Annotated in this window: 46 protein-coding genes (2 of these 46 running past the window's edge); 22 read left to right on the top strand and 24 right to left on the bottom strand. The window is 53.0% G+C overall.

Translation table 11 applies throughout. The features are described 5' to 3' along the window. Positions 1–212, top strand: the end of a protein-coding gene (locus LGT44_RS18870) for an alginate export family protein (RefSeq protein ID WP_230331977.1). The gene continues 964 nt to the left of window position 1, outside the view; only the last 212 of its 1,176 coding nucleotides appear in the window; its start codon lies beyond the left edge, outside the window; its stop codon occupies positions 210–212. Between the two features lie 69 nt (positions 213–281). Next, positions 282–1,550, top strand: coding sequence for an NAD(P)/FAD-dependent oxidoreductase (locus LGT44_RS18865; RefSeq protein ID WP_230331976.1), 1,269 nt, complete (start codon positions 282–284; stop codon positions 1,548–1,550). Positions 1,551–1,568: 18 nt separating this feature from the next. Here LGT44_RS18865 and LGT44_RS18860 read toward each other — a convergent pair whose 3' ends face one another. After that, positions 1,569–1,901 (bottom strand): DMT family transporter, encoded by a 333-nt coding sequence (locus tag LGT44_RS18860; RefSeq protein WP_225691938.1) that lies wholly within the window; start codon positions 1,899–1,901, stop codon positions 1,569–1,571. A 1-nt stretch (position 1,902) separates the two neighbouring features. Next, the gene (locus tag LGT44_RS18855) at positions 1,903–3,381 is read right to left on the bottom strand and encodes an aminotransferase-like domain-containing protein (protein ID WP_230331975.1); all 1,479 of its coding nucleotides are present in this window, start codon (positions 3,379–3,381) and stop codon (positions 1,903–1,905) included. A gap of 260 nt (positions 3,382–3,641) precedes the next feature. On the opposite strand from LGT44_RS18855, the gene LGT44_RS18850 reads away from it, so the two are divergent. Next, positions 3,642–4,610 (top strand): DMT family transporter, encoded by a 969-nt coding sequence (locus LGT44_RS18850; protein ID WP_230331974.1) that lies wholly within the window; start codon positions 3,642–3,644, stop codon positions 4,608–4,610. A 36-nt stretch (positions 4,611–4,646) separates the two neighbouring features. Here the strand turns inward: LGT44_RS18850 and LGT44_RS18845 are convergent, their stop codons facing one another. From LGT44_RS18845 to LGT44_RS18825, 5 genes are all read right to left on the bottom strand, one after another. Next, complete coding sequence (locus tag LGT44_RS18845) at positions 4,647–6,476, bottom strand: bifunctional protein-serine/threonine kinase/phosphatase (RefSeq protein WP_230331973.1); 1,830 nt, start codon at positions 6,474–6,476, stop codon at positions 4,647–4,649. A 243-nt stretch (positions 6,477–6,719) separates the two neighbouring features. Next, entirely contained in the window at positions 6,720–8,204 is a 1,485-nt protein-coding gene (locus LGT44_RS18840) for a NarK family nitrate/nitrite MFS transporter (RefSeq protein WP_230331972.1), read from the bottom strand. Between the two features lie 68 nt (positions 8,205–8,272). Beyond that, entirely contained in the window at positions 8,273–8,638 is a 366-nt protein-coding gene (nirD, locus tag LGT44_RS18835) for a nitrite reductase small subunit NirD (RefSeq protein ID WP_230331971.1), read from the bottom strand. A gap of 10 nt (positions 8,639–8,648) precedes the next feature. Continuing rightward, entirely contained in the window at positions 8,649–11,213 is a 2,565-nt protein-coding gene (nirB, locus tag LGT44_RS18830) for a nitrite reductase large subunit NirB (protein ID WP_230331970.1), read from the bottom strand. A 577-nt stretch (positions 11,214–11,790) separates the two neighbouring features. Beyond that, the gene (locus LGT44_RS18825; RefSeq protein WP_230331969.1) at positions 11,791–13,134 is read right to left on the bottom strand and encodes a diguanylate cyclase; all 1,344 of its coding nucleotides are present in this window, start codon (positions 13,132–13,134) and stop codon (positions 11,791–11,793) included. A gap of 479 nt (positions 13,135–13,613) precedes the next feature. On the opposite strand from LGT44_RS18825, the gene LGT44_RS18820 reads away from it, so the two are divergent. Both LGT44_RS18820 and cobA read left to right on the top strand, forming a co-directional pair. Further along, positions 13,614–16,370 carry a nitrate reductase gene (locus LGT44_RS18820; RefSeq protein ID WP_230331968.1) on the top strand — a complete coding sequence of 919 codons (2,757 nt, stop codon included), beginning with the start codon at positions 13,614–13,616 and terminating at the stop codon, positions 16,368–16,370. After that, entirely contained in the window at positions 16,370–17,218 is an 849-nt protein-coding gene (gene cobA, locus LGT44_RS18815) for a uroporphyrinogen-III C-methyltransferase (protein ID WP_230331967.1), read from the top strand. The genes LGT44_RS18820 and cobA overlap by 1 nt, the downstream gene beginning before the upstream one ends. A gap of 69 nt (positions 17,219–17,287) precedes the next feature. Here cobA and LGT44_RS18810 read toward each other — a convergent pair whose 3' ends face one another. After that, positions 17,288–19,489 (bottom strand): OsmC domain/YcaO domain-containing protein, encoded by a 2,202-nt coding sequence (locus LGT44_RS18810; RefSeq protein WP_230331966.1) that lies wholly within the window; start codon positions 19,487–19,489, stop codon positions 17,288–17,290. Between the two features lie 190 nt (positions 19,490–19,679). Continuing rightward, positions 19,680–20,981 (bottom strand): tetratricopeptide repeat protein, encoded by a 1,302-nt coding sequence (locus LGT44_RS18805; protein ID WP_230331965.1) that lies wholly within the window; start codon positions 20,979–20,981, stop codon positions 19,680–19,682. A 311-nt stretch (positions 20,982–21,292) separates the two neighbouring features. On the opposite strand from LGT44_RS18805, the gene LGT44_RS18800 reads away from it, so the two are divergent. From LGT44_RS18800 to LGT44_RS18785, 4 genes are read left to right on the top strand one after another with little or no spacing between them, the layout of a single operon-like run. Next, entirely contained in the window at positions 21,293–22,063 is a 771-nt protein-coding gene (locus LGT44_RS18800; protein ID WP_230331964.1) for a TetR/AcrR family transcriptional regulator, read from the top strand. Beyond that, positions 22,060–23,031 carry an HlyD family secretion protein gene (locus LGT44_RS18795; protein ID WP_230331963.1) on the top strand — a complete coding sequence of 324 codons (972 nt, stop codon included), beginning with the start codon at positions 22,060–22,062 and terminating at the stop codon, positions 23,029–23,031. The genes LGT44_RS18800 and LGT44_RS18795 overlap by 4 nt, the downstream gene beginning before the upstream one ends. Next, entirely contained in the window at positions 23,028–23,996 is a 969-nt protein-coding gene (locus LGT44_RS18790; protein WP_230331962.1) for an ABC transporter ATP-binding protein, read from the top strand. Before LGT44_RS18795 ends, LGT44_RS18790 begins: the two co-directional genes overlap by 4 nt. Continuing rightward, positions 23,989–25,164, top strand: coding sequence for an ABC transporter permease (locus LGT44_RS18785; protein WP_230331961.1), 1,176 nt, complete (start codon positions 23,989–23,991; stop codon positions 25,162–25,164). The genes LGT44_RS18790 and LGT44_RS18785 overlap by 8 nt, the downstream gene beginning before the upstream one ends. Positions 25,165–25,176: 12 nt before the next feature. Here LGT44_RS18785 and LGT44_RS18780 read toward each other — a convergent pair whose 3' ends face one another. The 4 genes from LGT44_RS18780 to LGT44_RS18765 form a co-directional block, all read right to left on the bottom strand. Beyond that, positions 25,177–25,872 carry an MgtC/SapB family protein gene (locus LGT44_RS18780; RefSeq protein WP_225691923.1) on the bottom strand — a complete coding sequence of 232 codons (696 nt, stop codon included), beginning with the start codon at positions 25,870–25,872 and terminating at the stop codon, positions 25,177–25,179. A 207-nt stretch (positions 25,873–26,079) separates the two neighbouring features. After that, positions 26,080–26,448 carry a hypothetical protein gene (locus tag LGT44_RS18775; RefSeq protein ID WP_230331960.1) on the bottom strand — a complete coding sequence of 123 codons (369 nt, stop codon included), beginning with the start codon at positions 26,446–26,448 and terminating at the stop codon, positions 26,080–26,082. Between the two features lie 83 nt (positions 26,449–26,531). Next, positions 26,532–27,125, bottom strand: coding sequence for a DNA-3-methyladenine glycosylase I (locus LGT44_RS18770; RefSeq protein WP_230331959.1), 594 nt, complete (start codon positions 27,123–27,125; stop codon positions 26,532–26,534). After that, the gene (locus LGT44_RS18765; RefSeq protein WP_222428549.1) at positions 27,118–27,780 is read right to left on the bottom strand and encodes a DUF938 domain-containing protein; all 663 of its coding nucleotides are present in this window, start codon (positions 27,778–27,780) and stop codon (positions 27,118–27,120) included. Before LGT44_RS18765 ends, LGT44_RS18770 begins: the two co-directional genes overlap by 8 nt. Before the next feature lie 225 nt (positions 27,781–28,005). On the opposite strand from LGT44_RS18765, the gene LGT44_RS18760 reads away from it, so the two are divergent. From LGT44_RS18760 to LGT44_RS18750, 3 genes are read left to right on the top strand one after another with little or no spacing between them, the layout of a single operon-like run. Further along, positions 28,006–29,739, top strand: coding sequence for a proline--tRNA ligase (locus LGT44_RS18760; RefSeq protein WP_225691920.1), 1,734 nt, complete (start codon positions 28,006–28,008; stop codon positions 29,737–29,739). 60 nt (positions 29,740–29,799) lie between these two features. Next, entirely contained in the window at positions 29,800–30,384 is a 585-nt protein-coding gene (locus LGT44_RS18755) for a lytic transglycosylase domain-containing protein (RefSeq protein WP_230331958.1), read from the top strand. 51 nt (positions 30,385–30,435) lie between these two features. After that, a complete protein-coding gene (locus LGT44_RS18750; protein WP_230331957.1) occupies positions 30,436–31,461 on the top strand; it encodes a hypothetical protein in 1,026 nt (341 codons plus the stop codon). A 74-nt stretch (positions 31,462–31,535) separates the two neighbouring features. On the opposite strand, the gene LGT44_RS18745 is transcribed toward LGT44_RS18750, so the two are convergent. From LGT44_RS18745 to LGT44_RS18735, 3 genes are read right to left on the bottom strand one after another with little or no spacing between them, the layout of a single operon-like run. Further along, positions 31,536–32,471 (bottom strand): redoxin domain-containing protein, encoded by a 936-nt coding sequence (locus LGT44_RS18745; protein WP_230331956.1) that lies wholly within the window; start codon positions 32,469–32,471, stop codon positions 31,536–31,538. Continuing rightward, positions 32,468–32,998 carry a TlpA family protein disulfide reductase gene (locus LGT44_RS18740; protein WP_230331955.1) on the bottom strand — a complete coding sequence of 177 codons (531 nt, stop codon included), beginning with the start codon at positions 32,996–32,998 and terminating at the stop codon, positions 32,468–32,470. The genes LGT44_RS18745 and LGT44_RS18740 overlap by 4 nt, the downstream gene beginning before the upstream one ends. A gap of 32 nt (positions 32,999–33,030) precedes the next feature. Then, entirely contained in the window at positions 33,031–33,726 is a 696-nt protein-coding gene (locus tag LGT44_RS18735) for a cytochrome c biogenesis protein CcdA (protein WP_145468976.1), read from the bottom strand. 215 nt (positions 33,727–33,941) lie between these two features. On the opposite strand from LGT44_RS18735, the gene LGT44_RS18730 reads away from it, so the two are divergent. Next, positions 33,942–36,290, top strand: a complete 2,349-nt coding sequence (locus tag LGT44_RS18730; protein ID WP_230331954.1) for a winged helix-turn-helix domain-containing protein — start codon at positions 33,942–33,944, stop codon at positions 36,288–36,290. 2 nt (positions 36,291–36,292) lie between these two features. Here the strand turns inward: LGT44_RS18730 and chrA are convergent, their stop codons facing one another. After that, positions 36,293–37,486 carry a chromate efflux transporter gene (chrA, locus tag LGT44_RS18725; protein ID WP_230331953.1) on the bottom strand — a complete coding sequence of 398 codons (1,194 nt, stop codon included), beginning with the start codon at positions 37,484–37,486 and terminating at the stop codon, positions 36,293–36,295. Between the two features lie 112 nt (positions 37,487–37,598). Here chrA and LGT44_RS18720 point away from each other — a divergent pair, with 112 nt between their 5' ends. The 6 genes from LGT44_RS18720 (at position 37,599) to LGT44_RS18695 (ending at position 43,153) form a co-directional block, all read left to right on the top strand. Beyond that, positions 37,599–37,862, top strand: a complete 264-nt coding sequence (locus LGT44_RS18720; RefSeq protein ID WP_230331952.1) for a hypothetical protein — start codon at positions 37,599–37,601, stop codon at positions 37,860–37,862. A gap of 84 nt (positions 37,863–37,946) precedes the next feature. Then, on the top strand, positions 37,947–39,020 hold the full coding sequence (locus LGT44_RS18715; RefSeq protein WP_145468978.1) for a TRAP transporter substrate-binding protein: 1,074 nt from the start codon (positions 37,947–37,949) through the stop codon (positions 39,018–39,020). Between the two features lie 72 nt (positions 39,021–39,092). Next, positions 39,093–39,623 (top strand): TRAP transporter small permease subunit, encoded by a 531-nt coding sequence (locus LGT44_RS18710; RefSeq protein ID WP_145468979.1) that lies wholly within the window; start codon positions 39,093–39,095, stop codon positions 39,621–39,623. Next, positions 39,620–40,912, top strand: a complete 1,293-nt coding sequence (locus LGT44_RS18705; RefSeq protein WP_230331951.1) for a TRAP transporter large permease — start codon at positions 39,620–39,622, stop codon at positions 40,910–40,912. Before LGT44_RS18710 ends, LGT44_RS18705 begins: the two co-directional genes overlap by 4 nt. Positions 40,913–41,096: 184 nt before the next feature. Beyond that, positions 41,097–42,512 (top strand): cache domain-containing protein, encoded by a 1,416-nt coding sequence (locus LGT44_RS18700; RefSeq protein ID WP_225691913.1) that lies wholly within the window; start codon positions 41,097–41,099, stop codon positions 42,510–42,512. Continuing rightward, positions 42,509–43,153 carry a response regulator gene (locus LGT44_RS18695; RefSeq protein WP_145468981.1) on the top strand — a complete coding sequence of 215 codons (645 nt, stop codon included), beginning with the start codon at positions 42,509–42,511 and terminating at the stop codon, positions 43,151–43,153. The genes LGT44_RS18700 and LGT44_RS18695 overlap by 4 nt, the downstream gene beginning before the upstream one ends. 19 nt (positions 43,154–43,172) lie before the next feature. Here the strand turns inward: LGT44_RS18695 and LGT44_RS18690 are convergent, their stop codons facing one another. Genes LGT44_RS18690 through LGT44_RS18670 form a run of 5 tightly spaced genes read right to left on the bottom strand, consistent with a single transcriptional unit; the run spans position 43,173 to position 50,646 of the window. Beyond that, positions 43,173–44,135 carry a DUF4124 domain-containing protein gene (locus LGT44_RS18690; protein ID WP_230331948.1) on the bottom strand — a complete coding sequence of 321 codons (963 nt, stop codon included), beginning with the start codon at positions 44,133–44,135 and terminating at the stop codon, positions 43,173–43,175. Then, positions 44,101–44,517: a group II truncated hemoglobin gene (locus LGT44_RS18685; protein ID WP_145468983.1), complete on the bottom strand. Its 417-nt coding sequence runs from the start codon at positions 44,515–44,517 to the stop codon at positions 44,101–44,103. Before LGT44_RS18685 ends, LGT44_RS18690 begins: the two co-directional genes overlap by 35 nt. Then, positions 44,517–48,173 (bottom strand): ATP-binding protein, encoded by a 3,657-nt coding sequence (locus LGT44_RS18680; RefSeq protein WP_230331947.1) that lies wholly within the window; start codon positions 48,171–48,173, stop codon positions 44,517–44,519. Before LGT44_RS18680 ends, LGT44_RS18685 begins: the two co-directional genes overlap by 1 nt. A 5-nt stretch (positions 48,174–48,178) precedes the next feature. Next, entirely contained in the window at positions 48,179–49,141 is a 963-nt protein-coding gene (locus LGT44_RS18675) for a DUF4194 domain-containing protein (RefSeq protein WP_230331946.1), read from the bottom strand. Positions 49,142–49,143: 2 nt separating this feature from the next. Beyond that, entirely contained in the window at positions 49,144–50,646 is a 1,503-nt protein-coding gene (locus LGT44_RS18670; RefSeq protein WP_230331945.1) for a Wadjet anti-phage system protein JetA family protein, read from the bottom strand. 199 nt (positions 50,647–50,845) lie between these two features. Here LGT44_RS18670 and LGT44_RS18665 point away from each other — a divergent pair, with 199 nt between their 5' ends. From LGT44_RS18665 to LGT44_RS18655, 3 genes are all read left to right on the top strand, one after another. Further along, positions 50,846–51,367, top strand: a complete 522-nt coding sequence (locus LGT44_RS18665) for a hypothetical protein (protein WP_145468987.1) — start codon at positions 50,846–50,848, stop codon at positions 51,365–51,367. A 25-nt stretch (positions 51,368–51,392) separates the two neighbouring features. Next, positions 51,393–53,834, top strand: a complete 2,442-nt coding sequence (locus LGT44_RS18660; protein WP_230331944.1) for a sensor histidine kinase — start codon at positions 51,393–51,395, stop codon at positions 53,832–53,834. Between the two features lie 165 nt (positions 53,835–53,999). Then, on the top strand, positions 54,000–54,518 hold the full coding sequence (locus LGT44_RS18655) for a discoidin domain-containing protein (RefSeq protein WP_230331943.1): 519 nt from the start codon (positions 54,000–54,002) through the stop codon (positions 54,516–54,518). Between the two features lie 144 nt (positions 54,519–54,662). On the opposite strand, the gene LGT44_RS18650 is transcribed toward LGT44_RS18655, so the two are convergent. Both LGT44_RS18650 and apbC read right to left on the bottom strand, forming a co-directional pair. Next, a complete protein-coding gene (locus LGT44_RS18650; protein ID WP_230331942.1) occupies positions 54,663–56,705 on the bottom strand; it encodes an NADPH-dependent 2,4-dienoyl-CoA reductase in 2,043 nt (680 codons plus the stop codon). A gap of 260 nt (positions 56,706–56,965) precedes the next feature. After that, positions 56,966–57,671 carry the 3' portion of an iron-sulfur cluster carrier protein ApbC gene (gene apbC, locus LGT44_RS18645; RefSeq protein WP_230331941.1) on the bottom strand. 389 nt of this gene lie beyond the right edge of the window, so the window shows 706 of its 1,095 coding nt (coding positions 390–1,095); the start codon falls outside the window, past its right edge; its stop codon occupies positions 56,966–56,968.

Here is a 57,671-nt window from a genome sequence, read left to right as displayed (position 1 = left end):
CGGGTGCCGTCGCCGGTGTCAAATTGCTGGCCATGTACCATGAGTACAGTGCCGATGAAGGCAATGACGATAAAGGCAGCGAAGTCAATTTCCTCGCCGCCAGAAGCTTTGCTGAGCATTACAGTGCCGGTCTGAAATACGCCGCCTACAGCGCCGGAGATAATGGTAGCGACAGCGACAAAGCCTGGCTGTGGCTGGAAGCAAAATTCTGATTAAGCCTTAAAAAAGCGATACGGCGGTGCCCTGTGGGTACCGCCATCTGTCAGCGAAGGAGATAGAACATGGCGACAAACATTCTGGTGATTATTGGCAATGGTCTGGCAGCCAACCGGGTACTGGAGCAACTGGGCGAGAACCATCCGTTCAGTGCTATTCACGTACTGAGCGACGAGCCTGTTGCTCATTACAATCGCATTATGCTCTCACCACTGCTGGCCGGCGAAACAACGCTGAATGCCATTACGCCACATGATAAAGAGTGGTATCAGAGCCGGCGTATTTCTGTTTATCTGAAGCAGAATGTTGAACGCATTGATACGCTAACCCAGCAGGTTATCTGTTCCGGTGGCGACCATTTTGCTTATGACGCACTGATACTAGCCACCGGTTCCCGTTCTTTTGTGCCTGATATTCCCGGTGCAGATGCAACCAATGTTGTTGGTTTCCGCAGTCTGCGCGACGTTGACACTATGTTTGAACGCTTGCCGGATATACAACACGCTACCGTGATTGGTGCCGGATTGTTGGGTGTAGAAGCCGCCACGGGACTTCGCAGCCACGGCATCCAGGTAACCCTGCTGCACCGTAACCCTGTTTTGATGAACCGCCAGATGGATGCCACAGCGTCGGCATTGCTGGAAAAAGAACTGCTTAACCGTGGTATTGATGTACGCACCGGCTGCACCCCGCTTAAATTGTGCAGCAGCAATGCGCCAAAACTGCACATCAATACTATTCAGTTTGAACAGACTGAGTACCGTATTCAGCAACAGCTGGATACCGATCTGGTGGTATTTGCTACCGGTATTATTGCCAATAAAGAACTGGCAGAAAGTGCGGGTATCCACTGTGGTCAGGGGATTCAGGTAGATGCATTGATGCGTACCAGTCATCCGCATATTTATGCATTAGGCGAATGCTGCGAATTTAACGGCAACACCTATGGCCTGGTCGCTCCCATCTGGGAACAGGCCAGCATCCTTGCACGCCAGCTGCACCAGCAATATCAAACCGATCAGCAGCAGAGATTAAGCACTGCCGATCCTCTGTTGTCGTATCAGGAGCGCGAGCATTTAACCAAATTAAAAGTATCCGGTGTCGATATTCACAGCATCGGTCAGTTTGAAGCAGACAGCAGTACAGAAGTTCTGCAACTGCTGGATGAGCACGCGGGTATTTATAAAAAAATACTGTTGCGCGATGAGCGTATCGTCGGGGCCCTGTGTGTCGGTGATGTCGCCGACAGCCACTGGTATTATGAATTAATGCAACAGGGTGACAGCGTTACCGCTCTGCGGCCAACATTATTGTTCGGCCAGGCGTATTGCTGATACTGTGCTGAAAAATTATCAGTGACCGCTACTGGCAGAAAAAACATTCATCACCACGACACCGGTAATAATCAGCACCATACCGATAATAGCCGCCGGATCGAGTTTCTGATCGAATAAAAACCAGCCAATCAGGGTAACCAGAACAATGCCCATGCCCGACCAGATAGCATAAGCAACGCCGACCGGAATGGTTTTTAATGTCAGGGCCAAACCATAAAACGCTATAGAATAGCCAACCACCACCACCAGCGAGGGTATTAAACGGGTAAAACCTTCGCTGACTTTTAACGCTGAGGTTGCGATCACTTCGGCAATAATCGCAATCGCCAGAATCCACCAGGTATTCATACTAGGCTCCCACGCTGCCACTGTATTTTTGCTGCTGTCTTTTCACCAGCTGCGCCAGTATTTTAATCGCATCTTCCACATCCTCACTCCAGGTAATAGCCGTATTAATGCGGATATAATTGGAAAAATGCTCAGTATTGGAAAACACATCACCGGGAATAATAATTACCGAACGCTGCGCAGCCTCATAATGCAGATCCATCGCACTGACGCCCTCGGGCAAACAGACCCAGAGAATAAATCCTCCGGCAGGCTCACTAACCCGGGTTCCCGGTGGAAAATACTGGCGGATGGCATGAATAAAACGCTGCATGCTGTTGGCGGCACGCACCCGGAACTGACGCAGATGCCGGTCGTAGTGGCCGTTCTGCAGATACGACAGCATCGCGTATTGTGACAGGCTCGCTGCCGAAAAAGTGGTAAATGTCTGCCGTTCTGTTACCTGCCGGTACCAGCGACCAGGAATGCACCAGCCCACACGCAAGCCTGCCGAGACCGTTTTGGAAAACGACGAGCAGTACAGCACCAGACCATCCTGATCGTAGGTTTTCAGCACCGAAGCCGGTGGCTGAGCCTGTCCACGCGCGACCGGATACCCTGTTTCGCCATAAACATCATCCTCGATCACCGGCACCTGATACTGACTGGCCAGCGCCATCAGTTTTTTCTGTTGCTCTACCGGCATACTGCAACCGGTCGGATTGGAATAACGGCTGCTGACCTGAATGACTTTTACCGGCCACTGCTGTAGTGCCAGCTGCAGTGCATCGACACTCATGCCCTGCTGCGGGTCAGTGGGTATTTCAATAATCTTCAGCCCCAGCATATCGGCGGTCTGTAAAAAACCGTAATAACAGGGTGATTCAACCGCGATCAGATCACCGGGGTTCGTAACTGCCCGTAAACACAGGGCCAGCGCTTCGGCACAGCCATGGGTAATAACGATGTCATCCGCCTGACAACGCACATTCACATCTCGCATTCGTACCGCAACCTGATTACGCAGCTCTTCCAGACCGGGTGAAAATAAATAATCAAATACTTCGGCAGAATGAAAACGACTGACTTTCTGAATATGGGTCTGCAGCACCCGTTGCGGTAACCAGTCCGGACGCGGAATCGCAGCACCAAGATTGATCATGGCCGGACGATTGATTTTCGCCAGCATGCTATTAATAAATTCCGCTTTGGTAACAGCGCAGGGTTTATCACCGGCCGATAACGGCGGTATCTGCTGCTCAGCAGACGACACATGGCTGCGGACAAAGTAACCCGACTGTGGCCGGGCCGAAATCCAGCCCTGATCCTCAAGCCAGGCATAAGCCTGGGTTACGGTTGAAATACTCACGCCGTACTGCCCCGCCAGTTTACGCACACTGGGTACTTTGCTGCCGGCCGCAAACACTCCGGCACGGATATCATCCGCCACCCGGCCAGCCAGTTGCTGATAAAGGGGTTGTTCTGTCTGGCGTTGTAACACGATGAACTCCTGAGCACTGACGGCTGCATAGAATCGGCGGCGTGGAATAGGCTCCATGGCCAATTACTCACTGACAAAGCGCATTCTAAAGAAACAACTGTACCGCCAACCGATACAGTTTGGCCAATTCATTCCAGTACAGTTGCCAATAGCAGCGCTACTGTACCGCTGCTTCTCTCCCGCCCTGCGTCTGCTGCCGTAACCCACAGCACGGCATGATGATTCATCAGTTATCCATCGATTCAGCACAAAGGCCATGTATGCAAAATCCATCTCTGACCATTCCTTCTCCTCCTGACAGCAGGACAAACTTACCCGCTAACAGCAAACCCGGAAAATTCGCGGTCCCCGTATTCAGTGCCGTTCATCAGGCCTTGTTTGCGGTGATGCTGTTTGCCCTCACCATTCCGATGACACAGATCGCACTGGGCAGTTTTTCAGCCGAGTTTATTGCCGCCAGCCGCGCCGTCATCGCGGGCCTGACAGCCTGGGTGGTAATCGTTATTAATGGCTGGAAACGTCCGCCGCTGCAGGCGTTGCCCTGGTTGCTGCTGGCCGGTGTTGGCGTGGTACTGGGCTTTCCTTATTTACTGAGTCTCAGCCTTACCCGTATACCCGCCGCTGATATGGGCGTGGTTCTGGCCGGCCTGCCGCTGGTAACGTCGTTACTGGCCACCCTGCTGCAGGGCGAACGTCATCCACCACGCTTCTGGTTTTTTTCCGTTGTCGGCTGCAGCCTGCTCGCCGGTTATGTCATTACCACCATCGGTGCATTGCCGGCGTTCGCCCCTCAGCATCTGCTGACTCTGATCGCCACCCTGCTGTTTGGCGGTCTGGGTTACAGCGCCGGAGCCAAAGCCGCCGCAATGATCGGTGGCTGGCAGACCATCTGCTGGATGGTGGTTTTATATTTGCCATTGTCTGCGCTGGTATGGGGAAGTTTGTGGGCCACGGAAGCTGCGCACAGCAACCAGCAGGATATCGTGAAAAGCATGCTCGCCCTGCTCTATCTGGGTCTCATCAGCCAGCTATGGGGCTTCCGTTTCTGGTATCGCAGCCTGGCGACGGCGGGTGTCGCCAAAATCAGTCAGCTGCAATTGCTGCAGCCGTTTTTTACTCTGGCATTTATCAGCCTGATGCTGCGTGACAGCATTACTGTCGCTCAACTGTTTTTTTGCGCGCTGATAGTGTTGATGGTGATGTGCGCGATGAAAAGTGCAAAGCGCTGATTTGCGATCAGGGAGGGCCTATTGACAGGCCCTGAATCAGCCGGAAAAAATCAGCGCCTGTACAATAATCACAAGCAGTAAAAGCCCACTGAGTATTTGCCAGAAACGCAACGGGTTACGCTCCAGCAATGGCTTTTGCCGGTATTGCCGCTGCAGCGAAGCATTCGGCTGATGCAGGTCGGTCCAGAATTCAGAATAAGCCTGATAACGCTCCGCCGGATTGGGTTCACAGGCTTTCTGAATACAGAGATCCAGCCACAGCGGCAAGTCCGGACGATGCTGCAACAGCGACGTGTAACGCCATTGCGAAAACGATTTCGCTCCGCGCCGGTGTACCTGATCCATAGTAAAAGGCTGCGCACCGCTGAACAGCTCATAGACCATAACACCCAGCGAAAATAAGTCACTCTGATGGCTGGCATTGTGCAGGCCTGTAGTGCCAAGAACGGTTTCAGGCGCAATATAATTAACCGATCCCTGCGGGCATTCTTCTTTAACAGCGCTGTTAATTTCTGCCAGACCGCGTACCTGAACGGTGCCAAAATCAATTAATTTAATACCGCCATTGCGGTCAACCAGCACATTTTCAGGCTTTAAATCACGGTGCACCATGCCCAATCGCTGAAATGCCCGCAGCGCATGGATTAATTGCCCGACCAGTTTACGGACATCGGCAGCAGAGGGAGCCGGATGATCATGCAACCACTGGCGCAGGCTGTCGCCATCCAGCTTTTCACAAATATGATAAAGAAAGCGACTGCTATCCAGTGGCGGGTAAATCTTCATAATGTTCGGATGATCGACCCGGCTGCCAACCCATTGCTCGCGCACAAAGCCCTCAAGGTAAACCAGATCATCCTGAAAATTCAGCGATGGTGCTTTTAATACATAGTCTTTTTGGTCGCGCAGATTACGCACTCTGTAGACATGGCTGCGCGTACCGGCATACAGAATTTCCTGTATCTGAAAGTGGTCGATTTTATCGCCCGTTTTCATTACCGGCGGAATAGCCCGCTCACACAAAGTACGGTGTGCTTCCTCCAGGTTAGTCTGCGGTAATTGTTCAACCACCAGCAGACAGCAGGTTGCATTGTCGTCACCGCCCTGAGCCAAAGCCTGTTGCACCAGCTGTTTGCTGCATTGCTCCAGCTGATGCTGATTGATTCCGTGACTAGCAGTCGCGGCCTGCAATGCACCGTTCAGTGTCTGCTGTAATTGCTGGGCGGTTAAAAAACCATGCACACCATCACTGGTGAGTACAAAAACATCGCCCTGCCGCAATGATTGAGTCTGATAATCAACTTCCAGGTGGGTATCCATTCCCAGCGCCCGGCTAAGGTACTGACGCCCACCCTGCTGATGATTATGATCGCGGGTCAGCAACTCAAGAATACCGGCCCGCAGACGATAAATCCGGCTGTCGCCGACATGCAGTAAATGCGCAGTATTGGATTTTAAAATCAGCCCACTGAAGGTCGTCACCAGACTGTTATGGCGGGCACTGGCCTGCTGACCATGATGATACAGCCAGGCATTAAGTGACGATAAAACTCTTCCTGCTGCAGTTTTTACATCCCAGCTGTCGGGCGTGCTGTAATAATCCTGCAGAAAATGCGTCACACTGGTGGTGCTTGCCTGCTGCGCATGCTCGCTGCAGCTGACACCGTCGGCGACACACAGAGCCACCCCTTTATAATGCTCCTGGGTGGTAAGACAAGCGGCAAAAGCATCCTGATTTTCGTCTTTCGGACCTGCAGAAGAGTAGCCGCCCAGCGTGACAATCAGGCGTTTGGCAGAAGGCCGACGGATAATGTCACCTTCAGTGGCAAGACCATATTCCTTATTTAATGCTCTGTCAGTCTGCATAGATGTCTCTGAGTCAGGCACCAGGACCCAACGGTCTGCAATAAAAAACCTGTGTAAAACGATGCACAGATGATGAATACCAAGACGTGAGAGAGTAGCCCGGTATTCATTGATATCCGTCCCGTTTTACACAGTGCGCAACAGCGCAATAGGCGAAATATCCAAACACGGCACAACTGATGAAGGAAGGTAAGCACCTGCTGTCACCGTATGTCTGGTTCGCCCGATCGTTATACTTATAACTCAGCGCGCCGTTGCAGCAGAGTTCACATCAATCATTTCAACCGTACCATCATCACGCACCTCAGCAATATGGCCTGCTGGCTCCTCCATGGCCAACAAAGCAATAAAGCCCACGACAGCCGTCGCCGCGATCACCATAAAGAAAGTTGAATAATCCACGAATGACAACACCGTTAAATAGGTCACGGCACCGACATTGCCGTAGGCTCCGGTCATACCGGCAATCTGCCCGGTCAGACGGCGTTTGATTAATGGCACGACAGCAAATACAGCACCTTCTCCGGACTGAACAAAGAACGAACAGGCCATTGCCGCAACAACGGCAAGCCACAAAGGCCAGCTGCTGTCGACCATTGCCATCGCACAATAACCAATAGCCAGACCCAAGGTCAGAATCAGCAGGGTTGGCTTACGGCCGAATTTATCCGACAACCAACCGCCCCCCGGACGTGACATCAGGTTCATAAAAGCATAAGCCGAAGCCACCATGCCGGCCATAACCGGTGTCAGTTCAAAAGTTTCGGCAAAAAACAGTGGTAGCATGGAAATAACCGCCAGTTCAGAACCGAAGGTGGCAAAATACAGAATATTCAGCACCGCCACCTGACGGAATTTATAACGATGAATTTCAGCAACCGGTTCTTTGAAAACCGTTTTATTAACATTCCAGACATGGCTGACATCGTACAGATACAACAGCACCAGGCCGATATAAATCCCCACTGCCATGGTATCGGTCAGCATGCTGACACCAGCCGGAGACAGCTTCCATGCCAATAATGCCAGCGCCGCATACATAGGCACCTTCATCACCAGCAGAAAGAAAAAATCGCCTTTACTGGTGACTTCCAGCGCACCAACATGCTTTGGCTTAAAGTAGGTAGAGCCTTTCGGTGTATCCGAAACATTACGATAATAAATAACGCTGAACAGCAGGCTAAGAACCCCGGTCAGAGCAATGGCATAACGCCAGCCATCGTCCCCGCCAAATAACAGCGCAATAACCGGCAAGGTGAATGCCGCCGCCGCAGAGCCGAAGTTACCCCAACCACCGTAAATCCCTTCGGCCGTTCCCAGCTCGTTAGCCGGAAACCATTCACTGACCATACGAATACCAATCACAAAACCGGCACCGATAAAGCCCAGCAGAAAGCGGGCAATCGCGGCCTGAGTAAAATCATCGGCCAGGGCAAACATAAAGCAAGGAATTGAACATAGCGCCAGTAATAGCGAGTAAACAATACGTGGACCAAAACGATCCGTCAGCATGCCAATAATAACCCGTGCCGGAATGGTCAGCGCGACGTTAAGAATCAGCAGTGTTTTAACTTCCGCAGCGCTCAGCCCCAGACTGGCGGCAATCGCCTGCAGCATGGGTGCATGGTTAAACCACACAACAAAGGTAATAAAAAATGCGATCCAGCTAAGATGAAGTACTTTCATCTTACCGCTGAAATTAAACAGATTAAATTTTTCGACCGTCATCAGATAATTCATCCGGTAATTAATATCACTGCCCGCGTTACGGGCAGCGTTGCAGTAAGGCCCTGGGTTCAGCTCAGCTGAACCTGCTGCTGCTCCACTCTTACCCGGTAGGTTTTCAGCAACAGATCACTGTCTTCCAGACACTCGCCGGTCGCCAGATCGTAATGCTGTTTATATAAAGGTGATGCCACCACCAGCCGCTCACCAACAGAACCGACAATACCGCGTGATAACACATTGGCCTCACCCAGCGGATCGTAATTACTGATGGCAAACACCTGATCACTGTCACCGATCCGGAACAGTGCCACCTGCTCGCCCTGATACAGCGCGCACACACCGGTATCCGGAGCGATATCCTCTAACAGACAAATGCTGCTCCATTGATCAACGGCCTGTTCTTGGCCGGTTTTTACTGAATTTAATAATGTCATAATCTGCTCCTTAGCCCTGTACTGTACTGAGATTAACCAGTTCAATCCGCTCGGTTGCGGTTGCCGGACGGCGCTGACCGCGTTCACGCACATACAGCAGGTTACTGTCATCTTCATCGGCATTAATAAAATGCTGGAAGCGTTTGAGTTTTTCCGGATTTTCCAGCGTTGTTTTCCATTCACACTGGTAAGTACTTACGACGCGGGTCATGGCATCTTCCAGTTCGCTGCAGATACCCAGTTTGTCGTCGACCACGACCTCACGCAGGTAATCCAGTCCGCCCTCAAGGTTTTCCATCCATACCGACGTGCGCTGCAAACGGTCGGCGGTACGTACATAAAACATCAGTACGCGGTCGATGGTTTTAATCAGGGTTTCATCGTCCAGTTCGGTGGCAAATAAATCAGCATGACGCGGACGCATACCGCCATTACCACAGACATATAAGTTCCAGCCTTTTTCGGTGGCAATAACACCGATATCTTTGCTCTGTGCCTCCGCACATTCGCGGGTACAGCCGGATACGGCAAACTTAATTTTGTGTGGTGCACGCAGGCCTTTGTAGCGGTTCTCCAGTGCAATCGCCATCGATACACTGTCGAGCACACCGTAGCGACACCAGGTACTGCCAACACAGGATTTCACCGTACGCAGCGATTTACCGTAGGCATGGCCGGTTTCAAATCCGGCAGCAACCAGACGCTCCCAGATCTGCGGCAGTTCGTGTAATTGTGCGCCGAATAAATCGATACGCTGACCACCGGTAATTTTGGTATACAGGTCGTATTCTTTGGCAATTTCACCCAGCACGATCAGTTTATCCGGGGTAATTTCACCACCGGCAATACGTGGCACAATGGAGTAAGTACCGTCTTTCTGCATATTACCGAGGAAAATATCGTTGGTATCCTGCAGACCGATATGCTCGTCTTTCAGAATGTATTCGTTATGGAAGGAGGCCAGTACAGAACCGACCGTTGGCTTACAGATTTCACAGCCATGGCCTTTACCATGCCCCTGCAATACCTGAGCAAAGGTGGTGTAACCTTTAACACGGATAATATCCGCCAGCTCAGCACGGGTATAAGCAAAGTGTTCGCACAGATTGTTATTAACCTCAACACCAAGAGCCACCAGCTCAGCATCCATCACCTGCTTCACCAGTGCAGAACAACCACCACAGCCGGTCGAGGCTTTGGTCGCGTCTTTAATATCCCCCATGGTGCAACAACCGCCCTGCACCGCTGCCGCCAGATCACCTTTGGTAACATCAAAACAGGAACAGATCTGAGCCGTTTCCGGTAAGGCAGCAACGCCCAGTCCGACGGAAGCTTCACCATCCACCGCTGGCAGAATCAGTGCCGCCGGGTTACCGGGAATATCCATATCGTTCAGCATTAACTGCAACAGCGTACCGTAAGCCTCAGCCTCACCCACCAGCACCGCACCCAGCAATTTTTTACCGTCGGCAGAAACAATCAGGCGTTTATAGACTTCGGCAATGTCATCATTAAATACATAACTCTGACTGCCGGCAGTATGTCCGTGTGCATCACCGATGGAGGCAACATCAACGCCCAGCAATTTAAGTTTGGTGCTCATATCGGCACCTTTAAAGGCCAGTGCCGGTTCTTCGTGGGTAATTAACGAACTGACAATATGTGCGGCACTGACTTTGGCCATCTGATAGCCGGGAGCAACCAGACCGAAAATTTTGTTATCCCACAGTGCGCATTCACCAATAGCATAAATATCCTCGTCTGAGGTCTGACAGTAATCGTTAATAACAATACCGCCACGTTCACCCAGATCCAGTCCGAACTGACGCGCCAGTTCATCCTGCGGACGGATACCGGCAGAGAACAGAATCATATCGGTTTCCAGAAAGCTGCCATCGGCAAAATTCATGCGATAGCGGCATTCCTGCCCGGCAACAATTTCTTTGGTATTTTTTTCGGTATGAACCGTCACACCCAGATCTTCGATTTTACGGCGCAGTAATTTACCGCCGCCTTCATCCAGCTGTACGGCCATTAAACGCGGCGCAAATTCCACGACATGGGTTTCCAGCCCCGCCTGTTTCAACGCGTTTGCGGCTTCCAGCCCCAACAGTCCGCCCCCCACAACAACACCGGTTTTACTCACGGCGGCCGAGGCAGAAATAGCTTCAAGATCTTCAATAGTACGGTAAACCAGACAGTGATCCTGGTCTTTGCCCGGAATCGGCGGAACAAAGGGGTAAGAACCGGTTGCCAGTACCAGCTTGTCGTAACCTTCTTTACGGCCACTGGCGGTGGTGATGGTTTTTTCATGGCTGTTAATCGCCACGACTTTATCGTTCAGGGTAAATACCACTCCCTGACGTTCATAATCATCTGCTGTGGTCAGTGCCAGATCAGCGGCGGTATAGCCGGAAAAGTATTTGCTCAGCTGTACCCGGTCATAAGCCAGACGCGGTTCTTCTGAGAAGGTAACGAGTTCAAATTCGGAGGAATGTTCGGAGGTGGCAAGAGTGTTGATAAAGTTGTGTCCAACCATGCCGTTGCCAACGACGATAATACGCTTTTTGCTCATGGGATGGCCTCGCTATCGGGTCATAATCTGATTTCTCCTGTATTTGCATCGTTGCTCTATTTTCACACCACGCCGTTGCAGTGCGAAAACATCACAAGGGGTTTAGCAACATGAATGCCAAAGAATAAATTTGCCCTGTTTTCAGCAATCAACAGCCTGTTTATGGCGCCGGATCGGGTTTTATGCAGGGAAAGTGCACCAGAAAATATCGGATAAAGCGCGATCTGCCCTTATTAAGGGCAATAACGATCCCGGGCGAAGATTTACGGTAAGGGTTGCACAAAAAGATCCGCCGCAGCACCGTTCAGATGCCAGACAACGGTACCAGTGAAAGACAAGCCGGAATAAAAAAGTGCAAAAGAGGTAAAGCCATAGGCTGGGTATGAGACAAGCATAGAAACAATGACATGATTGGCAGGCAAGAGTAACAGAAGGGGCTGCGCTGAGATTGGATTCCTGCGATGCTCAGGCCGTTAAACGCTCACTCTGTGAAGCGGATTCGCGCACTCGCCACACCGGGTGCCAGGGCCTGTTAATACCAATTAAACAGACCCTGGACATTCCGCGTGTGGCTTTTTTATCCGTGTCCGGATGCCGCCGGCTGCTCAACACACACAATCTGATCACGACCAGCGGCTTTGGCTTCATATAATGCCACGTCCGCCTGCTCCAGCAGGGCATCTTCCATAACGCCGGGTAAGCAACGTACCAGCCCGCCAGAAAATGTATAGGAAAAATCACTGAACGGGTTCTCGCGCAGTTCTTCGGCCAGCCGTTCAAAAGTCCGCCGGGCAACCGCCAGCGTCGTTTCCGGCAGCACCACCATAAATTCTTCCCCACCAATACGGCCAATAATATCGCCGTCACGCAGGCTGTTTTTTAACTGCAAAGAAAAATGTTTGATGACACGGTCACCGACGGCATGACCATAGGTATCGTTAATACGCTTAAAACGGTCCAGATCGAGCAGCGCAACGCACAGTTTATTGCCATAACGCTGACAGCGCAGCACCTCTTCCTGCAGGCGGCGCATGGATTCACGCCGGTTCAGCAGCGCGGTCAGCGAATCACGAGTCACCAGATTACGTACCATACGGCCGCGGCGGATTCGCGATTCTACGGCAAACAACAGGTCAACCGGCTGCACCGGTTTGCTTAAAAAGACATCGGCGCCGGTACACATGGCCTGCACCTGAACTTTGGGGCTGATTTCGTTGGACAGGAAAACAATAGGCACGCTGATCAGATTATCCTGCTGGCGGATTACCCCCGCCAGCTCCTGACCACTGATACCGGGCATATACAAATCGAGCAGAATCAGATCAGGAATATGATTCTGCAGATACGGCATCAGCTCACTCATTGGCTGGGTAATCACATAGGTATGAAAGCCCGCATCCTGCAGAGTGGAGGAAAGAAACTCGGCGACAGAAGGCTGATCATCAACAATCAGAACCTGATAAGGGTCGCGTTCATAGCGTTCGGTCAGGGCATTAATCTCCGCCAGAACCTGATCATCGTTAACCGGCGTGGTAATAAAAGCCTGAGCCCCCATGCGGATGGCAATAATGCGTTCTTCCAGTCCGCTGGCAGTGCTGATGGCCAGCACCGGCAGATGCAGATTCTTCTGCGCCAGCTGCAGTACACGCTGCTGCTGCTTATCGTTAAGAGAATCAAGATTAACAATCAGGGCGCAGGTGTTATTACCTTCGTGATGCAGCAGGTGCGATATGGATTCCACTTCTTTCAGCCGGTAACCCGCCGCACGGATTTTTTCTGCCAGAGATGGCGGTACAGTACCAGTACCGAACGCCAGAATGGTGATCGGCATACCCGGCTGATAGTGCTGAATACGGCGATTCAGCAAAGGGATTTCGGCGAGCAGTCGCTTTATTCCGGGGTTATTTATTTCGTCAGTCATCGCATACCGGGCCTTTCTGTACAAATTGATCCGGCACACCTGGAGCCGATCTTCAGAGTGTAGCAACGATTCTGCCTGCTTATAGCGCAAACTCAGGCAGTGCCTGCTAAATCACAGGCACCTTCGCACCAATTTGAGTCATAAAGACCAATCCGCGCTCCGCTAAAACGCATTTTTATTCTTTGCCGAATCAATACCGGCCGACGGAATACTGTGCCGCCCCGCACAGATGATCCATTCTGCGCCTTTGCTGTTATTTTTCAGGTTTGCCCGCAGGGTTGGCACTTATCTTGAATTGTCTTGAATAACGAAGCTGCCACTATCAGGCCGTTTCCGGCATCAACGCAGATGCCAACCGTCATACACAGCGCTTACAAGGCCTGTCGCGACGAAACGTATGTTGTGCAGAATGAGCATTGGCGCTCACAGGTAAAAACCTGTGGGCGCTTTTTTTTGGGATTTTTCAGAGTGGATTGCCAATGAGCGCCATTGAGCAGACAGCAACGCCGTTAACCGCCACACAGCAAACGCAGACCACCTGCCCTTACTGCGGTGTTGGCTGTGGCGTTGATATCAGCCAGCAGAATGGACAGCTGTTACCGGTCGCCGGAGACAGCCGTCATCCGTCTAACTTCGGCCGCTTGTGCGTAAAAGGTTCAGCGCTGCATGAAACCATCAGCCATAACGGCCGCCTGATGTATCCGCTCATGAACGGCCAGCGCAGCAGCTGGAGCCAGGCCATCAATCTTATTGCCGATAAAATTCAGCAGGTGATTCATACCCATGGGCCAGATGCCGTTGCTTTTTATGGCTCCGGCCAGCTGCTGACCGAAGATTATTACGTTGCCAATAAGCTGATGAAGGGCTTTATCGGCAGCGCCAATATGGATACCAACTCCCGTCTGTGCATGGCCTCGGCCGTTGCCTCCTATAAGCGTGCGTTTGGCTCCGACACAGTACCCGGCTGCTACGAAGATTTAGAGCAGGCCGACCTGCTGGTTCTCACCGGCTCCAATGCGGCATGGGCCCACCCCGTTTTGTATCAACGCATGGTGGCCGCGAAAAAAGCCAACCCGGATATGAAAGTGGTGGTGATTGATCCGCGCCGCACCGCCACCTGTGATCTCGCCGACCTGCATCTGGCTATCCGTCCCGGCAGCGATGCTTTTCTGTTTACCGCCCTGCTGGCGTATCTCGGTGAAACCAATAGCCTCGACCACCATTTTATCGCCCTGCATACCGAAGGTTTTGGCAGCGCGCTGGAGACCGCACGGCAACAATGCCGCAGCCTAAAAGACGTTGCCGGCCAGCTGGATATAGAAGCCTCAGATCTGGCGCAGTTCTTTCATTGGTTTGCCGATACCCCACGCACGGTTACTTTTTATTCTCAGGGTATTAACCAGAGCGCGACCGGCACCGATAAAGGCAATGCCATCATCAATGTGCATTTAGCCACCGGCCGTATTGGTAAACCCGGCGCCACGCCCTTTTCCATTACCGGTCAGCCCAATGCTATGGGCGGCCGTGAAGTGGGCGGACTGGCTAATCAGCTGGCTGCGCATATGGATTTTTCCGCTGCCGAGCGCGACCGGGTACGGCGCTTCTGGCAGGCACCCAATCTGGCCGAACGTCCGGGCCTGAAAGCCGTTGACCTGTTTCAGGCAGTTAAACGCGGCGAGATCAAATTTCTGTGGATTATGTCCACCAACCCGCTGGTCAGCATGCCCGATGCCGACGATGTAAAAGAAGCGCTCAAACACTGCGAACTGGTGGTGGTTTCCGATTGCATGGCCGATACCGATACTGCTGCCGCTGCCCATGTATTGCTGCCAGCAGCCAGCTGGGGCGAAAAAAACGGCACCGTCACCAACTCCGAACGCCGGATTTCACGTCAGCGCGGTTTTCTGCCGCCACCGGGGGAAGCCATGCCCGACTGGTGGATTGTCACCCAGGTGGCCCATGCTCTGGGTCATGCAGATGCATTTAACTACAGCCATCCGGCCGATATTTTTGACGAACATGCGAGACTCTCGGCATTTGAAAATAACGGCAGCCGTGATTTTGATTTAAGCGGATTAAGCGGTATGAGCCGCGCGCAGTACGACGCCATGGCACCGGTACAGTGGCCGGTGAATGCGCAATATCCGCAGGGGCGTCAGCGCTTTTTTGATGACCGTCGCTTCTATACCGATAACGGTAAAGCACGCTTTATTGCCGTTGCCCCCGAACTGCCAGTCCCCCGCACTGGCGGCGATCTGATTATGAACACCGGCCGTGTACGCGATCACTGGCACACCATGACCCGCACCGGTAAAGCACCGAGGCTGGCACAGCATATCAGCGAACCTTATACCGATATTCACCCGCGGGATGCCGCCCTGCGCGGGATTGAAGACGGCTCACTGGTACGGATATTCAACCCCCGTGGCAGCCTGCTGCTGCGTGCCCATATCAGTGATAACCAACGCACCGGCGAAATATTTGTACCCATGCACTGGACCAGCCGTTACGCCAGTGCCGCACGCATGGGCACCCTGACCGACAACAGCGTGGACGCCATCTCCGGTCAGCCGGAACTGAAATACAGTGCGGTTAATGCCGAGCCTTTCCGCCCCGGGTGGCAGGGCTTTGTGTTAAGCCGCCGTGATATCGGTACACCGGATTGCGCTTACTGGGCCTGCGGTGTGTTTGGCGACGACATCCATAATCCTGGCATGGTCTACGAAGTGGCCGGTCAGGGCGATGCCGGCCAGTTTGTCGATGCTCTGCGTCAGCGGCTGCCGGACCAACCGTTAAAAGGCCAGTGGTTAACGCTGAGTGACCCCGCTCAGCAACATTACCGCCATGTTCTGATTGTTAATAACCAGCTTGAAGCCGTCATTTTTGTTCATAAAGATCTGCAGTTCAGTAATCGTCAGTGGCTGACCGAATGCTTTGCCCAGAGCGAACTGAGCAGCCAGCAGCGCCGTGCTCTGCTTGCCGGCCAACCGGCTGATGCCCCGGATCATGGCGCTATTGTGTGCTCCTGCTTCCAGATCGGTGAAAAACAGATTATTCAGGCCATTAATAACGGTTGCGATAGTAGCGACGCACTGGGCAAGGCTCTGCGTTGCGGCACCAATTGCGGCTCCTGCATTCCCGAATTAAAAACCCTGCTGGCCAGCCACAGCGCCGGTAGCGATACACAACCTGCAGCCCTGTTCAGCGACGCGGCCTGCACTGCAGTGGAATTATAATGATGACAATACAGGCAAAAAATCCGGTAAAACGTGCGTCCTCTTTGCATGCATCCAAACTGACCAATCCACCAGGCAGCAAAGAGCAGAAAGGTTCAGGAAAAGTCTGGCTGGTCGGCGCCGGTCCGGGCGATCCGGAATTGCTGACCTTAAAAGCTATGCGGGTCATCGCCGAGGCCGACGTGGTGCTGTACGACAGCCTGATTTCTGACGATATTCTCGCCCTGCTGCCCCGCCAGTGTGCGCGTATTCATACCGGCAAACGTTGCGGCGCGCATAAAATGACGCAGCAGGATATTAATAAAGCCTTACTATCGGCTGCCGGAAAATACCAGCGAGTGGTGCGTTTAAAAGGCGGCGATCCTTTTATTTTTGGTCGCGGCGGCGAAGAAATGGAATACCTGCAACAGCGCAGCGTGGAAGTGGATATTGTCCCCGGCATTACCGCCGCCGGAGGCTGTGCCGCGGCAGCCGGTATTCCCCTCACCCACCGCGATTACGGCAATGCGCTGGTACTGCATTCCGGTCATAGCAAATTTAACGAATTTTCTCCGTGCCAGAATCCAACCCGGGTATTTTATATGGGCCTGCGCCAAGCCGGGCCGATTACCGCCCAACTGCTGCAGGAAGGCCTGCACGAATCCACCCCGGTGGCTTTAATCACCAACGGTACGTTAGCCAACCAACAGGTTTTTAAAGGCGTACTGATGGATCTTTCGTATCTGGCCGAACGTTATCTGAAAAGCGAGAGCGATGGTCCGGGGCTGATTATTGTCGGGGAAGTGGCAGCGATGGCACGCAGCAATAAAGAACTGCAGGCTGAGCAGAATGCACAGGCGGTAGCCTGAGAATATAAAAAGCCCTGCACTGCAGGGCTTTCGTCTGGCATTAATAAATATAAGCGCAATGACGGGTGCTTAATTAAGCCCCGCTGCTGCAGCCCGCGCTGCATGCAGCTTTTTATAGCTGGCAATCAAACGCAGGTGTTTATCCAGCCCTTCCAGCTGCATACTGGTTGGTGTTAAACCGTAAAAACGCACACTGCCCTCAATGGAACCGACAACAGCGTCCATACGCTCGTTACCGTACATACGGCGGAAATTGCCGATGTAGTCTTCAGGCTCCAGTTCGTCATCAAGCACCACTTCCAGCATCACGTTCAGCGCCTGATAAAACAGCCCGCGCTCAACCGTATTGTCGTTAAACTGCAGGAAGGTTTCGGTCAGCTCTTTCGCTTCTTCCAGACGATCCAGTGCCAGATAAATCAGCAGTTTCAGTTCCAGAATGGTGAGCTGCCCCCAGACGGTGTTGTCGTCAAATTCAACGCCGATCAGGGTAATAATATCGGTGTAGTTATCCAGACCGCTTTCTTCCAGACGCTCAGCCAGATCTTCCAGTTGCTCATCATCAAGGCTGTGCAGGTTAAGAATATCTTCGCGGAAATACAGCGCTTTATTGGTGTTATCCCAGATCAGGTCTTCCACCGGATACACTTCAGAATACCCTGGCACCAGAATCCGGCAGGCATTAACGCCTAAATCGTCATACACCGCCATATAGCTTTCCAACCCGAGTTTTTCCAGAATGGCGAACAGGTTGGCCGCCTCTTCTTCATTGGATTTTTCGTTATTGGCAGAAAAATCCCACTCAACAAAATCGACATCGGCTTTGGCACTGAAAAAGCGCCAGGACACCAACCCGGTTGAATCAATAAAGTGCTCAACAAAATTATTCGGCTCCTGCACGGCCTGGCTTTCAAAGGTTGGCTGCGGCAGATCATTTAAGCCTTCAAAACTGCGGCCCTGTAATAATTCAGTCAGGCTGCGCTCCAGCGCTACTTCAAAACTCGGGTGGGCGCCAAAAGAAGCAAACACACCGCCGGTACGCGGGTTCATCAGGGTGACGCACATGACCGGGAAACGGCCGCCAAGGGAGGCATCTTTTACCAGAACCGGAAAGCCCTGCTCTTCCAATCCCTGAATACCGGCAACAATACCCGGATATTTCGCCAGCACGTCCTGTGGAACATCCGGCAGCGCGATTTCATTTTCCAGAATTTCGCGTTTTACCGCCCGCTCAAAAATTTCGGACAGACACTGTACCTGTGCTTCAGCCAGGGTGTTACCGGCGCTCATGCCGTTACTGAGGAAAAGATTCTCGATCAGATTAGAGGGGAAATAGACCGTTTCGCCGTCAGACTGACGCACATAGGGCAGCGAGCAGATACCGCGTTCAACATTGCCCGAATTAGTATCGTACAGGTGTGAGCCACACAGTTCGCCATCCGGGTTATAAATATCCAGACAGTATTCATCGAGAATTTCCTGCGGTAGTTCATCGTTCGGGCCGGGTTTAAACCAGCGCTCCTGTGGGTAATGAACAAAATTGGCGTTAGCGATCTCTTCGCCAAAAAACTGATCGTTATAAAAGAAATTGCAGTTCAGACGCTCAAGAAATTCGCCCAGCGCCGAGGCCAGCGCACTTTCTTTGCTGGAGCCTTTACCATTGGTAAAACACATCTGCGAATCGGCATCACGGATATGCAGCGACCAGACGTTCGGTACGATATTACGCCAGGACGCGATCTCGATTTTCATGCCCAGATCGGCGAGCTTACCCGACATATTGGCAATGGTCTGTTCCAGTGGTAAATCCTTGCCCGGAATATAGGTCGCCGCGTTGTCAGCCGGCAGTGTCATCAACAGCGCCTGTGCGTCTTCGTCGAGGTTGTCGACCACCTCAATGACAAACTCCGGGCCGGTTTGCACAACCTTTTTAACCGTACAGCGGTCAATGGAGCGCAGAATCCCCTGACGGTCTTTCTCGGAGATATCTTCCGGCAGCTCGACCTGAATCTTGAAGATCTGGTTATAACGGTTTTCCGGATCGACGATATTGTTCTGCGACAGGCGGATATTCTCAGTCGGGATATCACGGGTCTGGCAGTACAGCTTAACGAAGTAAGCCGCACACAAGGCTGAAGAGGCCAGAAAGTAATCAAACGGCCCCGGTGCGGAACCGTCTCCCTTGTAGCGGATCGGCTGATCAGCCACCACGGTAAAGTCGTCGAATTTGGCTTCCAGACGGAGGTTGTCGAGAAAATTGACCTTAATTTGCATGCGGGAATACCAGAATAAGCGGGTTGCAACCGGGCGTTCAGCCTGCCCGGATCAGAATGAGCGCTATTATCCAGTTTTTAGGCGCAGAGTCTTGTTTGCTGTGATCTGCCTTACGAATGGCAGGTGCGGCTCCAGAACGGGAGGACGGTGCCGCAACCTGTGGTTTATCAAATATCGGTCTTACTGCCACTCAGCGGTTGCGCGCGGCATTACGTACCTGCTGCAAAGACTGTTCGATCTGAGGGCTTTCTGGTGCCATTTGCCCGGCCTTCATAAGATCAGCCTCTGCGGCAGAATAGCGCCCGGCTTTGGCATGAACGAGCCCCCGGATGTAAATCGCCTCAGGATTTCCGGGCTCTCTGTTCACCAGGGGATTAAGAACATTAACCGCCTCATCGTAGCGCTTCATTTCAGTTAAAATTTGCGCCAGGGATATTTCTGTTCTGCTGTGCGCAGGATTCGTTTTCAGAATATGACGCAGATCTTTCTCGGCATCCGGATACTTCCCCTGTGCGGCATAAGCCGCTGCTCTGGTAAAACGCAAATCCGGGTTATCAGGATGTCCTTTAATGGCTTCCTGCAGCTCAGAAACTGCCTCAGCAGGCTTACCATTCCGGGTCAGATACTCTGCCAGTATTTTCGCCACATGTGGATTTCCCGGGCTTAATTTCTTAATTTCCCGCCAGTCATTCAGAGCACCCTCGGCATTATTCTGCGCAAAGCGGATCTGTGCCCGGTACTGATAAGCATCGGTTTTTTCTTTAGTCTGCTGCGCCCGGTTAATCATGTTTGTACATGCTTTCTCACGGGCTGCAGGTTCTGCACTTCTGTCTGAACACAAAGTACGGGCGACTGCAGGATCGGCAGATGACGCAGCGAACTGCTTATGCAGGCGCTTGAGCTCTTTATAAGCCAGCTCGGCGGCCCGCGATTCCTCACCGGAATTTGCTTTTTCCCAGAGCTGAAGCTCCTGATAAGCAGCCTGATCATTACCCATTTTGGCCAGTGCCAGTCCGCGGTACATCGCACTGCGTGGATAAAAAGAAGACTCCGGCTTTTTAATAAAGCGCGATCTCATTTCTTCTGTATGAGCCGCCAGATCGCGCCAGCCATTAGCACTCACCAGCAAATCACTGACATCAAACCAATCGGTCAGATTGGTTCTGCCATAACGCCCGGAGACAATATCCCTGGCATCACTGACAGCCTCGGCGTAACGGCCGAGCATCGAATAGGCTTTTGCACGTCCCATAATGAAGGGGCGTTGTTTTTCAGCGGCATAGCCCGCGGCCAACAACCGGTTACAGGCTTCGAGACGCTCATAGCCGGTTGTGTTTCTGTTAAAGTCATTACGTTTTATTGCCTGATCAAAATCGGCAACGGTTCTGTTGCCAGCGCAACGGACTTCGTCATCAGAAAGCCTGGCGTGTGCCTGGTTAATCGTCATCAGCGAACACAGCAAGGTCAGCAGTAAGTAATGTTTACTCATCATGAGCAAATCTCCATAAGTACCTGGTAGCCAGTAACGATGAATATTATCCCGGACATTCATGCCCTGCTATCTCTATCAGCACTCAGGCTCTGTGCGGAATAACCACCAGTTAGAGACGCTCCCTGTCAGCACAACAGACACAATTGATAAGCTGACACCCTGTACTCATTTTCAGATGTCCGTACAGACAGTGAGCAGGCGGGACTCTGTCAATTAATTCATCAACCGCCGCCATCCGCAGAATTATTCCGCTGCCAATCCTGATGACTCTGCCCTAGGATATTCATCAAGTGATGAAACAGGCGATCAGCATGGAACAGCCCCCTTCAGAGAACACCCACAGCAAAGGTCCGGATGCAGTACCCAACGCTGCAACAGTCGATGCTAAAAAAACACGCCGTGGCCGCCCGCTGGGCGATTCCGATGCCCGTGAGGCTTTACTGGAAACCGCCCGTGAACTCTTTGCCAACCGTCCCTACCGCACCGTGACCCTGCGCGAAGTCGCCCGTTATGCCGGAGTCGATGCCGCACTGGTGCGTTACTACTTTGGCGGCAAAGCCGGCCTGTTTGAGGCGATGATGCGCGAAACCCTGGCACCAGTACTGGATGCTCTGCGTAAGGCCGGAGCTGACACGGCGACAGCAGGCCAGCTCCCTGCAGCACAACAGCAGGCCGAGCACCTGATGCAGACCTATTACCGGATTATGGGGCGCCATCCTCATCTGCCGCGGCTGGTGTTCCGCATTCTGAACGAAGGTGATGATCTGGAGCCTTTTGCCATTTTAAGCCGCGTCTTCGCCGATGTTGTCCAGGCGTCCGACAGCTGGCTGAAACAGGCTCTGCTGCTGCCCGGTCAGTTTGATCAGAGTGTTAATCCACAGTTTGCGCGGCTGTCGTTTATCAGCCTGATGGTATTTCCGCTGGTCGCGCCCCCTTTAATTTTGCGCCGCCTGGGCATCAGCATTAATCCCGACACTCTGGCAGCACTGGCCGGTCATAACAGCCGCCTGTTCAGCCAGGGCGTATTCACACCGCCAGAATCCGCTGCCGATCAGAACACCAGCGGGGAGAACCTGAAATGAAAACGCTATGGCTTGCCCCCTTTTACCTGTTGCTGTGCGCCTGCGGCAGCGACGATTCATCCGTTGCTCTGGGCACTCTGGAGCGCGACCGTATCAGCCTGAGCGCCCCGGTCAGCGAAGTCATCCGCACCCTGAACGTGACTGAAGGCCAGAGCGTTCAGCCCGGCGATATCCTGCTGACCCTCGACAGCACACTGGCTGAAAGCCGTCTGCAGCAGCGTCAGGCCGAACTCGACAGTGCCCGCGCCACGCTGGATGAATTACTGGCTGGTGCCCGCCGCGAAGAACGCGCCGCCGCCGCAGCAGCAGCTGAAGCAGCGCGCGCCAGTCTGACCGAAGCCAGCCAGCGCCTTAGCCGTAACCGCACCCTGTTTAAACAACAGATGATTGGTCAGGCCGAACTCGACAACGCCATCGCCCAGCACGATGCCGCTGCTGCCCGCCTCGATCAGGCCGAAGAACAACTGCGTCAGTTAACCAACGGTACCCGGCCGGAAAAAATCCGTCAGGCCCAGGCCGCACTCAGAGCCGCCGAAGCCCGCCTGAGCGCCGAACAGAAGAATCTGGATGACTTAACCCTGCGTGCACCGCTGGCAGCACGTGTTGATCTGATAGCCGCCGAAGCCGGCTCGCGGGTGAATGCCGGTACGCCCCTGCTGACCTTACTGGCCGATGCCGAACCCTATGTGCGGGTCTATGTACCGCAAAGCAAGATCGCCGCGCTGAGTGTTGGCACAGAGGTCGAGGTGCGGGTCGAAGGCCTGCCGCAAACACTGCATGGCCGGGTGCGGAATGTCCGTGCGCAGCCCGCCTATACCCCGTATTTCGCCCTGAATGAACGCGACCGTGCACGACTGATGCACCTGACGGAAATCGTACTGAGCGATATGCCCGCCGATCTCGCCAGCGGTCTGGCGGTTGAGGTTTTACTGCCAGACGACGCTTCAGCACAGGGAAGCAAACCATGAGCGATCTGGCGATTAACGTACAAAAAATGACGCGCTGCTTTGGTAACAATATCGCGGTCGATCATCTCGACCTGCAGATTCCGCGCGGGACGATTTATGGTTTTCTCGGCCCCAACGGCTGTGGTAAATCCACCTCGATCCGCATGCTGACCGGCCTGCTGACACCCACTTCCGGCGAGCTGGAAGTACTGGGCCAGCGTCTGCCGGAAGAAGCCGAAGCCCTGCGCCTGCGCATTGGCTATATGACGCAGAAGTTTTCGCTGTACGACAACCTCAGCATCCGCGAGAACCTCAGTTTTGTTGCGCAGATTTACGGCCTTAACAGCCGCCAGAGCCGTGAACGGGTCAACGAATTACTCGCCCTGTATGCACTGGATAAGCGCCAGACGCAGCTGGCCGGCTCACTCAGTGGCGGTCAGAAACAACGGCTGGCACTGGCAGCCGCCACCCTGCACCACCCGGACCTGCTGTTTCTGGATGAACCAACCTCGGCGGTCGATCCGGAAAACCGCCGTGAATTCTGGGAGCGGCTGTTCGACCTGTGTAACGCCGGCACCACCATACTGGTCTCCACCCACTATATGGATGAGGCCGAACGCTGCCATGCACTGGCCATTCTGGAAAACGGTGTTAAACGCGCCGACGGTTCACCGGCCGAATTAATGGCCACCATGGGCGCGCATGTGCTGGAAGTGGAAGGCAACGATCTGCGCACCCTGAAAAGCCAGCTGGTGCAATGCCCGCAGGTGCTGTCAGCCGCGCAGCTGGGCACCCGTTTGCGGGTACTGGTACGCGATCAGACCGAACAACCACAGCAGTGGCTGCAGGCTCAGGTAAATGGCCGCCGCATCGAAGCGGTACGCCCCAGTCTGGAAGATGTGTTTGTTGCCTGCACCGGTCAGCACCCGACGGCCCCCGCATCCGTCACCAGTCCGGCTGCTGAGCAGGGGGAACGCCATGTCTGAGCTGCGTATACAACACAATCCGCTGCTGGCCACCTGGCGCCGTGTAGCCGCCATTGTGGTTAAGGAAATCCGCCAGCTGGCACGCGACCGCATGACCTTTGGCATGATTGTGATGATTCCACTGGTACAGCTGCTGCTGTTTGGCTACGCCATCAACACCGATGTTCGCCATATTCCGGCCGGACTGGTCGACCTGAATCAGTCGTCTTACAGCCGCGAACTCATTGCCATTACCGAGGCCAGTCAGACCGTCGACTTTGTGCGGGTCTACGCCTCAGCTCAGGAGGCAGAACAGGCCATTGTCCGCGGTGATGTTAAAGCCGTGCTTTACCTGCCCGCCGATCTCGGGCAGCGCCTGGCGGTGCACCCGGCGTTTAACCGCGACAGCGGCCGCAGTAACAGCCAAACCCTGCAGCCTGTCGGCCAGTGGCTGGTTGATGGCGGCGATACCGTCATTGCCGCCAGCATCCGCAGTCTGCGTCAGCTGCCGCTGGATACTCTGGCCGGGCGGGCATTAAAAGATAACGTCCCCACCTTTGAAGTGGTGCAGTTTTTTAATCCACAGCAGCGCAGCGTGGTCAATATTGTGCCCGGTCTGCTGGCCATTATTCTGACCATGACCATGATTATGTTTACCTCCGCCGCCATCGTGCGTGAGCGTGAGCAGGGCAATATGGAATTTCTGATCGCCACGCCGGTAAAACCGATGGAATTAATGATCGGTAAAATCGTGCCTTATGTACTGGTTGGTTTAATTCAGGTTGGCATTATCTTAGGCATCGGACACCTGCTTTTTTCGGTGCCGGTTCGGGGTGGATTACTGACCTTACTGGTGGCTGCACTGCTGTTTATTTTCGCCAGTCTGACTCTGGGACTGGTTATTTCAACCATTGCCAAAACCCAGCTGCAGGCGATGCAGATGACGGTATTTATTTTAATGCCATCGATTTTATTATCGGGCTTTATGTTCCCCTACGAGGCCATGCCGCAGCCGGCACAGGTAATTTCTGAAGCGCTGCCGGCCACGCATTTTATGCGCATGGTACGGGGAATTGTCTTACGCGATGCCCTGCTCTGGGATTTACAGCGCGATGCCCTGTGGCTCGCAGCCTTCACTCTGGGCGGTTTGGTATTCGCGGCATTACGCTTTAAAAAGCGGCTCGACTGATGGCGGTGACTTTCAGTCACCGGTTGGTGTAATACGGAACTGCTGAATCGAATCCAGTGTTTCCAGTGTGGTGAATAAGCGGCCGACACTGCTGCGGTCTGAGGTACGCAGCACCATACCGTGACGCCGCATCTGTTCTTCACCATCCAGCCGGTAGCTGAAATTGGCAATGCTGAAGCCATGTTCTTTCAGCAGCGCACGCAATGTTGCTTCCGTCATATCCGATGTACGCGCGACCTTAACATCAAAATGATAATAGGCCTGACTGGGCATAAAGGCTTCCAGCCAGCGGAATAATGACAGCGTACCCAGCGTAAGAACGATAGAGATAAGCATCGGTACATAAAAACCGATACCGGCAAGAATGCCGATGGTCGCGGTAATCCAGATAGACGCCGCCGTGGTTAAACCACGTACCGAAATGCCGTCTTTCATAATCACACCGGCACCTAAAAAACCAATGCCGGTCATAATGCCCTGCGCCATACGGGTCGGATCAAGACGGATTAAATCAACCGATGTGCGCAGCCAGTGTGCTTCATAAACGGTGACCAGCATCAGCATACAGGACGCCAGACTGACCAGACCATGAGTACGGAAGCCCGCCGGCCGGCCGCTGTAAGAACGTTCGTAACCAATCAGAACACCCGCCGCCAGAGCCGTCAGTAAGCGCACCAGCATTTCGGTTTCATCACTGCTGAGTATCAAAGGTCTGCTCCTTTACCCGTCTGAAAAATACAACCTGTTATAAAAACTGGTTCATATCAGCCGGTTCGTCAAACCGCTGAGCACTGATAAGCGCGGTTGCTGACAGAAAAAGAAGACAGATAAAACGGGGATTATGGTGGCGCCTGAGCGCCATTTTTAAGCGCTACTTATGGGCACCACTTATGAGCACTGCGAATAAACGGCAGATTAAGGGCAGACTTTCTGAACAACCGCTTCAGCGAGGGGCGCAATAATATATTCCTGCGCCTCACCAGCGCTGATATCCATACTTTCAAACACCAGCCCCGGCCCGCTGACGCTCACCGTTGCGGCGTGACAGTCGACCGTCACAGGAACCGACAATTCGCCGGATTTACCGCTGCGCTGCAGTGTCAGCCGTTCCGGCCGGGCGATATCGCCGTGCAGATACCATTCATCAAAATACGGGCCGCCGACTTCGTCCAGATACACAAATACCGCATCGTCAGCGCTGCCATCCTGCGCACCGGTCTGTGCGGTAAAAGACAATAACAGGGCGAAAGACAACGACAGGGCCATTAATCTGCTGACAGTCATAAATTCAGGATTCCTTTTTATGTTATACCGGTGCAGTTCAGCTATCAGCGGAGGCCAGGCTGCACCGGGGGTATAAAGCCGTCTCAGGCCTGGTTATCCGGGTGACAGGGACAATCGGTCATATGGTCGTTCACCAGCCCCATACTTTGCATAAAGGCATAACAGATGGTCGGGCCAACAAAGGTAAAACCGGCTTTTTTCAGCGCTTTACTCATGGCTTTGGCGGCAGCCGTCTCGGCCGGAACCTCTTTCATACTGGCAAAACGGTTAATCACAGGTTTGCCGCCGACAAAACTCCAGAGCAATTCAACAAAATCGATACCCTGTTTTTCCAGCGCCAGCAAGGCCAGAGCATTTTTGCGGATGCCATACAGTTTTAAGCGGTTACGGATCAGTCCGGCATCGGTCAGTAATGTCTCAATCTGCTCATCCGTCATGCGGGCGATTTTTTGCGGATTAAAGCCATAAAAACATTGGCGGTAATGGTCGCGCTTACGCAATACGGTAATCCAGCTTAAACCCGCCTGCTGACCTTCAAGGCAGAGTTTTTCAAACAGTTTCTGCCGGTCGTAATTAGGGATGCCCCATTCGTTGTTGTGATATTCAAGATAATCATCCCCTTTCGCCCAGGCGCAGGGAGTGAGTGCTTTTACAGCAGAAGACGATGTATCAGACATATTTTTGCAGCACCAGCAGACGGTTATTGGCGGGCATGGCGATATCTTTCAGCAGACGCAGTTTTTCTTTACGCGCCGCCAGCACGATTTGTTCAAAGTCTTTAATGCCCGAGTCCGGATCACGCTCACGCAGCCACTGATCCAGAAGGCGGTTACCGTCACTGGTGAACTGACCGCCGTAATTAAACGGGCCGTAAAAAAATGCCAGACCGGTATGCTTCAGCACCCGGCCGATACCCGCCATCATGGCACGTACTTTAGGCCAGCCGATAAAATGCACCACGTTGGCACTGAATACCGCATCCACCTGTTTAACCGGCCACAGGTCCTGCGCCACATCCAGCACCAGAGGCGGCAGAAAATTACTGTTCTGCGCGCGTTCGCGCCAGGCATTGATACCGGCAATACGGTCGGCAAGCTCAGACGGTTGCCATTTAATACCCGGCAAACGGCGGCTGATAAAGGCAGCATGCTGACCGGTACCGCTGCCAATTTCCAACACAACAGAGTGCGGTGGCAGCTCCCGTTCCAGCATATCGGCAATGGGTTGTTGATTACGCAGGCAGGCTTCAGATACCGGTGCTTCAGCAGAAGCTGTAACCTGCTTTGCCTGCATATTGTGCGCCGCACTGTGCAAATCGTCGGCCTCCGCCATGACATCACCTTTTACACGGACGAATGGACCGCGAGTATGTCATAGCTGAGTGACTGCACAAGAGCCCTGCGGTGAATTTTATATGTCAGCCCGGCAACGAGCAGACGGCTGTCGGGGTAGCACATTGCAAAAGCCGGCCAAATGGTAAATTGCCGCCGGAGCGCGCAAGCGATAAAATCGCGGCAATCTCCTCCTATTCACTCATGTGGAATCCAGACAAAGCTTATGCGCGCCACCGAATTTCTGATTGCAACCGAAAAAGAAACCCCGGCCGATGCCGTTGTCGTCAGCCATCAGCTGATGATGCGCTCCGGCATGATCCGCAAACTGGCCGCCGGCCTGTACACCTGGATGCCGCTTGGTCTGCGCACCCTGCGCAAGGTCGAAGCCATTGTGCGTGAAGAAATGAACCGCGCCGGCGCTCAGGAAGTGCTGATGCCCGCGGTACAGCCTGCCGAGCTGTGGGAAGAAACCGGGCGCTGGTTCCAGTACGGCGGCGAACTGCTGCGCGTAAAAGACCGCCACAACCGTGACTTCTGTATCGGCCCGACCCACGAAGAAGTGATCACCGATCTGGCCCGTAACCAGCTGTCGAGCTACAAGCAGCTGCCGGTTAACCTGTACCAGATTCAGACCAAATTCCGCGACGAGACCCGTCCGCGCTTCGGTGTGATGCGTGCCCGTGAATTCATCATGAAGGATGCTTATTCCTTCCATGCCGACGAAGCCAGTCTGCAGATTACCTACGACAAAATGCACGAAGCCTACTCGCGCATCTTTACCCGTCTGGGTCTGGATTTCCGTCCGGTTCTGGCCGATACCGGTTCTATCGGCGGTGCGTCTTCACACGAATTCCACGTACTGGCTTCTTCCGGTGAAGACGATATTGCCTTCTCCAATGAGAGCGATTACGCCGCTAACGTCGAACTGGCCGAAGCCGTAGCACCGGCGGGCGAGCGTCCGGCGGCCACGGCTGCGCTGACCAGCGTTACCACGCCGGCGATGACCAGCATCGAAGACGTTGCCAGCTTCCTCAAAGCCAGCCCGGCTCAGGTGCTGAAAGCCATCGTTGTACGTGGTGAACACACCGAAGAAAACGCGCTGGGCGAACCGGCTCCTGTGGTGCTGTTCCTGCGTGGCGACCACGAGCTGAACGAAATCAAAGCCGAGAAGATTGCCGGTGTCGCAGCCCCGCTGCAATTTGCTTCTGAAGCTGAAATCGCAGCCATTGGCGGCGTCAGTGGTTTTGTCGGCCCACAGGGCATCCAAGCCAAATGCTATGTTGACCGTTCTGCGGCACACATGGCCGACTTTATCTGTGGCGCCAATGCCGCTGACACCCACCTGACCGGCTTTAACTGGGAACGTGACTGCGAGCTGCCGGAAGTCCGTGATCTGCGTAACGTGGTTGCCGGCGACCCAAGCCCATGCGGCAAAGGCACACTGGAAATCAAACGCGGTATCGAAGTGGGCCATATTTTCCAGCTCGGCACCAAGTACTCCGAAGCCATGAAAGCCAAAGTGCTGGATGAGAACGGTAAAGACCGTACGCTGGTGATGGGTTGTTACGGCATCGGTGTCAGCCGTGTTGTTGCTTCAGCGATCGAACAGAACCACGACGACAAAGGCATTATCTGGCCGGATGCGATTGCACCGTTCAACATCGGTATTGTGCCTATGGCTTACCAGAAATCCGAAGCCGTCACCAAGACCACCGATGAGCTGTACGCTCAGCTGACGGCTGCGGGCTTCGACGTGTATCTGGACGACCGCGACAAGAAAACCAGCCCTGGGGTTAAATTCGCCGATATGGAACTGATGGGCCTGCCACATCGTATCGTGATCAGCGACCGTGGTCTGGAAGCCGGTAATGTGGAATACAAAGCGCGCCGCCATGGCGAAGCTCAGGATATCCCACTGGCCGACATCCTTGATTTTCTTAAGCAGCAGATTGGTTAAATGCTGACCTCTGTGCAGACTCCGAACCGGGACTTCACAGCTGAAACCAGTGGACGCCTTGTGCGTTCGCTGGTTTTTTTCGCTCTGCTGGCTCTGATTTTGATCAGCCTGCCCTCTTATAGTGCTACGCAGAGCTCTGCACAAAGTATTGATCCGGAATTACGCAGTGCCTTAAAAGAGGCCGTTAGCAGCAGCGAATCCTTTGAAGATAAATACGATGCACAGGTCTGGCTGGTCGATATGTCGGCACGCCTTAAACGCTATATCAAAAATGATAAACAACGGCTGGAATTACTCAGCCTGATTCATAAAGAAGCCAGCCGGGCCGGTTTATCACCGGAACTGGTGTTATCGGTGATTCAGGTCGAAAGTGCCTTTGACCGTTTTGCCCTGTCCTACGTCGGCGCCCAGGGGTATATGCAGGTGATGCCTTTCTGGAAAAAAGAAATCGGGCGCACCGACGACAACCTGATGCACCCCGCCACCAACCTGCGTTATGGCTGTACCATCCTCAAACATTATCTCGATAAAGAAAAAGGCGACTGGATTCGTGCATTAGCACGCTACAACGGCAGCCTTGGCCGCACTAAATACCCGGAAAAAGTTATGCTGACCTGGGAACGGCACTGGTTTGTGAATTATTAATGCAGCACTAACGGCAAGACAGCTATAAACATTTAAATGTTAAGGAACAACATGACTCACCGTATTATCCTGTTACTGCTCACTTCCCTTACCGCTATTCTGACTGCCTGTGGTGGCAGTGATGACACTAAAGATAAAGAAGTTGATATTAATCAGATTGAATTTCCGCAATCCCTGCCTGCCGTTAACCCTGCATTAGCAACCGATACGCCAAATGGTATCTGGATGGTGGTTTCTGACTCTGAGTTTAAACAAGGGGAAAAAGACTTCAGAACCACCTACCGTACCGATAAACGCCAGTTTATCGTTATTGAACATACGCCAGAAGACCATATTCTATGGATACAAATGTGCAATATGACATGGTATGAAGAACCTTATGGCAACAGCCAGCGAAAAGACTTCGACTTATCCAAACGGCGCCAGACAATAAAGTGGATTACGCCGGATAATACCCTGACCACCACTTACGACTTTTATTTTAGTCAGAATTTCAACCACTTTTACGGTGAACTCAGCTACTGGAATAAAGCCTACTACAGCCAATTCAACGCTGTGAGCCCCAGTAAAGAAGAACATTTCTATGCAGTTAAAATATCAGACTCCACCGAGCTGCATACAGCCCCCGAATTGTCACTGGTCGTTAACAGCGACGCTCCCGAAGGCCCCGTATACACCAGCCCTGGAGTTACTCCTCGCTGTATCAGTGTAGAGAACAGCACCCTGACAGCAGATAATGGTTATCCTCTTCTGTGGAATGAAACGTTGGTTAATTTCTTCTTAGAAGCAAGAATAGCTTTAATTGCAAATGAAATTTATATTGAAGATGACGATGGAAAACGACATTTAGGCGCTTTTTATCATGGTAATTATGAATACCAGACCAGCGGTGATTTTGAATGTTTTGCCTCTGAAGATTGCAGTGGTCAGGAACAACTCAGCACCAGAATTTATCAGAATGATAGAAACGGAATCAGCTATGCTGTTGATATTACGATTCCCGATTATCATGAAAAAGGCTCAGAGCTGATCCTTCAGCCTCAGATAGCGTTAACCCTGAAAGATCCACAGCAATAACCTTAAAAATACGAACATCGGTGTCAAAGAAAATTCTGACGCATAAAAAAGCCCGCGATTGCGGGCTTTTTATTTTAATGAATCTGATCCCCTCTGCTTTTCAGCACACCACCGATACCGATATCAATCTGATAAGGTGTTGCATGTACGTCAAAGGCATCAAAGACTTTATGCCCGTGGTCAAACATTAACGGCAGCGTCAGTTTAAAACGCTGACGGAAAGGTTCTACCGCCTCAGCATTAACATAGTAAGAATTAACAACACCTAACCACTGGCGCTCCGGTGTGCTTGCTACCAGCTGATTCAGCTGCGTGATTTTATCTTCGCAGCCGGGAAAATGTGGCATCGGACACAGAGTATCGAGAAATACCAGGCTTAGCGGTTTTTCTGCTGTCAGAATTTTAAGACTCTGCTCTCTGCCCCCGGTATTGAGCAACATGATATCGCCCATATCAGCACCGGCCTGCGGCTTTTTCTGCTGTACCGGCTGTTGTTTTTTTCTCTGCGGAGGGCCGGCGCTAACAACCGCATTGTCAGCCTCGTTATCAGAAGCCTTGTCAGCCGCAACAGCTTCCATTTTTTCTGTTACCGTCAGACCCAGATAACGTCGCAGTTCATCCGTACTGCCGGAAAACACGCGCTGCTCTCCCTGGTAAAGCACATGATAAGGCGATTCCCATACGCCCTCGCTGCGCATCAGGCGGAATTCCTTATCCAGCACCAGTGGCTGTAACTGCGGATAGTAGCCCGAAAATTCCTCCAGCTGCGCCGTGGTAACATTTAACTGCGGCTGAATCCAGATTTGCTGGCTTTGCTGACGGAAGCTGGCAGGCAGATGTTGCAGCAATTGTTCATCGCCCCGGCCATCATAAACAGCCCAGATATCGGTAAACACCAGATGGCGGATTTTATCGCTGTCCGTCACCACCGGCTCACCACGAAAATCGGTCAGCTCAGCCTGCACCATCACCGGTGCCAGTAATAATAAAGACATCAGTCCTGCTTTCATTGTTTATCCTCCTGTTGGCTCCAGTCAGCCACCCTATTTTCCAGCTGATCGGTCAGTAAAAACGTGCGGTAAGCCACGCGCCCATCCCGGTCGATTAGAATATGCGTTGGCGTACCCACCACCCCATAAGCGGCGGTCAGCGCTCCGTTCTGATCAAAGGTGGTCGGCATGCTGTAGCCTCCGGCTTTAAACAGCTGCTGAATATTGGCTACCGAATCGTTGATACCGACATTCACACTCAGTACCTGCACAGGCTCTCCCGGCTGCTCATAAACGGACTGCAGGTACGGCATTTCTGCTTTGCAGTAGCTGCACCAGGTTGCCCAGAATTTCAGATACACCGGCTTCTTGCCGATCAGCTCGCTCAGTTGCAGCGTTTTGCCATCCAGTGTCTGCACACTGAAATCCGGCGCCGGATCGCCAACCGCCAGTGGTGGTTTCGCCTGCGTCAGAGAGGGAGCCAGAATCAGCGTCAGGCCCAGCAGCAAAGCCGCCGGTCTGAGCACAGGTTTACGTGGTTTACGCATTGCGTTCTCCTTATTGATTAAAAACAGAAACTTCAGAACGGTTGCAGCGCCTGCCAGCTGAACCACACAGCAGCCAGTAACATCAGGCCGGCCAGCAGACGCTGGCTGAGCAGCAACCAGCGCCCGGATTTCGGCAGTCGTGCCAGCATGCCGCTGAAGGTGCCAGCAGCCAGCAGCAACGCACTCATGCCGAGGGCAAACACAAACATCAGTAACAGCGCCCAGGGCACGCTGCCCTGTCCCGCCACATACATCAGCAGCATGCCGAATACCGGCGATGTACAGGGAGCCAGCACCAGGCCCGACAGCGCACCACTGAGCATGACGCGCACAAAGGGAGGCATTCGCCCGGCGGCAGGCACGTCTGGCAGCTGCAAGGCCGGCATTCTCAGCCAGCCCAGCATCCAGGCACTGAACAGCAGACACATAAACGCCACCAGCAACAGCGTGACAGGATGGCTGGCGACCGAGCCAAACAGCTGGCCACTGCTGGCCGCAAAAACGCCCAGAATGGCGTAAGTCAGCGACAGCCCCAGAACATAGAAAAGCGACAAGACAAAGGCCTGACGGCGGTCAGCACTGTGACTGCCGACCACCGCCACCGTAATCGGCAGCATGGGATACACGCAGGGGGTAAGACTGGTCAGCAAGCCGGTCGCAAATACAGCCAGAGGCACCCAGACTGACCATTGCCCATCAAACAAGGCGGTTTGAATAAAACTGTCCATAACGGACTCCGTCGTTGGTAATGACGACATTGATAGCAGGAAGCGCCGCTGAGGTTATGTAAACGGGCTAAAATCCTCTTAAAATCCTTATAAAATTTATATTTTCCTTTATATTTCAATGACTTATAGAAATCACCAAAGAACAGCACGGTTGCCGGGGAAGCCGGCACTACCTAGAATGGGCGCCTTACCTCAGGCAGCAAACGGCCCAACGGATGACCAGGCAGTACCGATTTGACGCATTTACCTTTGACCCCGAGCGCGGCAGTCTTCACAGCGATCAGGGCGAACACACCGTGCTGCGCCACAAGGTTGCCAACCTGCTGCACTATCTGTTGCAACATGCCGACCGGGTAGTCAGTAAAGAGGAACTGCTGGCCGAACTGTGGACCCACGGCGACTACCGCGAGAACGCCCTCACCCAGAGCATTCGCGAACTGCGGCTGGCACTGGGCGACAACGCCCAATCACCGCGTTATATCCGCACCTTCAATCAGCGTGGTTATCAGTTTATTGGCCGCCTGACAGCCGCCGGGACAAGCAGCGAAAGTGAACCATCGCCCGGCCAGTCAATGGCACGCCAGAAATGGCATCCGGCTCTGTTACGCACATTGGTGCTGGGCGGCGCACTGGCCCTGTTAGTGAGCGCACTGATGCTCTGGCGTCCGGCCAGCACTCAGATCTCCCCTTCCGGCAGTACGTCATCCCTGCTGGTTCTGCCTTTTATTAATGCCACCGGTGAAAGCCAGATGACCTGGCTTGAGCTGGGGCTGGCGGACATGATTGCCATTGACCTGAAACGCCAACAAAAACTGAGCGTTACCCCCCCGGCTCAGGCGCAGTCATTACTGCTCGATTCAGGCCTGCCCTGGCCAACTCTGCCGGTGCATATCCGCACCCTGCTCAATGACCAGCAGCAGGACGCCGCGCTGTTTGCCAGCGTACGTCTGCATAACCAGCAACAGGTGCTGGATTTTCAGCTGATTTATCGTGATGGCCGTATCCAACAAGGGGCTATCAGCTACCCATCGCTGCCGGCTGAGTCGCTGGCCATCAGTCAGCAACTGCTGGCCTTACTGCGTCCGCAGCACGCTGAAAAACACCCGGCAGCCGCGACCGACCCGATTGCCGCCCAGGCACTGGCGCAAGGGATGCAGGCCCTGCGTCAGCAAGGTGCCGTTCGTGCACAGCCCTATTTTCAGGCATCCCTGACCATTGAGCCGCACAGCCACTGGGCCAGAGCCTGGCTGGTGCGCGCACTGCTCAATCTTGGTGAATGGCAACAGGCCGAACAGCAACTGGCCGCCATTCCCGCCAGCGAACTGGACAATGACCTCAGCCTGAAAACCTTTGCCCTGCACAGTCGTGCACAGCTGGCCTTATGGCGCGGCGACAACGGCAGCAGCCTGCTCGCCGATCAGGCACTGGATCTGGCGCAACAAACCTCCGACCCGGAGCTGATCACTCAGAGCCTGCAGCTCAAGGCACAACAAGCCTGGGATGCGATGAACTGGCAGGAGCATCAACGCTTACTGCAACAGGCCAGTCTGCGGACAGAACAATCCGCCGATATACAACTGCGCGCAGATCAGTTGTTTTATCTGGGCAACCCCAGCAACAGTGGTCTGGAAAAGTCGCCTCTGAACGATCTGGACAGCAATCGCCTGCGGCTGGAGAAAGCGCTTAATTTTTATCGCCAGCTGAATAATCAGCCACAGATCGCCGCCACCGAACTGGCGATTGCGCAGAATTACCGTTTCCCGCTGCATGAGCGCAGCACTGCACTGGCAGCAGCCATTGCTGCCTATCGCACGTTGAAGCAACCCTATGATCTGGCTCAGGCGCTGATTTATGGCGGCTTTTTTCAGCTGCAGTTACACCGGGGGGATCTGGCACAGGATTATTTCCGCGAAGCCGCCGGGATCGCCCGCCAGCTGGGAGCCACTCCGCTGATCAGCCTGAGCGAACTTTATCTGGGCTTTGCCAGTCTGGATCAGGGACTCGACCAGAGCAGCCTTGGCCGTCATGGCCAGAACAGCGAATACCTGCACAAGGCACTGCAGCAATTTCAGAGCTTTATCGATACAGCGCCGACCAAACTCTATCTCGCCCATGCGCGCTTCTTCCGCGGCTGGGCACTGGCCGATCTGGCGCGCAGCGCGCCGGAAAAACAGCGCAGCCGCTATTTCGCTCAGGCGCTGGATGAGCTGCAGCAGGCTCAGACGCATTATCAGACCCTGCAAATGCCCACCAGCATCGGCTACAGCAACTATTCAATTCTGTGGATTTATCTGCAGCAGCAACAGTATGACAAAGCACTGCTGGCCGCCCGCTCTCCCGATACCCGGCTGCAGGCCAGATATCTGGCCCGGGTTCACTACGAGCAGCAGCGGCCTGAGCAGGCGCAACAGGTGCTGGAAGAGTTCCGTAAACGCTGGCCGCAGCTCTGGCAGGAAGACGATACGCAGCGCTTACGTCTGTATCAGCAAGGGGACTATCAGTTGCTGCCGCCGGAGCCCCTGCCGCATCTGGTGTACTGTGAATCGGACTGGCTGGAGGGCTGACGTCAGGGCGCCAGCAAACCAAAACCCAGTGCCAGCGGAATTAATCCGATCACATTGAGTGCTTTCCGCCGCAGGGCAATAAAACCTACCGCAGCAAAAACAATATCGGCGCCATTCAGCAGGCTTGAGCTGGCGACCGGTGTGACCAATGTCGCCAACAACAGTCCGACAACCGCAGCATTAACGCCCATTAAGGCGTGCTTTAAACCGGGTTTAACCAGCCACTGCGACCATAACGGCTGCACCGCCGTTAACAGAATAAAACCCGGTAAAAATACCCCCAGCGTTGCCAGTAAAGCGCCGCTGACCCGAGCCTCTGGCAATAATTCAGCACCTAAAAACGTGGCGAAGGTAAACATCGGACCCGGCACCAGCTGTGCAGCGCCATAACCGGTAAGCAGGGTTTCGGCCGTCAGCTGCCCGGCAAACTGCTGCTGTACCAGAGGCAACACCACATGGCCACCACCAAACACCAGACTGCCGGTCTGATAAAAAGCGGCGAACATTCCCATAGCGCCTGCAGTCTCGTTCAGGCCGGACAGATGGCTGAGTAAATACAGACCGGCCCATAGCATCAGTCCGATAATCAGTGCCAGACGTTTGCCCGGATACGACTGAAACGGCTGCGCCTGTTGCTCTGCCTGCCCGGCAGAATCTGCCAGCCTGGTGCCCTGCCAGCGCGCGTATATCCAGCCCCCGAACGCTGCCAGAATCAGCAACAGCCAAACCGGCAGCGGCGTCAGCCAGAGCGCAACGGCAGTAAGCAACATCAACACCCGGCTAAAGGCGCTGCTGCAGAAGGTCTTTGCCATGCTCAGTGTGGCATCGGCCACAACAATCACGGCCAGCAGTTTCAGGCCGTGAATCAGCGCCGGAAACCAGTGATAAGTCAGCAAGCTAGTGAGGCTGCTGGCCAGCGCCAGCATCAGTAAGAAAGACGGCAGGGTAAAGGCTATAAACGCGCAGATACCACCTGCCACTCCGGCCCGCTGCATGCCAATTGCAAAGCCGACCTGACTGGAAGCCGGCCCGGGCAGAAACTGCGCCAGTGCCACCAGCTGCGCATAATGCTCTGCACTCAGCCACTGCAGGCGCTGGACAAAGACACGCTGAAAATACCCGAGATGAGCCGCGGGCCCGCCAAAACTGATGCAACCCAGCCACAGGAACTGGCGGAATATATGCCATAAGCGCACAGCCAATGGCTCTGTTTTCTTTGCCGGCCTGTCAGGCCGTACTGGCATTGTCATCGCTATCCGCCGCGCATATTGATCGTGGCTGTGCAATGTACATAAAACCCGGAAAAACATGAAATCAGAAGATGATGCAGACCTGAACCGGCTTCATCAGGGCCTTACACGACCAAAGTCTAGCGCTCTCTGGAATATTGGTCATACCAATATTTTCACCCTGTTTTTCAAGCCTGATATCAGCAATGACAAGGGCTGCGGGCCTTTTTCCTTTTTGGCCTCCGGTCTGATACCTCGCAGCATACTGGTAAAACTACTTACGCACTGCTGCCAGAACTACCTACAAAACCGCAGTCCTGCGGATAGTCATCTACAGCCATGACTTGCACACTCGAAAAGTCAGGGTGTGCTGTGCCTCTTCACGGGTGCGCACAATCAATCTGAAACACTAAAAAGGATAATAACCATGATCCGCCTATCCCGCTTTAAACAGGTACTGGTAGCCGCTGCGTGCAGTCTGGCTATGTTCGGTACTGCTCAGGCAGACGAGAAAGTATACCGTCTGAAACTGGCCGAAAGCTGGCCGACGAACTTCCCCGTTTTTGGTGACGCACCGCGTAATATGGCTGCGATGGCTGAGAAAATGTCGAATGGCCGTCTGCAGATCACCATCGACTCCGCCAACAAGCACAAGTCAGCCTTTGGTGTGTTCGATATGGTACGTGCCGGTCAGTACGATATGGGCCACTCAGCGTCTTACTATTGGAAAGGCAAAGTACCGAATACGCTGTATTTCACCACCATGCCATTCGGTATGACCGCCCCTGAGCAATACGCCTGGTTCTACTACGGCGGCGGTATGGAGCTGATGGAAAAAGTGTACGGTGAGTTCAATATCCTGAGCTTCCCGGGCGGTAACACCGGTAACCAGATGGGTGGTTGGTTCCAGAAAGAAATCAACAGCCTGGAAGACCTGAAAGGCCTGAAAATGCGAATTCCGGGCTTTGCCGGTGAGGTTCTGGCCAAACTGGGCGCCAGCCCGACCAATATCCCGCCAGGCGAGCTGTACACTGCCCTTGAGCGCCGCACCATCGATGCACTGGAATGGGTTGGTCCGTCGCTGGATCTGCGCATGGGTTTCCACAAGATCGCCCCTTACTACTACACCGGCTGGCATGAGCCTGCAACCGAACTGCAGTTCATGATCAACAAGCGTTCATGGGACCGTCTGCCTGCGGATCTGCAGGAAGTCCTGCGCGTCGCGATGCGTACCGCAGCCTACGATATGTACATTCAGTCTTACCACGAATCCGCTGAAAACATGGCCGTGCTGGATAAAGACTATCCTAAAGTTCAGATCCGTACTTTCCCGGCTGACGTAATGAAAGCTCTGCATAAAGCCAACAACGAATTGCTGGCAGAAAGTGCGGCAAAAGATCCACTGGCCAAAGAAATTCTCGATTCGCAGGCGACTTATCTGAAGAAAGCCCGCCGCTGGACCGATATTTCTGACAAAGCTTACCTGAACAGCGCCGACTGATCAGGACCCAATAACAACGACAGATGCCCCGCCGGGCTTACCCAGTCCGGCGGGGGCAAACGGGAGTGCATTATGCTGATTAAGGCAGAACGGGCCATTAATCGCTTTTCCGATTTTCTCGGCACAGTCGCCGCTGTGCTTTTTATTCTGATGCTGATGAACGTGTTTATTGACGTTGTCATGCGTTACGCCCTGAACGAAGTTTCCATCGCGATGCAGGAAATGGAATGGCATCTGTTTGCTGCCATGTTCATGCTGGGTGTTCCTTACACGCTGCGGGCCGGTGGCCATGTGCGCGTGGATCTGGTGTATGAAAATTTATCCATCCGCCGCAAAGCCATTATTGATATTGCCGGCGGCCTGCTGTTACTGATCCCGTTTTGCCTGCTGGTCGGCTGGTACGGTATCGATTTTGCGCATGAAGCCTGGAGCCTGGGCGAAACCTCCGGCGATCCCGGCGGCCTGAGCAATCGCTGGATTATTAAAGCCGTTATTCCATTTGCATTTTTTGCGACGGCCATATCCGGTATTGCAATGATTCTGAACAGCGTAATTGCCCTGAAAGATGAGCATGAAACCAAAATCGACCGGGGGCTTTTATGATCGGTATTATTATGTTTTTCGTCGCCCTGCTGATGCTGATTTTCGGCTTCCCGGTGGCGTTTACTTTTGGCGGTGTCGCCCTTATTTTTGGCGTATTTGCTGAAGGTCCGGACATTTTCGCTTTTATGCCTTTCCGCGTACAAAGCATTATGGAAAACGTCACCCTGATGGCAGTACCACTGTTTATCTTTATGGGTATTGTGCTGCAACGTACCAGACTGGCAGAACAACTGCTGGAAGCCATGGGTAAACTCTTTGGTGGTGTGCGTGGTGGCCTGGCTATTTCCACAGTTCTTGTGGGAGCTTTATTAGCCGCCTCTACCGGCGTTGTTGGCGCATCGGTTGTTGCGATGGGATTAATCTCCCTGCCGGTTATGCTGAAATACAACTACGACAAAGCACTGGCCTGCGGAACTATCTGTGCCTCCGGAACCCTGGGGCAGATTATTCCACCATCCATTATTCTGATTATTCTCGGTGATGTATTAGGCATTCCCGTTGGCGATTTATTCCAGGCAGCATTAGCGCCCGGTCTGGTACTGATCGGCTGCTACGTGGTGTATATCCTGATCTACACTTGGCTGAAACCAGAAGCTGCACCTGCCCTGCCGATGGACGATGATTTAACCCATCGTCATGAGCAATATATCCGCGCATTAAAGGCCATTATTCCTCCGCTGGCGCTGATTCTTGTGGTGCTGGGTTCCATTTTTGCCGGTATTGCCACCCCGACAGAATCGTCTGCACTGGGTGGTGTTGGCGCCCTGCTTCTGGCGGCGATTTACGGCCAGTTTAACTGGAAAATGGTGTACGAGGCCTCACAGGAAACGGTAAAAATCTCTGCGATGGTTTTCGCCATTCTGCTTGGTGCAACGGCCTTCTCCATGGCGTTCAGTTACACCGGTGGCGATTATATTGTTGAGGAACTGCTGTCTGACATGCCAGGTGGTGCGATGGGCTTCCTGATTCTGTCGATGGTTGCCATTATGATTCTGGGCTTCTTTATCGACTTCGTGGAAATCAGTTTTATCATCGTACCGATTCTGGCACCGGTTGCTAACGCACTGGGCATTGCTCCGGTCTGGTTTGCCATTCTGATTGCCATGAACCTGCAGACGTCTTTCCTGACACCGCCTTTTGGTTTCAGTCTGTTCTATTTAAAAGGGGTCGCACCCGCCGGCGTCCGCACCATGGATATTTATCGCGGCGTTGTACCTTTTATTTTAATGCAGGTCGGCGTGGTGATTACCATTCTGCTGTTCCCTGAATGGTATGGCCTGCTTGACTGACAGGAGTCCTGTTCTGTGGCCGGAAAGCATCAGGCATCCGGCTACAGAATATGTTATTTATCCATTACCGCTGCTCTCTTTGCTGACAATAATAATGACAATAAAGTACTTATGAATACCCGACAGCAAACGACAGAATCAGGCTCCGAACGGCGACTATCTATCCTTGCCGACAGGTTCTAAGATGAACAATCTTTTAATTCCGCCACGGCCACCGGGTATGAATCTGACGTTAAAAGCCAAGATCCTGCTGCTTACCGTATTACCACTGGTCGCACTCACCCTGACCATTACCTGGATAACCCAGCGTCAGGCACAGCAACTGGCACAGCAACAGGTCGCTATTTTTGAAGAAAACGTACTGGCCAGTAAACGCAAAGCGCTGGTCGATTATGTCAGTCTGGCCATGACATCGATTAATCCGGTTCTGGAAGAACTGGAATATGGCCTCGACCAGTCACGGGCAGAATACGAAATCAAACGCATCCTGCAGGGGCTCACCTACGGTAACGATGGCTACTTTTTTGTTTACGACCAGAACGGTACCAACCTTGTTCACCCGGCACAGCCGGATCTGGTCGGCCAACCCATGATCGATTTTCAGGACGATAACGGCCAGTATGTTATCCGCGATCTGCTGGCGCTGGCGGGTAAAGGTGGTGGGTTTTATCGCTATATCTGGAATAAGCCCTCGTTATCGGGGCAGGAAAACAAGCTCAGTTACGTCGTCAATATTCCTTATCTTAACTGGATGATGGGCACCGGCCTGTACGTTGATGATATCGCCGCTGAAACCCGCTCACTGCAGAATAAAGTGAATACCAATGTACGCCGTACCTTTCTCGCAGCGTCTGTATTGCTGGCCGTTACCCTCGCGCTGGTCGTCATCATCGTTATTATTATTAATATTCATGCCACCCAGCTGGCCGATCAGCGCCTGCAGGACTTAGCGCATCGCTCTGTAGCCTTTCAGGTTATGCAGCGCCGGACGTTTGCCCGAGAGTTGCATGATGGCATTAATCAGATGCTGGTATCCGCCAAATTGCGCTTAAATCTGGCGGATAAAAAATGGCCCCATGAAGATGCCCGTGAGCATCTGCATAAAGCCACCGACATGCTTAATATGTCGATTCAGGAAGTACGCCGGGTATCACACAATCTGCGCCCGGTGATGCTTGATGATCTGGGCCTTGAGGCGGCATTGCACAGTCTGCTCGATAATATCAGCGAGTCGGGAAAAATACGGGTAAAACGGCGTATCCGTTTACCGGAAACCCGCCTGCCCGATGCCATTGAAATGACACTGTATCGTCTGGTACAGGAAGCCATTACCAATGTGCAAAAGCATGCCGAAGCGACTCAGGTCAGCCTGAATATCAGCCATAATCTGCAGAGTATTCTGATTGAAATGGAAGACAACGGCTGCGGGTTTTCTCTCGAAGAAGATCAGAGTGGTATCGGCCTGATGAACATGCGTGAACGGGTCGAACTTGTAGGCGGAAAGTTTAGTGTCCGCAGCCGGCGCACACAGGGTACACTCATTCATGCGGAATTTTTCCTTAATCCGGACACAGCCTTAAGAGAGGCCGATTCATTATGAGCAGCAAACCCATTCGCCTGATTATTGCCGACGACCATCCGATGGTGCGTGAAGGGCTTAAAGTCAGCCTCGAAAGCGAAGGACTGAGCGTGGTCGCCGATGTCAGTAATGGTGAAGAAGCCCTGGCTGCCGCAGCAGAGCACCATCCGGACGTTGTCTTGCTGGATATATCCATGCCGGTCATGAACGGTCTTGAAGCCTGTATCGCCTTTCAGGAACAACTGCCGGATATTCGCCTGCTGATCATTACCATGCATGATGATCGCGAATATATTATGAAAGTTATCCAGGCCGGAGCCGCTGGCTACGTATTAAAAGATGTAGCTCCGGAAGAGCTGATCCTTGCCGTTCAGACCGTACATCAGGGTGGCACTTACTTCAGTTCCAGCGTTGCCAAAACCCTGTTCAGTGAATTTGGCCGCCCCCGCCCGCCCGCCAGCGAAGATGTATTAAGCCCACGCGAAGAAGATGTCCTGGCCCGCCTGGCCGAAGGCCTGGGTAATAAAGAAATCGCCCGCGAACTGGATATTTCTGTCCGTACTGTGGAAGCACACCGGCTGAAGATCAAACAGAAGCTGGGCATCGGTAATTCTGCCGGGTTAATCCGCTACGCGCTGGATCATGGGATTATCCGCCGCTGAACAGCGGCCGTTTTTACGCTTATTGCAGACGAATTATCGCTGGTTGCCGCATCTCTGTTTTAAGCCAGTTTTCCCAGTGTGTTTTCAGCGCCTGAGAACCACCAATATAGTGTTCATCCAGCAAGTAAAAAGCGCGCATATTCACCCCGCGTTTATAATCCTGCAATAAACGCGTAATCAGGCTGCGGCCATAAGTGGTCGACAGCAGCATATACACCAGCTGCCCTGCCATCTGCTGATTTACCCCACGCCGGTGATTGGCATTGCGCCAGTCGTCACTGCGCACTTCAATAAACTTCAGCACGTCCATCGCCTTGTTCTGGCGGGCAAGAAAGCTGCGGCGGTTACTGTCATGGCTGCCGATCAGAAATCCTTCCGGGCTATAACTGAGAGTTTCCATTTGCTCGGCCATACCTTCATTCAGCCAGTCCGGTAGTATCTGCGCCAGAGAATGCAGAATCGCATGACTGGCTTCATGGCGGATGGTTCTGTAAGTGCTTTCAATTCCGCCCAGAGCATCATCGTGAATAAACACCGCAATCTCATGGGTTTTTGACAGGTATACCCCCAGGGAATTGGCGGCCGAGTATCCGGAAATACGCTTCACAAAGGCCATATATTCACGCTGATCAGCAAGCAGATGAATTTTCACCGGCACCTGGCGGTAAAAATCAAAATAAATCACCTGATCGTAAAAGCGGTAAACCTCATTCACTTCACGCTGAATACGCGCCAGATCCAGTTGCTGGGCGGCCGAGGCCAGGCTGCCCTCCTGAATGACGCGGATATCCAATGGCTGCCAGCCATTATTACCCTGCGTTTTCAGTTCCAGTACTTCAGCCTGTTTATGGGGTTTATCAGAAAAGTGTACCTGGCCGCGTTCATCAACCCAGCGGTACACGGCTGCCTGAGCGACAGAAACGCTCAGCAGCCAGATGATAACGAGCTTAATCGCGACTGCGACTGCGTTCCGCCGGCACATAGAGCTGCTCCAGCAGGTAGGTTTTAAAGTCATCGGCAAAGGGCTGTTTAGCCGCTGCGACTTTCATGCACAGCAACCAGGCGTCGCGCTCCGCCGGACCGATAGGAAACGCCTGATGAAATTTAGGAATCGCAATCGGGCCGTATTTTTCGCTGAACAAACGCGGACCACCGAGCCAGCCACACAAAAATCGCGTCAGTTTATCGGCCGAGGTTGATAAATCGGCCGGATGCATCGCGCGAATATGCGCCGCTTCCGGCAGGGTATCCATCGCCGCATAAAAATCATCAACCAGGGCTTTGATACCATCAAAGCCACCGGCCGCCTGAAAAGACGCATCGCCCTGCCCATAAGGGCGCTTTTCTTCCACAGAGTCATACATCAGGCAAACTCCTCCATAAAATCTAGCGCCGCCTGATGGCGGATGGTGCGGCGATGATTCGCCCACAGCTCTTTGACTTTTTCCTGATTGCACTGTTGACGATCAATCAATACCCGGGTCTGCAGTTCACCTTTTTTCTGACCGCCGGTCAGCGGTACTTTGGAGAATACAAACTGGTTGGAAATCAGATCCATAAATGGCCCGGATTTACTGGTTGGCATAATAAACAGCAGCTGCAGACCCAGACTTTCAGTGAGGTAATTAATCACCTCTTTCGAGCGGGTTTCATCCATTTTCGAGAAGGCTTCATCCACCAGAACCACGCGCAGATGGGTATCCCCTTCGTTAAAACGGAAGGCCGAGGTAATGGCCGCCGAACGGATAATATAAGCCGGAGTTTCCAGCTGACCGCCGGAGCCGGTACCGTACTGGCTCAGTGCAATTGGCTCTTTATTGGCCGGTTGCTTGTAAATTTCGTAGGCACGGTAATTGCGGTAATCGGAAATCCGCTCCAGCTCACGCATTGCTTTCTGCTCATCATCGTCGAGCAGCATGGTCATCAGGTGATCACGCACGCGTTTGGAGTTTTTCGACAGATCAGCGGTAAAGAGTGTCGCACCGTCGCCAAGGCTCGGGTTTTTGATAATTTCTTCGAAGAACTGCCAGTATTCTTTGTACTCCGGCACCCACTGCCAATCGAACCAGTAGGTTTCGCGGTCAGCACCAAACTGATGGTGTGCCAGCTCTTTATTCAGGTCTTCAAGGATGCGCTTACCATCATTAATAGCCTGATAAATGGAGTGACAAAGGTTGGTCACAAAGGCGTTGTTAAAGCTTTCGCGCAGCTGCACCAGTTTGTCCTGTTTCTCCACCAGAATATTATTTTTCAGGCGGTTATAAACGCGCTCAACTTCGCGTTCCAGACCACAAACGGTTTTAAAGAAGGCAACGCTGTGTTCCTGACGATAATCCGGGGTATAGACAATGGCATCCATGGTCTGACAACGCAGATTATGTTCGGCAATATTGCGCTCGATTTCATAAGCCGTGGAATTAAGTTCCTGACTGATGCTTTTACGATGATTTTCAATCGCATCCGCCGGACTTTCCTGCGCTTCGGTATCTGCTGCCGCCAGCCGAGCTTCGGTATCGAATTCCGGCCAGACGCTGACAATATGACGCAGGGCTTCTTCTTTGCTGTCCGCCACCTCAGACGTCTGTTCCTGCTGATCACTCAGATTTTTGCACTGTTTTTCGCTGTCGTTCAGCTGTTGCTGTAAACGTCCCAGCTCACCATCAAGTTCTTTAATCTGGGCATCCAGATCATCAGCTTTTTCTTTCAGTGCATCGAACTGGCTTTCCAGCTGCGAGAAGTCAGAAAGATCCACATTGCTTAATGCCTGTTCGGCCTGCTGCATCTGATACTGGGTATCCAGCATCTGCTGCATCTGATCGGCAAAACTCACATGGCGCAGCAAATTAACCGCATCCAATAATTGCTGAACCTGTTTCAGCTGGTAAGCCGCTTCGTTAGCCTGCTCAACCAGGGCCTCATATTCTGCTTTTTTCGCCGCCAGCGCGCGCTCACGGGCGCCCAGACCAAACACCAGTTCGGTATCGTCAAGGTCGCAGCGATAAACCGAATAAGCACCGGAACCCAGGCCGTCTTTAGTGACACCACGACGGGTCATACGCAGCGCCTGGGCATCGGCCACCTGTTCAACCGAACCGTAACTGGCTTCGAGGTAATAACGCGCGGTAGCGTGCTCAAATTCCATTAAATGAATAATGGATTTATCGGATAATTTCAGGCGCTCACAGTCTTTTTTCGCTTTTTCGCCCTGAATAACCCGTGCCCGGCTGCCGCCCGGAATAGAACGTAAAATATGCGCAGCTTCGGCTTCAAATACCGATTCCACAATAATGCTGAAACGGGCACCACCGATATAACCTTCAATGGCACTCTGCCATTGTGGGTCGGTAATTTCCACGTAGTCGGCCAGTACGCGCGGATCAGCCTGCGGACATTCCCGGCGAATCGCTTCCAGAGCCTGACGGACAAAACCCGGATAATTCAGCTGACGCGATTCCAGACTGTCGATATCGGCCTGCTTCTGCGCCATGCGGCCCTGAATCTGCTGCAGCTTCTGTTCGCGGCGATCGACCTGCTTGGCAATCTGATCGCGCAGGGAAATACCACTGCTTTCCAGCTCGGTGGAATGGAAACGCTCACGCCACTGGTTAACCAGCATCTGCTGTTGCTGGGCATCATCCAGGTGCGCTTCCAGCGGTGACAGATCAACCCAGTCTTTGCCCAGCAGTTTGCGGAAATCAACCGCGCCCTGATCTTTAATCGCCAGAACCTGTTTGGCCTGATCGATAATTTTCTTTTGCCCCAGAGTCGGAATTTCCAGACCGATGGAGGTTTTCTGCAACGCGCCGTACACCAGTTCGGTAGCACGCAACGAGGCCTGTAATAACTGGTCCTGCTCCAGCAGCGGAATGGCCTGCTGCTGTAATTGTTTTTTACCTTCGGCAATGGCTTGTTCGGCAGCGTCTTTATCCTGCAGCGCATCGATACCACGGCGCTGGGCTTCCATGCTGATCAGCTGCTCACGCAACTGCTTGCGGCGTTCCTGTGCGGTTTCCCGTTCTTTTTCCGCTTTATGCAGACGCTCACGGATGCCCTGCTGCTTTTCTTTAGCCGCCAGATACGCGCGCTGATCATTGATATAGCGGCTCTTGGCGGCGGTATATTCCAGTACGTTGTAATCGATCCACTGATCGATATAACGCTGTGAGGCACCTTTGGTATTGCTCAGAATGGCGATGGTTTCTGCCAGGGTATTGGCATCCGATTCCATCGCATAAATGGTTTTCATCAGATCGGAAACGCTGCGGATCGCATCACCCAGATCTTTGGCTTCAAGAATTTCGTTGGCAACAAAACCGTTGATGCTTTTAACCGGTTTATACGCCATAAAACGCGAGAAGGTACGCGCGGCATTCATCGCTTCGCGCTCACTCACCGCATCGGTGCGGCCACGCAGTGCTCCGTACAGACGGCGCAGATATTGTTTTTTGGTATCGTATTTTTCGATATTGCTGGCATCCATGCGCCCTTTCAGATGACCAGGCAATTTATTCAGCTCGATCACATTACGCTGACCGTCTTTATCATCATGCAGAAAATCCGACAGCGTCAGCTGTTCGGTGACGATATAAAACTGCAGATCATTCTGACGCGCCACCGGCTGACTGCCGGCACGATCAATGGATGCACTGACACCAATAATGGCGGTAAAAGGTTCACCACTTTCACCGGCGGCACCATCGGCACCAACGGTCGGATGAAAAACCGCAGCCAGATAACCTACGGCACCGTTCGGGCGGGCATAGCTGCCGTCGTCACAACCCAGCACATAAGACGCCAGGGTACGGACGTTTTTACCACGGCCACGCTGGGTAGCTTCGTCCTGACCCGGGTTGTAATGAAACAGCGTATCGTGGGCGGCGGTCATAATGGTCTGAATCGCATCGGCTGCGGTGGTTTTACCCGAGCCGTTACCGCCAGACAGTAAATTAATCGGGCCGAATTCAAATTCGGTTGCCGGAATATTGCCCCAGTTAACGTAAATAAACTTCTTTAAAAACATGACAATTATTCCCCAAACAAACTGGCAGGTTGTTTTTTACTGTCGGCTGCCTGCTCTTCTGTTTCTTCCGGCGCCTGCTCTGCAGCAGTAGCCGTTGATTCTTCTGCCGTAGCTGCAGGCTCTTCGGCAACGGTCGACACGGTATCTTCTGTTGCCACGCTATCGTCAGCGGCTTCGTCAGTAACCTCTTCAGCAGCACCTTCAAAAACACCTTCGGTCTTTTCGGCAGCCTCTTCTGCTGCAGCCTGCAGAGACTCGTCAGAATCGTCAGCGCTGGCGTTCTCTGCGGTTTCACCTGCAGCAGAAGCAGTCAGCTGCTCAGCGGCATCCGCATTTTCCTGCTGCTCGTCTTCCATTAATTCCGACAGCACCTGATCGGAGACATAGCTCATAATCATCGGCCGTACACGCAGCCACATATCGCCATCGGTTAAGGTATCTTCGTTGGCAATCTGCACCAGGCGTAATTGTTTTAAGCGGCGGAACAGCGCTTTACGCTCAGTCAGGTTTTCCGGCAGGGTGCGTTTCAGCAGATTTTTCATGGCAATGCTGAGCGCTTCCAGCGATACCATGACGCAGCCCTGTTCATCCACCATACCTTCGCGCAGTGCTTTGTCGTATTGCGCGCGCAGCACCAGAATCAACGCCACTTCGTTCTGATTTAAGCGGCTGCGGAATGCCTGGGCACCGCTGTTCTGAGGATCATCCACCATGCCGGGCACCTGGGCACCGGGCGGATATAAACGCACAAACTGAAAACGGCGGTCGTGCTGAATACGGATGCCCAGCAGCGACAGATAATCGCCGATTAATTCTTCCAGTCGCAGGTAGCGGTCGTACAGCTGCTGCTCAATCTGGCTTTCGTCACGGCAGACAACACCATAATCCAGCAGACGTACCAGTAATTCGGAAAAATCACGCTGGCTGAGGCCTTCTTTTTCTAACTCTTTTTCAATGATCTGCAACATATTCAGGACTCTTTCTGCACCAGCTCGAAGGTGAAGTGGTCTTTTTTCAGGAAATACGTGGCGCTGTTTTCAGCCCCGTCAGTACGCTCAGTGTCGGCCTGCTCGTCGTATTCAATGCGGAATTCAAATTCACTCGATAAACCATCAGCGGCACCCAGCCCGATGGCATGAGCAACCGCAAGAAAATCTTTGGCATTTTCAATCGGTAATTCACGGGTAGACACTTTACGGCCACTGCCCAGATGCTTCTGCATATAGGTTTTCAGGGCCTGCTGATTCACCAGGAAGGCCTGATCCAGCACTTGCTGGATATAAATATCCTTGCGTGCATCCACATCAAAATCGCCCTGACCATCATCAACGGCGGCATCAATCATGCGACGCTGACGCGGTGCGGCAAGACGCACCTGCCCCGGATCAACCAGTGCAATCTGTGGTACGTCCATACGGTCGGCGGCTTTATCCAGCAAGGCGTTCTGCTGTTTTTCCGGCATTGCTGCCAGACGCTTACAGACCGCCAGTACATCGTTGTGCTGCTGCGACGCCAGATAACTCATCTGGCGAATAATAATATCGGCGCGCTTGGTAAAGCTTTGCAGCGCTTTGCGCAGGGCCGGCAACATAATGTCGGAGGCATTACGCAGGCGCATTTCAATGCCGTCGAGAATGGTCCAGAGCACCGACTGCCCTTCCTGAGCAATATCCGGTAATAATTCGCGCAGGCGGCGTTCGGCATTGGCTTTAAAGGCTTTATCGCGCTTGCGGATACCATTAATCAGCTGGCTGATCTGATCGCGGTGTTTTTCCACGTTATCGGCCGATAAACGTACCGACAGGTCAGGCTGGAAACGGTTTTCCATAAAGTCGAAGAAGGCTTCACTGGCACGCTGCACCAGCAGCTGATCTTCCATTTCCCGTACCAGATCACGTTTGCGCTCTTCCAGCTCGGCGATCACATCGGTGAAGTCGCTGATGATGCGCTCGGAATATTCGTAGGCATCCAGCAGATCGTAAATATCGCCACGTTCCAGAAAAGACTCGAGTGAGTTACGGGTATTACGGGTATTACGGTGGCGGGTGCGCGCCATGCTGCGGCTTTCAGCCACAAAGGGTTCAGTAAATAGCCGGCCATAACGACTGAAGGCAAAGGTACTCTGCAGCGTTGCTTCGTCTACCTGCTTTTCGATCCAGCCATGTTCCAGCAGCTGGTTCAGCACCCAAACGGCCTGATCGCGGCTGGTGCGGAAACGGCCTTCGCTGTTGTCGTCACTGGCAGCATCATTCTGCTGCTCATCTGACAGACCTTCGTCCGCCAACAGTGGCGCACGCACCAGTGCTTCCTGAAAGATTTCAATCAGGGTATCGCGGGCCAGAGCCTGACCGTAATCGGCACTGCTGGAGCTGTACAGGCGTTGGTACAGCTCGCGCAGGCTCTCCATCACCTGAGCACGGTACTTGCCGGTCAACGGGCGGAAAAACTGCCCTCGTTCCTGTTCAAAAAACATACAAAATGTATCTGTAAGGCGGATTAAATGACCGGCTAGATTACTGAAAGCCTGCGCCAATGACCAGCGCCGCGACACATCCCCCGCCAGCCCGCACCAGTACTGACATTATGAAGGCGCTGACGGCATTTCCCCGTGCAAACAGCCGGGGTATACTGCCGGCGTAATGACTCTGTAGGCCACCATTTCAGGAACCTTCATGCAGCCTCACCCGGAACAACAGCATAAAGCCACCTTCTTTCAGGTCGGTACGGAAAAACTGATCGAACTGACACTGGCTACCTTTGGCCTCTACGCGCTGTTCTGGACATACCGCAACTGGCTGCAACTGCAACGCCGTGGTGAAGCGGTTAACCCGTTGCTGCGTACACTGCTGGCTGTTGTCTACCAGTACGATCTTTATCGCCGGATTCATCAGCGTGCACGGGTTGAAAACGCTACTCCGCGCTGGTCGCCTTTACGTATTTACCTGTTGTTTCTGATTTTTACGCTGGTGCCACTGTGGTTACTGGCTACCGATCATCCCTGGGGGATTCTGCTTAACCTGATGACACTGCTGCCCAACCTGCTGGCAAATCAGAGCATCAATCAGATTCACGACAAACATCTGCATTTTTTTGCGCAGAATACTGAGCTTTCAGGCCAGAACTGGGCGGCAATTGTGGCCGGACTGGTCGGCTGGTTGACCCTGCTCACACTGGCACTCGCCTATAACCAGTAACATCTTTTATTTTCAGGATTATTCCATGGCTATAGCCAGTCGCGCGTTATTCCCTCAGCCGCTGCTCCGGTCGCTGCCGGTGATGTTTATGCTGCTGTTATTTTCTTTTACCCAGCACAGCAGTGCTCTGGCGTCGGATCCCGTACCGCACACGCCAAACGACAAAACTTCCGCTAGCCTGCCGCTGTTACCGCCGGTCTTAAACCTGAATATGCCGGGCGATTTCAGCATCGGCCGCCACAGTCAGTGGCTGGAAGATCCGCATCGCAGCCTGACGCCCGATGCCGCCATGCTGACGGACAGCTGGCAGAACAGTAAATCCGACAGTCTGAATTTTGGCTTCAGCGATTCAGCCTTCTGGTTGCGCACTTCGCTCAGCACCGGCAGCCTGGATGACTGGTACCTGTGGAACCGCTATTCACTGCTTGATCAGGTCGATATGTACCTGTGCCCGCGCCCCTACAACAACAGCAGTGAATGTGTACACAAACAGGCCGGTGATTTACAGCCGTTCGACATAAACCGCGATGTATCGCACCCGAACACCATTATTCACCTGCCGACCGACAAGGGACACGACTACCTGCTGTTGCTGCGCGTTGAAACCCACGGCACTTATCAGTTACCGGCCAGTCTGGTCGACAGTCAGACGCTGCATAACGAACTGCTGATGAATAACATCCTGCGTGGCGGCTACTACGCCACCATGCTGGTAATGGGCCTTTATAACCTGTTTATTTTCTTCGCTACCCGCGAGCGCAGTTACTTCTATTACTCGGCGTTTGTGCTGTCGTTCCTGTTATTTCATATGACTTATGAAGGTTCAGCCTTCCAGTTCTTCTGGCCAGAACTGCCGATGATTAATAACAGCGCGTTTCTGCTGGCGTTCTCTGTGAATCAGCTGATTCTGTGTTTCTTTGTGCCCAATTTTTTACGCCTGAAGCAACACAGCCCGGCAGCCTACCGGTTGTTCCGTGTATACACCGCGATCACGCTCGTCACCCTGCTGATGATTCCGCTGCTGCATTACGAAGTAATGGTGCCGATTAACAATCTTCTCAGCATGCTGATAACCGCATCGGCTCTTATTGTCAGCATCCGTGTCTGGATTGGCGGCGAATCAGCCGCACGCTTCTTCACCATTGCCTGGATCATGCTGATAACCGGACTGATTCTGGCCAATGCCCGCAGCCTGGGCCTGATTCCGACCAATACCTTTACTCTGTACGCCTATCAGATCGGCTCCTTTATGGAAGTCATTCTGCTGTCGCTGGCGCTGGGTGAGCGTATTATGCGTCTGCAGAAAGATCAGCTGGCGGCGCGTAAAGCGATGCTGAAAAGCCAGGAAGATGCCATTCAGTATCTGCGCGACTACGAAGACCTGTATCAGAACTCACTGACCGGAAAATTCCAGCTCGACGAAGAAGGGTTTTTCCTCAAAACCAACCCGGCCTGGCGCACCATGCTGGGTTACAGCGAGCAGAATCATTTCAGCAATGACAACCCGAGCTTTGACAGCCTGATCGCCGAAGCCTCACAGCGCCGGGCCCTGTGGCGCAAACTGCGCGACAGCGGACGTGTACAGGCTTTTGTTGTTGCCATTATTCAGCCCCTGACCGGTGAACGCCTGATGGTGTCACTGACCATCCGCAAACGCGCACCGGGCGAACGTGCCGCCTGGATTGGCTCCGGCCAGAACGTCACCGAACAGTATCAGCAGGAGCAGGAGCTGATGCACCTGCAAAAAGAAAAGACCCTCGCACTGCGCCAGCTGGTGATGGGCATTGCCCACGAAATGAATACGCCATTGGGCAATATCCGTCTGGCCGAAAGCTTCTTAACCGAGCACCACGATGACTGGAGTGCCGACGAAGCCCAGCAACAACTGCAGCAGGGGCTGGTGCATATTCACGATGGTATTGAGCGCCTCAACAGCCTTAACCAACTGATGAAAAACGCTGTGGTACTGGAAAACCAGTACGCCAGCGAAATCATCGAGCTGCGCCCATGGCTCGAACAATGGCGTAATACCAACAGCCAGCAACATCCGCAGGTAAAACTGCGTACCGGTATTCACAGCTATCTGACCGAATGGCAAACCTACCCGGAAGCCCTCGACATTATTCTCAATCAGCTGGTTGATAACTCCTGCGTGCACAACCGGGAACAGGAAGCCGAAGGCAAACTGCAGATCAGCGTTGATTTACGCGAACGTGGTGAACATCTGGAGCTGCATTATCAGGATAATGGTAAAGGCATCGACGCCGAGCAGCGTGAAGCCATCTTTATGCCGTTCTATACCACCCAGCGCTCTTCAGCACGCAGCAAAGGTCTGGGTCTGTACCAGACGTATAATCTGCTCACCGAACTGCTGCATGGCCATATCGACTGGCCGGACGACGCCGAAGGGTTTTATCTGGTGGTGCGTTTTCCACTGCCGGCGGAACATAATGACAGCGGTGCATAGAACCTGATTTATAGAATCTGATTTACAGAATAAAAACCGGGCAAAGACCCGGTTTTTTTATAGACATTCTCCGCCTTTCTACATCAGACAACCGCTTAATTATTGATCGAAAAATCAGCAGAACTTTATAATCAGTAACCATTCCTCTTTACGACAGGCAGTATTATGAAACCAGCACTCTCTCTTATCGCTGCATCGGTATGTCTTCTCAGCGCCTGTGGTGGAAGCAGTAGTGACAGCGCTATCCCCGGACTAAAAGCCGATACTAATGTTGCCCTGCTCTCTCGCGGAGCCAGCGCCAGTAGCAGCCATAACAGCAGCGATGCCAAAAAACTGATCGATGGCAACAGCAATACCAGCTGGACCAGCGCATCGGGTCAAAAAATCGTGGTCGATTTTGGCAGCGTAGAAAAAATTAAAAGCATTAAACTGACCCGTCAGGCAGCAAGTGCTGCAATTGGCAGCAGTCCTGACATTCTGATCGAGCTGTCCGCCAATGGCAGTAGCTACACTGCCTCCAACCTGAGCGTATTCAGCGGCGGCATTACCTGCACCAGCCAAACTGTAACGACTACAACCATGAGCTGCACTATGGCCGAGCGCGATACCCGGTATATCCGTATTACTTCGCAGAATGGCAAAGCTTATGATTTTATAGAGCTGGAAGCTTTAGCCACCAAATAAAAAGCCAGAATAAAAGCAGAGTAACGCCACCAGGGTAAATCAGTATTATCCGGCCATGTGCTTATAGCTGCGCTGATAAACCGCAACCATAAAAAACGCCGCATAAAGCGGCGTTTTTTTTTATTTACTGCAAACTACCCGATATTACAGGTTGGCCGCCAGTTCGCTGGCCAGTTTGATGGCACGCTTGGCGTCCAGTTCACCGGCAAACTCAGCACCACCCACTAAATGCAGACCAAAGGCTTTGCTTTCGTCGGCTTTCAGGGTTTCGTGCAGTTCGTTAACCGATACCTGACCGGCACAGATCACGATATTATCAACGTCGAGTACGCGCTGGCTGCTTTCTTCACCTTTGGTGATGGTGATGTGCAGGCCCTGCTCGTCGATCTTGTCGTAAGACACACCGCCAATCATTTCCACGCCTTTCATTTTCATCACAGCGCGGTGTACCCAACCGGTGGTTTTATTCAGGCCTTTACCCAGTGACGAAGCCTTACGCTGCATCATGTACACTTTGCGTGGTGATGGGTGAATTTCGGCTTTTTTCAGACCACCGCGGGTGCTGTTGCTTTCGTCCACGCCCCACTCTTTCATCCAGGCGTCTTTATTCAGCGTGGTGGATTCACCTTCGTGGGTCAGGTATTCGCTGATATCGAAACCGATACCACCGGCACCCATAACGGCAACGCTTTTACCCAGTTGCAGTTCTTTATCCAGCACTTCCTGATAAGACACCACTTTCGGACTGTCGATACCCGGAATGTTCGGCATACGCGGTGCAACACCAGAGGCGATCACCACTTCGTCAAAACCACCGGATTTTAATTCATCGGCCGTTACGATGTGGTTCAGCTTCAGATCAATATTGTATTTTTTGATCATGGCGGTGAAGTAGCGGATAGTTTCTTTAAATTCTTCCTTGCCCGGAATTTTCGAGGCGTAGTTGAACTGACCACCGATTTCGCCACGTCCTTCAAACAGAGTGACCGCATGGCCACGCTCAGCGGCCGTAACGGCACAGGCCAGACCCGCAGGACCAGCACCAACAACGGCTACTTTCTTCGCCTGTTTAACCGGGATGTACACCAGTTTGGTTTCGTTACAGGCACGCGGGTTGACTAAGCAAGATGCACGCTTGTTTTCGAACGTGTGATCCAGACAAGCCTGGTTACAGGCGATACAGGTGTTGATTTCGTCAGCGCGGTCTTCTTCAACCTTTTTCACCCAGTACGGGTCGGCCAGTAACGGACGCGCCATCGACACCATATCGGCTTTGCCATTGGCGATAATATCTTCAGCCGTTTCCGGCATATTAATACGGTTAGAAGCCACCACCGGAATATTCACCTGCGCTTTTACCTTGGCAGTCACATCGGCGAACGCTGCACGCGGAACAGAGGTTACGATGGTCGGAACACGGGCTTCGTGCCAGCCGATACCGGTGTTAATGATGGTGACACCGGCTTTTTCCAGCTCTTTCGCCAGATGGATAACTTCTTCCATATCGGACGCTTCTTCCACCAGATCCAGCATCGACAGGCGGAACATGATGATGAATTCTTCGCCTACAGTCGCACGCATTTTGCGGATGACTTCCAGCGGGAAACGGATACGGTTTTCGTAAGAACCGCCCCATTCGTCGCTGCGCTGGTTGGTGCGTTTGTTGATCATCTGGGTGATGAAATAACCTTCAGAACCCATCACCTCAACACCATCGTAACCGGCTTTCTGTGCCAGTTTGGCGGCACGGGCATACTGGTCGATGGTTTTATAAATCTGTTTGCTGGTCAGTTCTTTTGGCTTGAACGGTGTAATCGGCGACTTAATCGCAGAAGGCGCAACGTTCAGCGGGGTGTAACCGTAACGGCCGGCGTGCAGAATCTGCAGCAGAATTTTGGAACCGTTTTCATGCACGGCATTGGTTACTTTTTTGTGGAAAGGCACCTGCCAGCTGCTCATCATTTTGGAGCCAAACGGCAACAGGTCACCGGCACGGTTCGGAGAGAAACCACCGGTTACCAGCAGGCCAACACCACCACGGGCACGCTCGGCGAAGTATTCTGCCAGCTCACCAAAGTGCCACGGACGATCTTCCAGGCCCGTGTGCATGGAACCCATCATCACGCGGTTTTTCAGAGTGGTGAAGCCAAGATCCAGTGGCTGCAGAATATGGGAGTACTTGCTCATGGTTGCTTTCTCACAAATCGGTTGTGTTGGCACAGGTTATTATCATCGGCTGCCAGACAAGCCGGCATCCTGTATTGCTTTATGGCGAACCAGTTTACCCGGCTTTACTGACAGGTAAATGACCAAACATAGCATATGAATGATCATTCTTAACACCAAAGACCGTGAGCCAGGCACCGAGAGCCGGACTCAGAAGCCAGACTGCGGAAGCCGGGCTCTTAAGCAAGCAGCCTGCTCGTCTGCAAGCTACCCGCCTACAATCACTCGTCAGCAATCTCAATGGATGGCATCGCCTGCGCCGCAGCGGCCTGACGCGCCAGTGCCACCGCCAGACGGCGTGAAGCATGGCGATACATCATAGAGACTTCCGAGCAATCATCCGCGGCCACCACCGGTGTACCGGCATCGGACTGCTCGCGGATATATTTGGATAACGGTAGCGAACCCAGTACCGTCGTGTTGTAGGTTTCCGCCAGACGCTCGGCACCGTCTTCACCAAAAATATGTTCCGCATGGCCACACTGCGAACAGATATGCATGCTCATATTTTCAATCATGCCCAGTACCGGAATATTCACTTTGCGGAACATTTCCACGCCTTTTTTGGCGTCAGCCAGGGCAATATCCTGCGGCGTGGTAACAATCACAGCACCGGATACCGGGAATTTCTGGCTCAGGGTCAGCTGAATATCACCGGTGCCCGGCGGCATATCAATAATCAGATAATCCAGCTCGCCCCACTGGGTCTGAGTCAGGATCTGCATCAGCGCCCCGGCGACCATCGGCCCGCGCCAGACCATCGGCGTGCTTTCGGTAACCAGATACGCCATCGACATGCTTTTCAGACCATGAGCTTCAACAGGTACAAACCATTTGTTGTCGATGGTTTCCGGGCGGGTGCCGTCTTCGACCCCCAGCATAATGCCCTGACTCGGGCCGTAGATATCGGCATCCAGCAGGCCGACT

Source organism: Thalassolituus alkanivorans (genome assembly GCF_020447205.1).
Classification (GTDB): domain Bacteria; phylum Pseudomonadota; class Gammaproteobacteria; order Pseudomonadales; family Oceanobacteraceae; genus Venatoribacter; species Venatoribacter alkanivorans.
This window is presented reverse-complemented; position numbering and strand designations above follow the sequence as displayed.

Coding starts and splice junctions, on each gene's coding strand:
- LGT44_RS18690 (WP_230331948.1), bottom strand. CDS start 44,135: ATGTGCCGGCGGAACGCAGTCGCAGTCGCGATTAAGCTCGTTATCATC.
- LGT44_RS18840 (WP_230331972.1), bottom strand. CDS start 8,204: ATGACGGTCGAAAAATTTAATCTGTTTAATTTCAGCGGTAAGATGAAA.
- LGT44_RS18765 (WP_222428549.1), bottom strand. CDS start 27,780: ATGGCGGAGGCCGACGATTTGCACAGTGCGGCGCACAATATGCAGGCA.
- LGT44_RS18785 (WP_230331961.1), top strand. CDS start 23,989: ATGTCTGAGCTGCGTATACAACACAATCCGCTGCTGGCCACCTGGCGC.
- LGT44_RS18710 (WP_145468979.1), top strand. CDS start 39,093: ATGCTGATTAAGGCAGAACGGGCCATTAATCGCTTTTCCGATTTTCTC.
- nirD (WP_230331971.1), bottom strand. CDS start 8,638: ATGACATTATTAAATTCAGTAAAAACCGGCCAAGAACAGGCCGTTGAT.
- LGT44_RS18680 (WP_230331947.1), bottom strand. CDS start 48,173: ATGTTTTTAAAGAAGTTTATTTACGTTAACTGGGGCAATATTCCGGCA.
- LGT44_RS18845 (WP_230331973.1), bottom strand. CDS start 6,476: ATGCAGACTGACAGAGCATTAAATAAGGAATATGGTCTTGCCACTGAA.
- nirB (WP_230331970.1), bottom strand. CDS start 11,213: ATGAGCAAAAAGCGTATTATCGTCGTTGGCAACGGCATGGTTGGACAC.
- LGT44_RS18865 (WP_230331976.1), top strand. CDS start 282: ATGGCGACAAACATTCTGGTGATTATTGGCAATGGTCTGGCAGCCAAC.
- cobA (WP_230331967.1), top strand. CDS start 16,370: ATGATGACAATACAGGCAAAAAATCCGGTAAAACGTGCGTCCTCTTTG.
- LGT44_RS18760 (WP_225691920.1), top strand. CDS start 28,006: ATGCGCGCCACCGAATTTCTGATTGCAACCGAAAAAGAAACCCCGGCC.
- LGT44_RS18860 (WP_225691938.1), bottom strand. CDS start 1,901: ATGAATACCTGGTGGATTCTGGCGATTGCGATTATTGCCGAAGTGATC.
- LGT44_RS18650 (WP_230331942.1), bottom strand. CDS start 56,705: ATGAGCAAGTACTCCCATATTCTGCAGCCACTGGATCTTGGCTTCACC.
- LGT44_RS18695 (WP_145468981.1), top strand. CDS start 42,509: ATGAGCAGCAAACCCATTCGCCTGATTATTGCCGACGACCATCCGATG.
- LGT44_RS18675 (WP_230331946.1), bottom strand. CDS start 49,141: ATGTTGCAGATCATTGAAAAAGAGTTAGAAAAAGAAGGCCTCAGCCAG.
- LGT44_RS18770 (WP_230331959.1), bottom strand. CDS start 27,125: ATGTCTGATACATCGTCTTCTGCTGTAAAAGCACTCACTCCCTGCGCC.
- LGT44_RS18670 (WP_230331945.1), bottom strand. CDS start 50,646: ATGTTTTTTGAACAGGAACGAGGGCAGTTTTTCCGCCCGTTGACCGGC.
- LGT44_RS18750 (WP_230331957.1), top strand. CDS start 30,436: ATGACTCACCGTATTATCCTGTTACTGCTCACTTCCCTTACCGCTATT.
- LGT44_RS18740 (WP_230331955.1), bottom strand. CDS start 32,998: ATGCGTAAACCACGTAAACCTGTGCTCAGACCGGCGGCTTTGCTGCTG.
- LGT44_RS18660 (WP_230331944.1), top strand. CDS start 51,393: ATGGCTATAGCCAGTCGCGCGTTATTCCCTCAGCCGCTGCTCCGGTCG.
- LGT44_RS18850 (WP_230331974.1), top strand. CDS start 3,642: ATGCAAAATCCATCTCTGACCATTCCTTCTCCTCCTGACAGCAGGACA.
- LGT44_RS18735 (WP_145468976.1), bottom strand. CDS start 33,726: ATGGACAGTTTTATTCAAACCGCCTTGTTTGATGGGCAATGGTCAGTC.
- LGT44_RS18685 (WP_145468983.1), bottom strand. CDS start 44,517: ATGTATGACTCTGTGGAAGAAAAGCGCCCTTATGGGCAGGGCGATGCG.
- LGT44_RS18795 (WP_230331963.1), top strand. CDS start 22,060: ATGAAAACGCTATGGCTTGCCCCCTTTTACCTGTTGCTGTGCGCCTGC.
- LGT44_RS18655 (WP_230331943.1), top strand. CDS start 54,000: ATGAAACCAGCACTCTCTCTTATCGCTGCATCGGTATGTCTTCTCAGC.
- LGT44_RS18805 (WP_230331965.1), bottom strand. CDS start 20,981: ATGATGAGTAAACATTACTTACTGCTGACCTTGCTGTGTTCGCTGATG.
- LGT44_RS18800 (WP_230331964.1), top strand. CDS start 21,293: ATGGAACAGCCCCCTTCAGAGAACACCCACAGCAAAGGTCCGGATGCA.
- LGT44_RS18665 (WP_145468987.1), top strand. CDS start 50,846: ATGCAGCCTCACCCGGAACAACAGCATAAAGCCACCTTCTTTCAGGTC.
- LGT44_RS18790 (WP_230331962.1), top strand. CDS start 23,028: ATGAGCGATCTGGCGATTAACGTACAAAAAATGACGCGCTGCTTTGGT.
- LGT44_RS18705 (WP_230331951.1), top strand. CDS start 39,620: ATGATCGGTATTATTATGTTTTTCGTCGCCCTGCTGATGCTGATTTTC.
- LGT44_RS18700 (WP_225691913.1), top strand. CDS start 41,097: ATGAACAATCTTTTAATTCCGCCACGGCCACCGGGTATGAATCTGACG.
- LGT44_RS18730 (WP_230331954.1), top strand. CDS start 33,942: ATGACCAGGCAGTACCGATTTGACGCATTTACCTTTGACCCCGAGCGC.
- LGT44_RS18715 (WP_145468978.1), top strand. CDS start 37,947: ATGATCCGCCTATCCCGCTTTAAACAGGTACTGGTAGCCGCTGCGTGC.
- LGT44_RS18810 (WP_230331966.1), bottom strand. CDS start 19,489: ATGCAAATTAAGGTCAATTTTCTCGACAACCTCCGTCTGGAAGCCAAA.
- LGT44_RS18825 (WP_230331969.1), bottom strand. CDS start 13,134: ATGACTGACGAAATAAATAACCCCGGAATAAAGCGACTGCTCGCCGAA.
- LGT44_RS18720 (WP_230331952.1), top strand. CDS start 37,599: ATGAAATCAGAAGATGATGCAGACCTGAACCGGCTTCATCAGGGCCTT.
- LGT44_RS18820 (WP_230331968.1), top strand. CDS start 13,614: ATGAGCGCCATTGAGCAGACAGCAACGCCGTTAACCGCCACACAGCAA.
- LGT44_RS18775 (WP_230331960.1), bottom strand. CDS start 26,448: ATGACTGTCAGCAGATTAATGGCCCTGTCGTTGTCTTTCGCCCTGTTA.
- LGT44_RS18745 (WP_230331956.1), bottom strand. CDS start 32,471: ATGAAAGCAGGACTGATGTCTTTATTATTACTGGCACCGGTGATGGTG.